55 protein-coding genes and 2 pseudogenes (1 of these 57 cut by a window edge) are annotated in these 55,864 nt (G+C 72.1%); 37 read left to right on the top strand and 20 right to left on the bottom strand.

Going from position 1 to position 55,864, the window contains the following annotated elements:
* The 6 genes from mshD to pstB form a co-directional block, all read left to right on the top strand.
* A protein-coding gene (gene mshD, locus AB0B35_RS15140) for a mycothiol synthase (RefSeq protein ID WP_361045319.1) crosses the window boundary here: on the top strand, positions 1–60 show its 3' portion. The gene continues 882 nt to the left of window position 1, outside the view; 60 of the gene's 942 nt are visible here — the last part of the coding sequence; its start codon lies beyond the left edge, outside the window; it ends in the stop codon at positions 58–60.
* A gap of 43 nt (positions 61–103) precedes the next feature.
* Positions 104–1,669, top strand: a complete 1,566-nt coding sequence (locus AB0B35_RS15135) for a hypothetical protein (RefSeq protein WP_361045317.1) — start codon at positions 104–106, stop codon at positions 1,667–1,669.
* Between the two features lie 178 nt (positions 1,670–1,847).
* Positions 1,848–2,909, top strand: coding sequence for a phosphate ABC transporter substrate-binding protein PstS (gene pstS / locus AB0B35_RS15130; RefSeq protein ID WP_361045314.1), 1,062 nt, complete (start codon positions 1,848–1,850; stop codon positions 2,907–2,909).
* Between the two features lie 89 nt (positions 2,910–2,998).
* Complete coding sequence (gene pstC / locus AB0B35_RS15125) at positions 2,999–3,985, top strand: phosphate ABC transporter permease subunit PstC (RefSeq protein WP_361045311.1); 987 nt, start codon at positions 2,999–3,001, stop codon at positions 3,983–3,985.
* A 103-nt stretch (positions 3,986–4,088) separates the two neighbouring features.
* Positions 4,089–5,000 (top strand): phosphate ABC transporter permease PstA, encoded by a 912-nt coding sequence (pstA, locus tag AB0B35_RS15120; protein ID WP_361045308.1) that lies wholly within the window; start codon positions 4,089–4,091, stop codon positions 4,998–5,000.
* A 62-nt stretch (positions 5,001–5,062) separates the two neighbouring features.
* The gene (gene pstB, locus AB0B35_RS15115) at positions 5,063–5,854 is read left to right on the top strand and encodes a phosphate ABC transporter ATP-binding protein PstB (RefSeq protein ID WP_360531410.1); all 792 of its coding nucleotides are present in this window, start codon (positions 5,063–5,065) and stop codon (positions 5,852–5,854) included.
* A 130-nt stretch (positions 5,855–5,984) separates the two neighbouring features.
* On the opposite strand, the gene AB0B35_RS15110 is transcribed toward pstB, so the two are convergent.
* The 3 genes from AB0B35_RS15110 to AB0B35_RS15100 are packed head-to-tail and all read right to left on the bottom strand — an operon-like array spanning position 5,985 to position 8,644.
* Complete coding sequence (locus AB0B35_RS15110) at positions 5,985–6,566, bottom strand: NUDIX hydrolase (RefSeq protein WP_361045305.1); 582 nt, start codon at positions 6,564–6,566, stop codon at positions 5,985–5,987.
* Positions 6,556–7,731: an acetyl-CoA C-acyltransferase gene (locus AB0B35_RS15105; protein WP_361045302.1), complete on the bottom strand. Its 1,176-nt coding sequence runs from the start codon at positions 7,729–7,731 to the stop codon at positions 6,556–6,558. Before AB0B35_RS15105 ends, AB0B35_RS15110 begins: the two co-directional genes overlap by 11 nt.
* Before the next feature lie 31 nt (positions 7,732–7,762).
* Entirely contained in the window at positions 7,763–8,644 is an 882-nt protein-coding gene (locus tag AB0B35_RS15100) for an aminotransferase class IV (protein WP_361045299.1), read from the bottom strand.
* A gap of 111 nt (positions 8,645–8,755) precedes the next feature.
* Between AB0B35_RS15100 and AB0B35_RS15095 the strand changes: the two genes are divergently transcribed.
* The 10 genes from AB0B35_RS15095 (at position 8,756) to AB0B35_RS15050 (ending at position 17,612) form a co-directional block, all read left to right on the top strand.
* Positions 8,756–9,178, top strand: coding sequence for a transcriptional repressor (locus AB0B35_RS15095; protein ID WP_120321549.1), 423 nt, complete (start codon positions 8,756–8,758; stop codon positions 9,176–9,178).
* The gene (locus tag AB0B35_RS15090; protein WP_361045297.1) at positions 9,178–10,245 is read left to right on the top strand and encodes a folate-binding protein; all 1,068 of its coding nucleotides are present in this window, start codon (positions 9,178–9,180) and stop codon (positions 10,243–10,245) included. Before AB0B35_RS15095 ends, AB0B35_RS15090 begins: the two co-directional genes overlap by 1 nt.
* 20 nt (positions 10,246–10,265) lie before the next feature.
* A complete protein-coding gene (locus AB0B35_RS15085) occupies positions 10,266–11,102 on the top strand; it encodes a 3-keto-5-aminohexanoate cleavage protein (RefSeq protein ID WP_360531155.1) in 837 nt (278 codons plus the stop codon).
* A 29-nt stretch (positions 11,103–11,131) separates the two neighbouring features.
* Positions 11,132–12,079 (top strand): asparaginase, encoded by a 948-nt coding sequence (locus tag AB0B35_RS15080; protein ID WP_361045294.1) that lies wholly within the window; start codon positions 11,132–11,134, stop codon positions 12,077–12,079.
* Positions 12,080–12,468: 389 nt separating this feature from the next.
* Positions 12,469–12,939, top strand: coding sequence for a helix-turn-helix domain-containing protein (locus AB0B35_RS15075; protein ID WP_361045494.1), 471 nt, complete (start codon positions 12,469–12,471; stop codon positions 12,937–12,939).
* Entirely contained in the window at positions 12,936–13,457 is a 522-nt protein-coding gene (locus AB0B35_RS15070) for a hypothetical protein (RefSeq protein ID WP_361045291.1), read from the top strand. The genes AB0B35_RS15075 and AB0B35_RS15070 overlap by 4 nt, the downstream gene beginning before the upstream one ends.
* A 110-nt stretch (positions 13,458–13,567) precedes the next feature.
* Positions 13,568–13,852 carry a DUF2516 family protein gene (locus AB0B35_RS15065; protein ID WP_361045288.1) on the top strand — a complete coding sequence of 95 codons (285 nt, stop codon included), beginning with the start codon at positions 13,568–13,570 and terminating at the stop codon, positions 13,850–13,852.
* Positions 13,853–13,859: 7 nt separating this feature from the next.
* On the top strand, positions 13,860–14,750 hold the full coding sequence (locus AB0B35_RS15060) for an alpha/beta hydrolase (protein WP_360531416.1): 891 nt from the start codon (positions 13,860–13,862) through the stop codon (positions 14,748–14,750).
* Positions 14,751–14,831: 81 nt separating this feature from the next.
* A complete protein-coding gene (locus AB0B35_RS15055; RefSeq protein ID WP_361045285.1) occupies positions 14,832–15,596 on the top strand; it encodes an EI24 domain-containing protein in 765 nt (254 codons plus the stop codon).
* A gap of 96 nt (positions 15,597–15,692) precedes the next feature.
* Positions 15,693–17,612 carry an endonuclease/exonuclease/phosphatase family protein gene (locus AB0B35_RS15050; protein WP_361045282.1) on the top strand — a complete coding sequence of 640 codons (1,920 nt, stop codon included), beginning with the start codon at positions 15,693–15,695 and terminating at the stop codon, positions 17,610–17,612.
* A 168-nt stretch (positions 17,613–17,780) separates the two neighbouring features.
* Here the strand turns inward: AB0B35_RS15050 and AB0B35_RS15045 are convergent, their stop codons facing one another.
* Positions 17,781–18,779: a LacI family DNA-binding transcriptional regulator gene (locus AB0B35_RS15045; protein WP_360531176.1), complete on the bottom strand. Its 999-nt coding sequence runs from the start codon at positions 18,777–18,779 to the stop codon at positions 17,781–17,783.
* A 12-nt stretch (positions 18,780–18,791) separates the two neighbouring features.
* On the bottom strand, positions 18,792–19,550 hold the full coding sequence (locus tag AB0B35_RS15040) for a maleylpyruvate isomerase family mycothiol-dependent enzyme (RefSeq protein ID WP_360531179.1): 759 nt from the start codon (positions 19,548–19,550) through the stop codon (positions 18,792–18,794).
* A 67-nt stretch (positions 19,551–19,617) separates the two neighbouring features.
* Between AB0B35_RS15040 and AB0B35_RS15035 the strand changes: the two genes are divergently transcribed.
* Positions 19,618–20,673, top strand: coding sequence for a UDP-N-acetylmuramate dehydrogenase (locus AB0B35_RS15035; RefSeq protein ID WP_361045279.1), 1,056 nt, complete (start codon positions 19,618–19,620; stop codon positions 20,671–20,673).
* 162 nt (positions 20,674–20,835) lie between these two features.
* Here AB0B35_RS15035 and AB0B35_RS15030 read toward each other — a convergent pair whose 3' ends face one another.
* The 3 genes from AB0B35_RS15030 to AB0B35_RS15020 all read right to left on the bottom strand — a co-directional run bounded on the left by AB0B35_RS15030 (position 20,836) and on the right by AB0B35_RS15020 (position 22,687).
* Positions 20,836–20,964, bottom strand: coding sequence for a hypothetical protein (locus AB0B35_RS15030; protein WP_361045276.1), 129 nt, complete (start codon positions 20,962–20,964; stop codon positions 20,836–20,838).
* A 107-nt stretch (positions 20,965–21,071) separates the two neighbouring features.
* Complete coding sequence (locus AB0B35_RS15025; protein WP_361045273.1) at positions 21,072–21,908, bottom strand: class I SAM-dependent methyltransferase; 837 nt, start codon at positions 21,906–21,908, stop codon at positions 21,072–21,074.
* Positions 21,909–21,940: 32 nt separating this feature from the next.
* Complete coding sequence (locus tag AB0B35_RS15020; RefSeq protein ID WP_361045270.1) at positions 21,941–22,687, bottom strand: SDR family oxidoreductase; 747 nt, start codon at positions 22,685–22,687, stop codon at positions 21,941–21,943.
* A 102-nt stretch (positions 22,688–22,789) separates the two neighbouring features.
* Between AB0B35_RS15020 and mshA the strand changes: the two genes are divergently transcribed.
* The 4 genes and pseudogenes from mshA (at position 22,790) to cobC (ending at position 26,897) form a co-directional block, all read left to right on the top strand.
* Positions 22,790–24,079 (top strand): D-inositol-3-phosphate glycosyltransferase, encoded by a 1,290-nt coding sequence (gene mshA / locus AB0B35_RS15015; RefSeq protein ID WP_361045267.1) that lies wholly within the window; start codon positions 22,790–22,792, stop codon positions 24,077–24,079.
* 15 nt (positions 24,080–24,094) lie between these two features.
* Positions 24,095–24,643, top strand: coding sequence for a YbjN domain-containing protein (locus AB0B35_RS15010; RefSeq protein ID WP_360531196.1), 549 nt, complete (start codon positions 24,095–24,097; stop codon positions 24,641–24,643).
* Positions 24,640–25,554 (top strand): annotated as a pseudogene (locus tag AB0B35_RS15005) (cobalamin biosynthesis protein); the annotation flags it as partial. The gene AB0B35_RS15010 and the pseudogene AB0B35_RS15005, both read left to right, overlap by 4 nt.
* Before the next feature lie 314 nt (positions 25,555–25,868).
* Positions 25,869–26,897, top strand: a complete 1,029-nt coding sequence (gene cobC / locus AB0B35_RS15000; protein ID WP_361045264.1) for an Rv2231c family pyridoxal phosphate-dependent protein CobC — start codon at positions 25,869–25,871, stop codon at positions 26,895–26,897.
* A gap of 134 nt (positions 26,898–27,031) precedes the next feature.
* Here cobC and AB0B35_RS14995 read toward each other — a convergent pair whose 3' ends face one another.
* Genes AB0B35_RS14995 through AB0B35_RS14985 form a run of 3 tightly spaced genes read right to left on the bottom strand, consistent with a single transcriptional unit; the run spans position 27,032 to position 28,599 of the window.
* Positions 27,032–27,553, bottom strand: coding sequence for an O-acetyl-ADP-ribose deacetylase (locus tag AB0B35_RS14995; protein WP_361045262.1), 522 nt, complete (start codon positions 27,551–27,553; stop codon positions 27,032–27,034).
* Positions 27,554–27,568: 15 nt separating this feature from the next.
* A complete protein-coding gene (locus AB0B35_RS14990; RefSeq protein ID WP_361045259.1) occupies positions 27,569–27,763 on the bottom strand; it encodes a DUF397 domain-containing protein in 195 nt (64 codons plus the stop codon).
* Positions 27,764–27,768: 5 nt separating this feature from the next.
* Positions 27,769–28,599, bottom strand: a complete 831-nt coding sequence (locus AB0B35_RS14985; protein ID WP_361045256.1) for a helix-turn-helix transcriptional regulator — start codon at positions 28,597–28,599, stop codon at positions 27,769–27,771.
* A gap of 207 nt (positions 28,600–28,806) precedes the next feature.
* On the opposite strand from AB0B35_RS14985, the gene AB0B35_RS14980 reads away from it, so the two are divergent.
* Complete coding sequence (locus AB0B35_RS14980; protein ID WP_361045252.1) at positions 28,807–29,031, top strand: hypothetical protein; 225 nt, start codon at positions 28,807–28,809, stop codon at positions 29,029–29,031.
* A complete protein-coding gene (locus AB0B35_RS14975) occupies positions 29,028–29,213 on the top strand; it encodes a hypothetical protein (protein ID WP_361045249.1) in 186 nt (61 codons plus the stop codon). The genes AB0B35_RS14980 and AB0B35_RS14975 overlap by 4 nt, the downstream gene beginning before the upstream one ends.
* A 112-nt stretch (positions 29,214–29,325) precedes the next feature.
* On the opposite strand, the gene AB0B35_RS14970 is transcribed toward AB0B35_RS14975, so the two are convergent.
* The 4 genes from AB0B35_RS14970 to AB0B35_RS14955 all read right to left on the bottom strand — a co-directional run bounded on the left by AB0B35_RS14970 (position 29,326) and on the right by AB0B35_RS14955 (position 35,806).
* Positions 29,326–30,972, bottom strand: a complete 1,647-nt coding sequence (locus AB0B35_RS14970) for a hypothetical protein (RefSeq protein WP_361045246.1) — start codon at positions 30,970–30,972, stop codon at positions 29,326–29,328.
* Between the two features lie 15 nt (positions 30,973–30,987).
* Positions 30,988–32,595, bottom strand: coding sequence for a serine/threonine-protein kinase (locus AB0B35_RS14965; protein WP_361045243.1), 1,608 nt, complete (start codon positions 32,593–32,595; stop codon positions 30,988–30,990).
* Complete coding sequence (locus tag AB0B35_RS14960) at positions 32,592–34,301, bottom strand: FHA domain-containing protein (protein ID WP_361045240.1); 1,710 nt, start codon at positions 34,299–34,301, stop codon at positions 32,592–32,594. Before AB0B35_RS14960 ends, AB0B35_RS14965 begins: the two co-directional genes overlap by 4 nt.
* A 224-nt stretch (positions 34,302–34,525) precedes the next feature.
* Complete coding sequence (locus AB0B35_RS14955) at positions 34,526–35,806, bottom strand: hypothetical protein (protein ID WP_361045237.1); 1,281 nt, start codon at positions 35,804–35,806, stop codon at positions 34,526–34,528.
* Positions 35,807–35,960: 154 nt separating this feature from the next.
* Here AB0B35_RS14955 and AB0B35_RS14950 point away from each other — a divergent pair, with 154 nt between their 5' ends.
* Entirely contained in the window at positions 35,961–37,736 is a 1,776-nt protein-coding gene (locus AB0B35_RS14950; protein ID WP_361045234.1) for a LuxR C-terminal-related transcriptional regulator, read from the top strand.
* Between the two features lie 398 nt (positions 37,737–38,134).
* Here the strand turns inward: AB0B35_RS14950 and AB0B35_RS14945 are convergent, their stop codons facing one another.
* The gene (locus AB0B35_RS14945; protein WP_360531228.1) at positions 38,135–38,881 is read right to left on the bottom strand and encodes a phosphoglyceromutase; all 747 of its coding nucleotides are present in this window, start codon (positions 38,879–38,881) and stop codon (positions 38,135–38,137) included.
* A 203-nt stretch (positions 38,882–39,084) separates the two neighbouring features.
* Between AB0B35_RS14945 and AB0B35_RS14940 the strand changes: the two genes are divergently transcribed.
* The 7 genes from AB0B35_RS14940 (at position 39,085) to AB0B35_RS14910 (ending at position 47,720) form a co-directional block, all read left to right on the top strand.
* Complete coding sequence (locus AB0B35_RS14940) at positions 39,085–40,347, top strand: MFS transporter (protein ID WP_361045231.1); 1,263 nt, start codon at positions 39,085–39,087, stop codon at positions 40,345–40,347.
* A gap of 64 nt (positions 40,348–40,411) precedes the next feature.
* Positions 40,412–41,626: an MFS transporter gene (locus AB0B35_RS14935; RefSeq protein ID WP_361045491.1), complete on the top strand. Its 1,215-nt coding sequence runs from the start codon at positions 40,412–40,414 to the stop codon at positions 41,624–41,626.
* 8 nt (positions 41,627–41,634) lie between these two features.
* Positions 41,635–42,882, top strand: coding sequence for an MFS transporter (locus tag AB0B35_RS14930; protein ID WP_361045228.1), 1,248 nt, complete (start codon positions 41,635–41,637; stop codon positions 42,880–42,882).
* A gap of 220 nt (positions 42,883–43,102) precedes the next feature.
* Complete coding sequence (locus AB0B35_RS14925) at positions 43,103–44,005, top strand: MurR/RpiR family transcriptional regulator (RefSeq protein WP_360531236.1); 903 nt, start codon at positions 43,103–43,105, stop codon at positions 44,003–44,005.
* Positions 44,006–44,223: 218 nt separating this feature from the next.
* Positions 44,224–45,648: an N-acetylglucosamine/diacetylchitobiose ABC transporter substrate-binding protein gene (gene ngcE, locus AB0B35_RS14920; protein ID WP_361045225.1), complete on the top strand. Its 1,425-nt coding sequence runs from the start codon at positions 44,224–44,226 to the stop codon at positions 45,646–45,648.
* A gap of 140 nt (positions 45,649–45,788) precedes the next feature.
* Positions 45,789–46,778, top strand: a complete 990-nt coding sequence (locus AB0B35_RS14915) for a sugar ABC transporter permease (protein ID WP_361045222.1) — start codon at positions 45,789–45,791, stop codon at positions 46,776–46,778.
* A gap of 12 nt (positions 46,779–46,790) precedes the next feature.
* Positions 46,791–47,720: a carbohydrate ABC transporter permease gene (locus AB0B35_RS14910; protein ID WP_361045219.1), complete on the top strand. Its 930-nt coding sequence runs from the start codon at positions 46,791–46,793 to the stop codon at positions 47,718–47,720.
* A gap of 73 nt (positions 47,721–47,793) precedes the next feature.
* On the opposite strand, the gene phoU is transcribed toward AB0B35_RS14910, so the two are convergent.
* Positions 47,794–48,432, bottom strand: a complete 639-nt coding sequence (gene phoU / locus AB0B35_RS14905) for a phosphate signaling complex protein PhoU (RefSeq protein WP_360531251.1) — start codon at positions 48,430–48,432, stop codon at positions 47,794–47,796.
* Positions 48,433–48,661: 229 nt separating this feature from the next.
* Between phoU and AB0B35_RS14900 the strand changes: the two are divergent.
* From AB0B35_RS14900 to AB0B35_RS14885, 4 genes and pseudogenes are all read left to right on the top strand, one after another.
* A pseudogene (locus tag AB0B35_RS14900) lies at positions 48,662–49,921 on the top strand (ATP-binding protein); the annotation flags it as partial.
* 163 nt (positions 49,922–50,084) lie between these two features.
* A complete protein-coding gene (locus tag AB0B35_RS14895; protein ID WP_361045216.1) occupies positions 50,085–50,768 on the top strand; it encodes a response regulator transcription factor in 684 nt (227 codons plus the stop codon).
* A 201-nt stretch (positions 50,769–50,969) separates the two neighbouring features.
* On the top strand, positions 50,970–51,494 hold the full coding sequence (locus AB0B35_RS14890) for a SigE family RNA polymerase sigma factor (protein WP_360531254.1): 525 nt from the start codon (positions 50,970–50,972) through the stop codon (positions 51,492–51,494).
* Positions 51,491–52,348, top strand: a complete 858-nt coding sequence (locus AB0B35_RS14885; RefSeq protein WP_361045213.1) for a hypothetical protein — start codon at positions 51,491–51,493, stop codon at positions 52,346–52,348. The genes AB0B35_RS14890 and AB0B35_RS14885 overlap by 4 nt, the downstream gene beginning before the upstream one ends.
* A gap of 23 nt (positions 52,349–52,371) precedes the next feature.
* On the opposite strand, the gene AB0B35_RS14880 is transcribed toward AB0B35_RS14885, so the two are convergent.
* From AB0B35_RS14880 to AB0B35_RS14870, 3 genes are all read right to left on the bottom strand, one after another.
* On the bottom strand, positions 52,372–52,755 hold the full coding sequence (locus AB0B35_RS14880; RefSeq protein ID WP_361045210.1) for a Fic family protein: 384 nt from the start codon (positions 52,753–52,755) through the stop codon (positions 52,372–52,374).
* Entirely contained in the window at positions 52,752–52,931 is a 180-nt protein-coding gene (locus AB0B35_RS14875; protein ID WP_361045207.1) for a hypothetical protein, read from the bottom strand. Before AB0B35_RS14875 ends, AB0B35_RS14880 begins: the two co-directional genes overlap by 4 nt.
* Before the next feature lie 82 nt (positions 52,932–53,013).
* A complete protein-coding gene (locus AB0B35_RS14870) occupies positions 53,014–53,844 on the bottom strand; it encodes a hypothetical protein (RefSeq protein ID WP_361045204.1) in 831 nt (276 codons plus the stop codon).
* A 43-nt stretch (positions 53,845–53,887) separates the two neighbouring features.
* On the opposite strand from AB0B35_RS14870, the gene AB0B35_RS14865 reads away from it, so the two are divergent.
* Both AB0B35_RS14865 and AB0B35_RS14860 read left to right on the top strand, forming a co-directional pair.
* Positions 53,888–54,814 (top strand): Ppx/GppA phosphatase family protein, encoded by a 927-nt coding sequence (locus AB0B35_RS14865; RefSeq protein ID WP_361045201.1) that lies wholly within the window; start codon positions 53,888–53,890, stop codon positions 54,812–54,814.
* A gap of 20 nt (positions 54,815–54,834) precedes the next feature.
* Complete coding sequence (locus AB0B35_RS14860) at positions 54,835–55,638, top strand: sugar phosphate isomerase/epimerase (RefSeq protein WP_361045198.1); 804 nt, start codon at positions 54,835–54,837, stop codon at positions 55,636–55,638.
* Positions 55,639–55,864 lie beyond the last annotated feature (226 nt).

Here is a 55,864-nt window from a genome sequence, read left to right as displayed (position 1 = left end):
CTCTACCAGCGGCTGGGCTTCGCCCGCTGGTCCACCGACGTGCTGTTCCAGCGGGCCTGAACACCCCCTTCCGCAATCCTGTGAGATCCATCACCATCTAAGGGTGGAGCAGGAGCCGCCCGACGTGCTGTCACAGGGCGATCCTGCCCCGGGCTCGGCCGCGCCCGCCGACTTCACGAACTGGGTGGCCCGTCGCCTGCCGCCGCTGGAGCACGCGGCGCGGCAGCTCACCGGCGACGACGCGCAGGCCGCCGCGCTGGCCCGGGAACTGCTCGGCCTGGTCGCGATGCGCTGGTCGCGCCTGCGTGGCAACGACGCGGAGCACCCCGCCCCGCCCGGCGCGGCCGCGGACCGGCTCCTGCAGCGGCTCTTCGCCCGGGAAGCCGCCGATGCCATGCCGCAGCACCGGGTGCGGCTGGACCTGGACCGCACCCCGCCCGCCCGCCGTCCCGGCCGCGCGCTGCCCACGACCGCCGAGGACGAGGCGGCCGCCCTGTGGCGGCGCGGCCGGTCCACCACGCGCCGCCGGTTGCTGATCGCGGGTGGGGTCGGCGCGGTGGCGCTGGGCGCGGCCGGGATCAGGGCACTGGTCACCGGGCGCGACGAGGGCCCGCTGCCGCTGCCCGCCCTGCCCACGGGCCCGGTCGCGCTCGACGGGGTGGACGAGCTGCCGCCGGTGGCGCGTCAGCTCACGCTGCCCGTGGCGCTGGTCGCGAAGCTGCCGAGAGAACTCGCGCCCGGTGATCCGGCCCGGCTGCCCACGTTGAGCGCACGGCCGACGCCGCGGGCCCTCGCGGTGCTCGACGCCGCGACCGGTGGGGGCGCGGCGGGCCCGCTGCTGGTGCTGGGGGAGGACGGCGGCTGGCGCCGGGTCGACAAGCTCCCGGCGGCGGCCGCCGCACTGCTGTCGCCGGGAGCGCTCGCCCCGGACGGCACCCGGATGGCGGTGGTCACCGCAGACGAGCTGTGGGTGGTCGAGTCGGCCACCGGCCGGGCGCGGAAGCACGACGCCGCGCCGCAGTCGCCCGTCGTCGTCTGGCTCGGGCCGCGGCACCTGCTGGTCGCGGCCGACCAGTTGCTCGACGTCCGCACCGGCGCGCTGCTGCCGGTGCCCGTGGGGGCGCGCGACGCGATCGCGCCCCGCCGCAAGGCCGGGACGGACGCGCCGTCGACGGTGCTGGAACTGCTCTCGGCCGGGGACCCGATCACGGCTCCGCCGCGGGTGCGCAACTGGGAATTCGACGGGCGCAACCACAGCGAGGGCACGGTCGCGGTGACCGGGCCGGGTGCGGGGCGGCTGGGTCAGTTCCTCGGCCCCGGGTTCGGGGTCGCGGGCGGGGGAGACCTGGTCGCGCGGATGTGCGAGCCGATGGGGCTGCCGGTACGCGCCGACTGGCGGCCCGCCGAAGCGGTGGCCGTGCTGGATCCCGCCGCGGCCCGGGTGCGGCGGCTGCTGGCAGCGGACGCCGACGTGACCGGCGGAGTGACGCTGCTGGGCTGGCTGGACCGGCGGCGGGTGCTGCTGAGCTGCGGCGGCGGATCGGGCGCGACGCCAGGGGTGAACCAGCGGGTCCTGGCGTGGGACGTACGCGACGGGAGCCTCGCGCTGGTGGCGACGGTGGCCTCGGACGGCTCGTTGTCGCTGGCAGACCTGGACGGGGCGGTGTGACCGCGTTCACTTCCCGGCCACATCTTGCTGAGGGAGCCGTCACCGGTCCTGTTTTGCCTGTTCACCCTACGTTCACCTGGGACGGGAGAACCGTCTACCTGGGCCGTGCAATGTCGGGGTCAGGCCGGCGACGGCCGTTATCCCTGACTAGGAAGGCACCCCTGAAGTGAACCGTAACGTGCTCTCTCGGCGCGTGCTTGCGGGCGTCGCGATCGCTGCGCTTGCTCTTGCCGGTTGCTCCTCGAAGGGCGACACCACCGCGGACCCCTCCGCCAGCGCCGCCAGCGGCGTGGCCGCCCTCTCCGGTGAGCTGAAGGCCTCGGGCGCCAGCTTCCCGAACACCTACTACCAGGAGGTCATCCTCTCCCTGAAGGATGCCGCTCCGAACTTCAAGGTGACCTACAACTCGGTGGGTTCCGGCACCGGCAAGAAGGAGTTCGGCTCCGGCCTGGTCGACTTCGCCGGCACCGACAGCACGGTCAAGGACACCGACGGCGTGCCCGCCGGCTCCTACCTCTACATCCCGACCGTCGCCGCGCCGATCACCGTGTCGTACAACCTCAAGGGCGTCGACAAGCTGCAGCTCAGCCCGGTCACCCTGGCCAAGATCTTCCAGCGTGAGATCAAGACCTGGAACGCGCCGGAGATCGCCGCCGACAACCCGGGCGTGACCCTGCCGGCCACCGCCATCTCCGTGGCGCACCGCTCGGACGGCTCGGGCACCACCAACAACTTCACCAAGTACCTGGTCGCCGCCGCGGGCGCCGCCTGGAAGCTGGGCAGCGGCGACACCGTCGCGTGGCCGGCCGACACCCAGGCCGGTGCCAAGAACACCGGTGTGGCCCAGCTGATCAAGGCCGCCGACGGCGGTATCGGCTACGTCGACCTGAGCGACGCCAAGGACTCGGGCCTGCCGTTCGCCGCGATCAAGAACAAGGACGGCCAGTTCGTGCTCCCGACGCTGGAGGGCGCCACCGCCGCGCTCGCCGGTGCCGAAATCAAGGACGACCTGACCTTCAACCCGCTGAACGCGGCCGGTGCGGCCGCCTACCCGATCACCGCGCCGACCTACCTGCTGGTCAAGCCGAAGTACGACGACCCGAAGAAGGCCGAGCTGGTCAAGGGCTTCGTCAAGTACCTGCTGACCGACGGCGCGGCCATCGCGGCCGAGGTGAACTACGCGGTCCTGCCGGCGGAGCTGCAGGCCAAGGCCCTCGCCCAGCTGGACAAGGTCAGCTGAAGCTGATCTGACCTGAGCACCATCCCGGTGCGGCGGGTCCTCCCCGGACCCGCCGCACCGGCCTCGCCAGGCCACCCCTCGGAGAAGAGATGACAGTCCTAGACAAATCCGCTCAGCTGACCCGGAAGGACCGCGGCAGACACGCCGACCGGGTCTTCTGGGCCTTGTGCGTCTCCGCGGGCTTCGCGGTGCTGGTGATCCTGGCGTTGATCCTGATCACCATGGTGAAGGAGGCCTACCCGGCCTTCTCGTCCGAGTTCTTCACCAGCTCGACCTGGATCCCCAACGACCCCGACGGCGACGGCCCGGCCAAGCCGGTCTACGGCACGCTCGCCTTCCTGTACGGCACGCTCGTGGTCTCCGCCATCGCCGTCATCGTCGCGGTCCCCGTCTCGATCGGCATCGCGCTCTTCCTGACCGAGCTGGCCCCGCGCCGCATCCGGTCGGCCATCGTCACCCTCATCGACCTGCTGGCGGCGGTGCCCTCGGTGGTGTTCGGCCTGTGGGGCATCCTCGTCGTCGCGCCGGCCATGACCCCGGTCTACAACTGGCTGCACGAGGTGCTGGGCGGGGTGCCGGTGCTCGGCGCTCTGTTCGGCGAGCCGCGCAGCAGCGGCCGCAGCTTCATGACCGCGGGGCTGATCCTCGCCATCATGATCGTCCCGATCATCACGTCGATCGCTCGCGAGGTCTTCGCGACCGTGCCCGACTCCGACAAGCAGGCGGCCTGGGCGCTGGGCGCCACCCGCTGGGAGATGATCAAGGGTGCGGTGCTGCCGCACAGCTTCGGCGGCGTGGTCGGCGCGGTCATCCTGGGCCTCGGCCGCGCGATGGGCGAGACCATCGCGGTCGCCCTGGTCATCGGCAGCTCGGTGCAGATCGCCGCGAACCTCTTCGAGGGCGGCTACGCGCTGCCGGCCATCATCGTCGACCAGTGGGGCGAGTCCACCGGCGACTTCACCGCCGCCCTGATCGGCATGGGCGTGGTGCTGTTCGTCATCACCGTCGTGGTGAACCTGATCGCCCGCTTCGTGGTGCGCCGGGCGGAGATCCGGATGCGGGGGGCCGCGGCATGAGTCTGCGGATCATCGCGACGGAGAGCGGCACCGGCCGCTGGAGCGCGGCCACCAGCGAGGCGATCACGCCGTCGGCCACCGGCGCGCGAAGCGAGGAGAAGCCATGACCACCACCGCCACGCGGCCCGCGGCCGCCGCCGGGGTCCCCGCGGACCTGCGGCGCTCCGCGCTGCCGCTGCGCCGTCGCCTTACCGACGGCTTCAGCAAGTCGCTCATGGGCCTGGCGCTGATGATCGCGCTGATCCCGCTGGGCCTGGTCATCTTCCACGTGGCCAGCCGGGGCCTGACGCTCATCAGCTGGGACTTCCTCATCGAGGACATCCCGAACTCGGCCCGCCGGGCCGGCGGCGGCATGGGCCCCGCGGTCGCCGGCACGCTGGTCATCACCGGCGCCGCGGCCGCCATGGCCATCCCGCTCGGCGTGCTCGGCGCGATCTACCTCAACGAGTACGGCAAGCAGAACGCGCTGGCCCGGCTCATCCGGACGATGTCCGACGTCATGACGGGCGTGCCCTCGGTCGTCATGGGTCTGTTCGTCTACGTCTCGTACGTGCTGGTGGTCAAGGAGCAGTCCGGCTTCGCCGCCGCGCTCGCCCTGGGCTGCCTGATGCTCCCGGTGATCATCCGCAGCTCCGAGGAGATGCTCCGGCTGGTGCCGGACGAGCTGCGCCAGGCCAGCGCCGCGCTCGGTGCCCGGCGCTGGAAGACGACGATCTCCGTGGTGCTGCCCGCCGCGATCTCCGGCATCGTCAGCGGCGTGATGCTGGCCATCGCGCGTGCCGCGGGCGAGACCGCGCCGGTCGTGCTGGTCGCCGGCACGATCTTCACCTCGAACTGGAGCCTGGACGGGGCCAACACCACCCTGGCCGCGCAGATCTTCAAGAACGCCGGAGAGCCGTTCCCGGCTGCCCAGGAGCGTGCCTGGGGCGCGGCGCTCACGCTGATGGTGATCGTGCTGCTGTTCACCGTCGCGTCCCGCCTGATCTCCAGCCGCTTCGCCATCAAGGAACGTTGAGGATGACCGCCATGAGCACCGACTTCACCCTGTCCACCCTTCTTCCGGGAGCCGTGCCCGCCATGCCCGTCGCGTCCGCACCGCCGGTGATGCAGTTGGAGAACGTCAGCGTCTTCTACGGCAACTACGAGGCCGTCCGCGGCACCACCATGGCGGTCCGCGAGCACCAGATCACCGCGCTCATCGGTCCGTCGGGCTGCGGCAAGAGCACCGTGCTGCGCTCGCTCAACCGGATGAACGACCTGGTGGCGGGTGCCCGGGTGGCTGGCAAGATCACGTTCCACGGCCAGGACCTGTACGCCCCGGACGTCGACCCGATCCAGGTGCGCCGCCGTATCGGCATGGTCTTCCAGAAGCCGAACCCGTTCCCGAAGTCCATCTACGAGAACGTGGCGTACGGCCTGAAGATCAACGGCATCAAGGACAACATGGACGACCGCGTCGAGCAGGCGCTGCGCGGCGCGGCCCTGTGGGACGAGGTCAAGAACAAGCTGAAGACCAGCGGCTTGGCCCTGTCCGGCGGTCAGCAGCAGCGGCTGTGCATCGCGCGGGCGATCGCGGTCAAGCCCGAGGTGATCCTCATGGACGAGCCGTGCTCCGCGCTCGACCCGATCGCCACCGGCAAGATCGAGGACCTGATGCACGACCTGGCGGGCACGTACACCATCGTGATCGTCACCCACAACATGCAGCAGGCCGCCCGCGTCAGCCACCACACCGCGTTCTTCACCGCGGAGCTGGACGAGGCCGGCGTCCGCCACGGCCGCCTGGTCGAGTTCAACGACACCGGCCGCATCTTCACCAACCCCACCGACAAGCGCACCGAGGACTACATCACCGGCCGCTTCGGCTGACCGGCCGCCCCACCTCGCGGCCCGGCCGCCAAGGTCATCGGACTTGCCAGGCACCTGTGCGTATCTTGAGCGTCGATACGCCCAGGTGCCTGGCAAGTCGAACGATCATGGCGGCCAGGCCGGCACGCTTTCAGAGCGTGGGCATGTAGGGGGTGGTCACGTCGCGGTGGGTGGTGAGCATGGCGGCGACCGTGGGGTACGCCGACAGTTCGCGCAGGGTGACCAGGGTGGGTGGGAGCATGGGCAGGTCGCCGGACTCGTGTTCGGCGATCGCCTCCTCGGGGGTCAGCCAGCGGGCCCGGTCGGCCTCGAACACCGGCAGCGCGGCGTCCTGGCCGTCGGGCATGGCCGCCAGGAAGAACCACGTGTCGAACCGGCGCGGCTCGAAGACCGGGGTCAGCCAGCGGTGCCACGGCGTCAGCGCGGCCGGGAGCAGGGTCACCCCGGTCTCCTCCTCGATCTCGCGTACCGCCGCGTCGGCCGGGGTCTCGCCGGCCTCCAGCGAGCCGCCGGGGAACGCCCACATGCCGCCGAACGCCATCGCCCGCATCCGCCGGATCAGGAAGATCGTGCGGTCCGGCCGGATCAGGACCACGGTCGACGCTGCACGGGGCGTCGCGGGTTCGGCGCCGGACTCGGCGAACTCGCGGGCCAGCGTCTCGAAGCGGGCCCGCTGCTCGGGCGGCAGCAGGTCGAACGGGTTACTCGACATGGACCAGCACCGCCTGTCCCTGACCGACGCCGATGCAGGCCGCCGCGATGCCGTAGCCGCCGCCCCGGCGGCGCAGGGTGTGACACAGGTCGACGACGACCCGGGGCGCGGACGCGCCGAGCGGGTGGCCGTACGCGATCGCGCCGCCGTCGACGTTGACCAGCTCGGGGTCGATCTCCGGCAGCTCATGCAGGCAGCTGAGCACCATGGCGGCGAAGGCCTCGTTCAGCTCCCAGGCGGCGATGTCGCCGAAGCCGAGCTTCGCCTTGGCCAGCAGGGTCCGGATCGCGGGAACCGGGCCGGTGGAGAAGCGCTCGGGGGAGACACCCGCGACGGTGCTGGCCACGATACGCCCGAGTGGCTGCACGCCGAGGCGCTCGACGGCGGCGGCGGAGCCGATCAGGGTCGCGGCGGCGCCGTCGTTGACGGGCGAGGAGTTGCCCGCCGTGACGGCGCCGTCCGGCGTGAACGCGGGCCGCAGCTTGGCCAGCGCGGCGGCGCTGGTGTCGGGGCGCACCGACTCGTCGCGGGTCACCCCGGCGACCTCGACCACGCGGTCGTCGAAGCGGCCCTGCGCCCAGGCCGCGGCGGCGCGCTGCTGGGAGCGCAGCGCCCAGGCGTCCTGCGCCTCGCGGCCGATGCCGAACTCGTGCGCCACCTGCTGGGCGGCCACGCCCAGCGGCACGGTCCAGTCGTCGGGCATCAGCGGGTTGACCATGCGCCAGCCGAGCTGGGTGTTCCACAGCTTCGCCTCGCCGGGGAATGCGGTGTCGGGCTTGGCCATCACGAACGGGGCGCGGCTCATGCTCTCCACGCCACCCGCGACGACCAGGTCGTTGTCGCCCGCGCGGACGGCCCGGGAGGCCTGCACGATCGCCTCGGCGCCCGCCGCGCAGAGCCGGTTGACGGTCACGCCCGGCACGGTCACGGGCAGGCCCGCCAGCAGCGCCGCCATGCGGGCCACGTTGCGGTTGTCCTCGCCGGCGCCGTTGGCGTCGCCGAGGATGACGTCCTCGATCAGCGCCGGGTCCAGCTCGGGGTGCCGTTTGAGCAGCGCGACCAGGGGCGCGGCCGCGAGGTCGTCGGTGCGTACGCCGGACAGCCCGCCCTTGTGGCGGCCGAACGGGGTGCGGACCGCGTCGATGAGAAACGCCTGCGAGGTCATGCTCCGCAGGCTACGTCACCTGAGGGATCGTTCAGTAACCCAGGTTCGTGAAGCCCAGGTACGCGCGCAGCTTCTCGGTGTGCGCCGACGACGGCTGCGCGATGCCGTCGATCGCCCGCAGCTCGGCGACGCCGCGCACGCTGGACAGCAGCCACACGCCGTCGGCGGTGCTCAGCTCGGCCGGGGTCACCATGCGCTCGGCGGCGGTCCAGCCGAGGTCGCCGGCGTTGTCGAGCAGGTGGCGCGCGGTCGTGCCGGGCAGGATCCCGGTGGTCTCCGCGGGCACGGTGTGCAGCGTGTCCCCGCTCAGCCAGACCAGCGTCGAGGTCGGCCCCTCCAGCGCGTAGCCGTCCGCGGACACCCACAGGGCGTCGTCGGCACCCTGTGCCAGGGCCCACCGCTGCGAGGCCATGTTGATCGCGTACGACAGCGACTTCACGCCGCCCAGCAGCCACGGGGCCGAGGTGCGCGCGCCGGCCGGGTAGCCCAGCGAGATCGTGGTGACGGTGATGCCGTCGCGGCGGGCGGCCAGGGTCGCCGCGCCGATCGGATTCACGGTGGCGAAGCAGGTCACCGGGCCGCCGGTCGCCGCGGTCGCCTCCGCGCCGCGGGTGCAGACCAGGCGCAGCGCGCCCTCCAGCTCGGCCGGCCACTGCGCGCAGGTCGTCGCGGCCAGCTCGCGCAGCGCGGACTCGGCGGGCAGGGCCAGCTCCATCCGGGCGGCCGAGCGGGCCATCCGGGCAAGGTGCTCGCCGATCAGCCACGGCTCCACGCCGCCGCGCCCGTCGGGCCGCACGTGCATGGTCTCGAAGACCCCGTCACCGCGCAGCACACCGAGATCGTCGGCTCTGAGCACGGGAGTGTCGGCCGGCACCACACCAAGGCCCTGGACCACAAGAACAGGCTGCACCACGGCCGGAATGCTACGCGCCCCCACGATCACCCCCGCCGCCGTCCCGCCGGTGCGTCCGGCGTCACCGTGCGCGGGCGGAGGCGCGGCAGCGTGCCGAACTATGATCGGACGATGCCCGAACAAGGCTCCGCCGAGCTGGCCGAACTCCTCCGGGACCGCGGCCTGCGGCTCACCCCCCAGCGGCAACTGGTGCTCGACGCCGTGCGCCAGCTCGTCCACGCCACCCCGGAACAGGTGCACGCCGCCGTCTGCGAGGTGGCCTCAGGGGTGAACATCACCACCGTGTACCGGACCCTGGAGCTGCTGGAGGAGCTCGGGCTGGTGACCCACGTGCACCTGTCGCACGGCGCGCCGACGTACCACGACGCGGCGGTCGTGCAGCACGTGCACCTGGTGTGCCGCAACTGCGACACGGTCACCGAGCTGGAGCAGAGCGAGCTGGCCCCGCTCGCCGAGCGGCTGCTGACGCAGCGCGGCTTCCGGATGGACATCGGGCACGTGGCCTTGTTCGGACTCTGCGGGAGCTGTGCGTGATGGGTACGACCGTGCTGGTGGGTCACTTCGACCCCGACTCCGCCGACGCCGCCGTCCCGGCGCACCACGGCGACCCGAACCGCGAGCAGCGGACCCTGCTCACCGCGGCGGGGCTGGTGGACCGCTCGCACCGCGGGGTGCTGGCGCTGACCGGCCCCGAGCGGCTGAGCTTCCTGCACAACCTCACCTCGCAGCACCTGACCGAGCTGGCCGACGGCCAGGGCACCCGCACGCTGGTGCTGTCCCCGCACGGGCACATCGAGCACGAGCTGTGGGTGTCCGAGCTCGGCGGCACGCTCTGGGTCGACGTCGAGCCGGGCACGGTCGACGACCTGGTGACCTTCCTGACCCGGATGCGCTTCTTCACCCAGGTCGAGATCAAACCCGCGGACCTGGTCGTACACAGCCTGGTCGGTCCCGGCGCTCTGGCCGCCGCCACGAAGCTGGGCGTGGCCGTGCCCGCCGAGCCGGACGTGCTGGACGTGCCGGGGCCCAAGTTCGCCACCGGCGCGGTCCTGCCACGACCGACGACGGTGTACGCCCTGGCCGCGCTGCCCGGCGGTGGCTTCGTCCGCAGGCACTCCCTCGGCGACGTGCCGGTGCTGGACCTGCTGCTGCCCGCCGAGACCGCCGCGGCCACCCTGGCGGCCCTGGAGTTGCCGCCCGCGGGCCTGTGGGCGTACGAAGCCGTGCGGGCGGCCGCGAAGCAGGCACGGGTCGGCGTGGACACCGATCACCGGACGCTGCCGTCGGAGGTGGACCTCACCGCCGCCGCCGTACACCTGGAGAAGGGCTGCTACCGGGGTCAGGAGACGGTGGCCCGGGTGCACCACCTCGGCAAGCCGCCGCGTGCGCTGCGCCTGCTGCACCTGGACGGCATCGCCACCGACGAGCTACCGGCGCGTGGCACCGAGATCACAGCGAATGGCCGTACCGTCGGATTCATCGGCACCGCGGCCCGGCATGCGGAACTCGGACCGATCGCGCTCGCGGTCCTCAAGCGCAATATTTCCGGCGAGACCCCCCTCACCGCGGGAGAATCTACGGCCTCTATCGACCCTGACTAGAAATATGACAGGATGCGCGCATGACGAACGGCACTCTGATCACCGTCGCGCCCACCGGCGCGGAATCCGCCAAGGCTGACGTCCCCGCCCTGCCGGTGACGCTGGACGAGCTGGTCGCGACCGCGAAGGAGTGCGAGGCCGTCGGCGCGAGCGTGATCCATGTGCACATCCGCGACGACCAGGCCAAGCCGAGCCTGGACCCGGTCCGGCTGCGCGAGACCGTCGCCGCGCTGCGGTCGAGCACCGACCTGATCGTGCAGCTGTCCAGCGGCGGCTCGGTCCACGACCCGGAGTCCGCCCGCCTGGCCGTGCTCGACGCCGGCCCGGACATGGCCAGCTGCACCATGGGCACCGTCAACTTCGGCGACGACGTGTTCATGAACCGCTGGGAGTTCATCGTCGACCTGCACACCCGGATGCAGGAGCGCGGCGTCGTGCCGGAGTACGAGATCTTCGACCTGGGCCACCTGTGGGCCCTGCAGCGCCTGCTCGACAAGTACGGCCTGCCCGCCGGCGGCCACGTGCACGTCGACTTCGTGATGGGCGTGCCCGGCGGCATGCCCGGCACCGCCGCCGCGCTGGTCGCCTGCCAGCAGGCCCTGCGCGAGCTGCCCGAGGGCACCACGTTCTCGGCCACCGGCATCGGCCGGTTCACCCTGCCGGTGCTGCTCACCTCGCTCGGTTCGGGCGGCCACCTGCGGGTCGGCATGGAGGACACGGTCACCTACGCCAAGGGCCAGCCGGTCGAGTCCAACGCTCAGTTGGTCGCCCGTGCGTCCGCATTCGCCCGGTTGGCGCAGCGCCCCCCGCTGACCCCGGGTGAGGCACGCAACCTCCTGGGGATCCCGCCGCGCTGAAATGTGAAACCCCGGTAGCGTTCCTTACCATGGGCAAGGTTTACGAGGGCGGCGTACCGCTCGTCGAGGTGGAGCGCAGCGGGTTCGTCGAGGGCTGGCACCGCGGGTCGGTGATCGTCCTGGACGCGGCCGGAAACCCGGTCGCGTCCGCCGGTGACGTCACCGGACCGATCTTCGCGCGTTCGTCCAACAAGCCCATGCAGGCCATCGGCATGCTCCGCGCCGGGCTGCGCCTGGCCGACCCGGCGGACCTGGCGCTGGTCACCGCCAGCCACTACGGCGAGGACTTCCACGTCTCCCGGGTACGCGCCCTGCTGCGTAGCGGCGGGCTCACCGAGGCCGCCCTGCGCTGCCCGCCCGACCTGCCCCTGGACGACGCCGCGAAGATCGCCAGCGGCGGCACCCCGCAGCGCGTCTACATGAACTGCTCCGGCAAGCACTCCGGCATGCTGCTCACCTGCCGCGCCGCCGGCTGGGCCGTGGAGGACTACTTCCAGCCCGACCACCCGCTGCAGCACCGCCTCAACGAGACCATCGAGGAGTTCGCGGGCGAGTCCGCAGCGGCGATGGGCGTCGACGGGTGCGGTGCGCCGGTGCTCGCGCTGTCGCTGACCGGGCTGGCCACCGCGTTCCGGCGGCTGGCCGAGGGGGTGCCCGGGTCGCTGGAGCGCTCGGTCGCCGACGCCATGCGGGCGTACCCGGAGCTGGTCAGCGGCACCAACCGCGAAGACGCCCAGCTCATGCGCGCCGTACCCGGCCTGGTCAGCAAGGTCGGCGCGGAAGGCGTCTGGGCCGCCGCCGTCCCCGGCAAGGGCGCGGTAGCCATCAAGATCGACGACGGCGCCGCCCGGGCCCGCGGCCCCATCATGATCACTGCCCTGCACCGCCTCGGCGTCCCGGTGAACGTCCCCACCCTCACCGAACCCGCCCTCCTCGGCGGCGGCCGCCGCGTAGGCGCCCTCCACCCCCTCTGGTGACCCCTCCTTTCGGGTTGATCATGAACTTATGGCACGGCTCGACGGCGTGTCATCGCCCTAACTTCATGATCGACCGGCTGGCTGGTCGGGTCCCGGGATGATCGCTGTTTCCGGTCATGATCTGCGGTTCAGCCCCAGGTTTTGACCTCGAACGGCGATCATCGCCGCGAGCGGGCGGTCTTTGCCGCCCGTGCGCTGCGGGGAAGTCGGTGATCATGAAGTTGGGGCGGGGACACGCCGGTGACCCGTGCCATAAGTTCATGATCAACGCGCGCGGGCGGGTGGGGTGTGGGCTGGGGTGGGTCGGGAATGGGGCGGTTTGTGGCGTGGCGTAGGTCGCTAGCGGGGAGTTAGCAATATGCTTGCTCTTGCTAGCGGTCGTGGGTAGTTTGGTGGTCGTGCAGAGTCCCGACATCGGCGCCTTCATCAAGGATCTGCGGGAGAACGCCCGCATCTCCCTGCGGCAGCTGGCCGAGCAGGCCAACATCAGCAATCCGTACCTCAGCCAGATCGAACGCGGGCTGCGCAAGCCGTCCGCCGAGGTCCTGGCGCAGCTGGCTGCGGCGCTGCGGGTCTCCACCCCGGCCATGTACCTCAAGGCCGGGCTGCTCGGGTCTGACGACCACCACGGCGTGCCGACCGCGATCGCGGCGGACCCGCTGCTGACGGTCGCGCAGAAACAATCACTCACGCAGATCTACGAGACGTTCGTACGCGAGAACGCGCGCGCCGAAGAAACCGCGACCCCGGAGTCCGCCCCCGCGGCCCCGGCGGAGCCGACCGTTGCCACGGCGAAGAAGCCGACGGTCAAGAAGGCGGTCAAGAAGGCCGTGCGCCAGCAGGCACAGGAGGAACAGTGACCATGACCCAGACGTCGAGCAAGTCCGGCAAGTCCGACGAGCGCACCTACCCGAGCGCGTTCTACGCCGCGGCGGGCGTGGGCGACATGGCGTACGAGCAGCTGCGCAAGCTGCCCGAGCTGGCCGACAAGCTGCGCGACAAGGCGGCGGAGTTCGCCGACCAGGCCGCCAAGACCGACATGCCGCAGTGGAAGGCCAAGGCCAACGAGTACGGCGCCTTCGCCACCAGCAAGGCCGCCGAGTTCACCTCGAAGGTCGACGCGGCGCAGATCCGCGACAGCATCGTCGCGGGCACGCAGACCGCGGCGGAGAAGGCGACGAAGTTCTACGACTCCCTGGTCGCCCGCGGCGAGCAGGCGTTCACGGAGCAGCCCGCGACGCCGGGCTTCGACGCCAAGTCCGAGACCAAGCCCGAGACCACGTCCGCGCCCACGGCGAAGGCCGAGGCCAAGACGGGTGAGGACGTGCCGCCGGCCGCCAAGCCCGCCGCCAAGAAGCCGCCGCGCGCCGCGAAGTGACCGCGCGATCTCGTCGCGGCGTGCCGATCGACCGGTCGGTACGCCGCGACGAGTCGTATCCGCGTCGTCGCGGCTGGGATGCCGCGCTCGATGGTTCTAAGCTGTGAGCCATGGTTGCCATCACTGTCCGGCTCTGGATCGACGCCATCCTGACGATCTTCGTACTGGGGATCCTGCTCTGGGCTTTCGTCGACTGCCTGATCCGGCGCAAGGAGGCGTTCCCCGCCATCGGCACCATGCCCAAGGCCGGCTGGCTGCTCGTGATCGCGCTGCTGGTCGTGCTGACCTACTTCACCGGTCTCGGCCTGTTCGGCTTCGTCGGCGCCGGCGTCGCCGCGTACTACCTGCTGGACCTGCGCCGCGGCCTGCGCGAGGCCACCGAGGGACCCTGGTGATTTGGTGATCAACGATCTGCGCTGGCCGCCCCCGCCGGACGGATTCCCCCGACGCCTCGGCAAGCCGCGCAACTCCGCCCCCAACACCGGCCGCCCCGCCCCGCCCGCGCTGCCCACCGAGATCGTCGACACCCCGCACGGCGTGCAGCTGGAGCGGCTCAGCACCGGTGTCGGCGAGCCGGTCACCGTGTTCGCGCACGGGCTCGGCCACGGCATCGCCGAGACCCGCCCGCTGGGCAGCGCCGTCGCCGGCAAGCGGGTCTTCTTCCAGTTCCGCGGCCACGGCGAGTCCAGCTCGCCGCGCGGCACCTGGGACTACGGCGACCTGGCCCGTGACCTGCGCGCCATCGCCGACATGACGGGCGCGACCAGGGCCCTCGGGGTCAGCCTGGGCGCGGGTGCGCTGTGCCGGCTGCTGGCCGAGACGCCCGACCGGTTCGAGAAGGTGGTCCTGTTCCTGCCCGCCGTGCTCGACCGCCCGCGGCCCGAGGCGGCCCGCCGCCGACTGGTCAACCTGCTGGAGGCGATCAACAGCGGTGACCTGCCGACCGTGGCCAACGCCGTGGTCGAGGAGATCCCGCCGTCGGCCCGCAACGGGGCGTCCGGCTGGGCGTACGTGCGCCAGCGCCTCAACACGCTCATGAACACCGGGCTGAGCAGCGGCCTGCTCACGCTGCCCGACCAGGTGCCCGTCCCGGACGTCAACCTGCTCCGGGACGTGAGCGCCCAGGTGCTGGTCATCGGCTGCATCGGTGACGACCTGCACCCCGCGTCGGTCGCCGAGGAGCTGGCGGCCGTCCTGCCGACGGCGACCCTGCACATCTACAACCGGCCGTCGGTGCTCTGGCACGAGCGCGCCGACCTGCGCGAACGGATCTCCGGCTTCCTGAACGGCTGACCGGCGGCGGCTCGTCCCGGCGGTCCGGCCGGGCGGCCGACCCCTACGACTTCCCACCGGCGTCCACTAGGCTCCCGGTTCGTGGCAGGTCGAGCGGTCTCAGAATTCTTCGTCGGCGTACGGCTGCTCCTGCGGGGCATCGGGCGCTACGTACGCAGCCCGAAGCTGATCCTGCTGGGGCTGATCCCCGCGGTGCTCAGCCTGCTGCTGTTCGTGGGCCTGTTCACGTTGCTGTTCGTCTACCTCGACGAGCTGTCGGCCGAGGTCACCTGGTTCGCCGACGACTGGGCCGAGGGCCTGCGTGACTCGGTGCGCCTGTTCGCCGGGATCGCCCTGATCGGGGTGAGCGGGCTGGTCGCCGTGGTGTCGTACACGGCGGTGACGCTGCTGATCGGCGACCCGTTCTACGAGGCGATCGGCGCGGCGGTCGAGGAGGACTTCGGCGGCGTGCCCGACGCGGTCGACCTGCCCTGGCACCAGGAGCTGCGGCGCAGCATCTTCGACGCGCTGCGGCTGCTGGCGGTGTCCGTGATGATCGCGATCCCGCTGTTCGCGGGTGGATTCATCCCCGTAGTCGGCCAGACGGTGATCCCGGTGCTGGGGGCGTTCGTCGGCGGCTGGTTCCTCGCGCTGGAGATGGTCGCGGTCGCCTTCAACCGGCGCGGGCTGCGGCTGCCCGACCGCCGGGTGGCGCTGCGCAAGCATCGGGCCAGCGCGCTCGGCTTCGGCGTCGCGGTGTTCTGCTGCTTCCTGATCCCGCTCGGCGCGGTGCTGATCATGCCCGCCGCGGTCGCCGGTGGCACGCTGCTCGCCCGCCGCTCCCTCGGCCTCTCGATCGAGCAGTAGCCCATGTCCAGCCGAGCCCTCCCCGACAGCCCCACGTCCGGTGCCGCACCGGCTGACGCTTCCGAGACCCCCAGGCCGCGCGGTGCCACGCCCGGCGTGCTCCCGGCGAACGCGCAGACCGGCCCGGCAGGCGGGTTCGCGACCTGGCGGCCGATCGCGATCATCGCGCTGCTGTTCGCCGTCACCGCCGAGTCGCTCCGCGCCTGCGGGCCGCTGCTCGACCAGGTGGCCGGTCCGGTCGGCATCGTCAACGCGGCACTGATCGCGGTGGCGATCTTCGCCGTGCCGGGACTGCTGCTGAAGACGACGGGCCGGGCCGGCACCGGCCGGATGCCGTTCCTCTCGATCACGGTCGGGTTGCTGGCGGTGGTCCGGGTCGGCGGCGGCGAGCCGTACCTGGAGCCGACGCTGGCCGTGGTCGCGCTCGGGGCCGTGCTCGCGATGGTCGCGCTCGCGGGGGCGGTGCGCCGGCTCGGCGACCCGGTGACGGTGACCGTCGGCCTGCTGGCCGGTGGGGCGCTCGACCTGGCGGTGCGGTCGTTCTCGGTGACCTGGGACGGGCTGTGGCACCGCGGCGACCTCACGGGGCTGCTGGTGCCGACCATGATCCTGGCCGCGCTGGTGCTGCTGTGCCTGCCGCGGACACCCGAGGTCGCGCCCGAGGCCAACGGGCGCACCTGGGCGCTGGGCGGATACCTCGCGCTGTGGACGACGACGCTCGGCAACGCGGCCTTCGCCGCGTCGCAGTCGGGGGTCGCGCTGCAGCTGTGCCTCGCGGCCCTGATCGGGGTGCTGCTGGTCGCGATCGAGCTGGTACGCCGGCTGACGCTGCACGGCGGCACGAACGCCATCGCGGAGCCCGACCACTGGATCGCGGGCTCGGCGGCGCTCGCCGGGATGGCCGGCGGCCTCGCCCTGGCCTGGTGGGGTGCCGGACCATGGGTGCTGCTGGGCATCGCGCTGACGCAACTGTCCGCCACGATCGCGGTCGCGCGAGCCACCGCGGCCTCCGGTGACCGGGGCGACTGGGCGTACGGCCTGGTCTGGGTCCTGCCCGTGCTGCTGTTCCAGGTGCACTACGACATGCCGCTGCCGTTCGACAACCGGTGGCTGCTGATCGCGCTCGCGGTCGCCGTCGGGCTCGCCGGGATGGGCCGGCGGCCGTTCCACCCGGGTGGCTGGCGCTTCGACCTGCGCGGGCTCGTGGCACGGCCCGCCCTGGTCACCGGCGTCGCCGCGCTGCTGCTGGCGGTCCCGGCGCTGATGCACGTCACCCGGCCGAGCGCTCCGGCTGACGATACGAGCGCCACCGGCCTGCGGGTGCTGAGCTGGAACGTCAAGTACGGCCGGGACGACGCCACCGGGCAGGCGGATCCGCGGCAGCTCGCCGAGGCGATCCGGGCGGCGGCCGCGGACGTGGTGGTGCTGCAGGAGGTCAGCCGGGGCTGGGCGATCGGCGGCGGAGTGGACGTGGCCGAGTACCTGTCACGGGAGCTGGGCATGCCGTTCATGTGGTCACCCGCCGCGGACGGGCAGTTCGGCAACCTGCTGCTGACCCGGCTGCCGGTCAGCGGGGTGCGCACCGGGCGGCTGCCGTACGGGCAGGGGCCGATGTGGCGGTCGTACCTGAAGGCGACGGTGACCCTGCAAGGCGGCCGCAGCCTCGACGTGGTCACCGCGCACCTGACCCACCGCAAGCCGAACACGCCGACCCGGCTGGCGCAGATCGACGGGCTGCTCGCGCAGGTCGACCCGGCGGCCCCGACGCTGATCGCGGGCGACTTCAACTTCTGGCCGAGCTGGCCCGAGCAGCGCTCGTTCACGAGCGCGGGCTGGGTTTCGGCGCAGGACGTCACGGGCCACGGCGCGGCCTGGACCTCCCCGACCGACCGGCCGACGAACCGGGTGGACTGGGTCTTCGGCTCCCCGCAGGTCGCCTTCACCGACTTCGCCGTCCTCGACCAGGTCGCCGCCAGCGACCACTTCCCGGTCCTGGCTACCCTCACCCTTCGCTGACCCGCTCTGCCTCCGTTGCAACTGCGGTGCCCACAGCATCCGCAGCGCCCGGCTGCGGCGCCCGGTGAACGCCTGCGGGCGGATGCTCGCGCTCCTGGTCAAGGCCTGTTTGGCGTTAAGAGGGGCACCTTCTACAACGCGGAGCGTTGTGAAGGTGCCCCTCCTTTCTCACGTGGTGCCGCGGATGACGAGTTCGGTGGGGAGGATGACGCTGTCGGCGATGGACTCGCCGGCGGCCAGGCGCAGGAGCTGGCGGGCCATCTCGCGGCCCTGGCCGACGATGGGCTGGCGGACCGTGGACAGCGGCGGCTCGGTGTAGCGGGCCAGGGCGATGTCGTCGAAGCCGATCACGGCCACGTCGTCGGGGACGCGGCGACCGGCTGCCTGCAGGGCCTGGAGTGCGCCGTGGGCCATCAGGTCGGAGGCGACGAAGACGGCGTCGAGGTCGGGGTCGTCCTCCAGGAGCTGGCGCATGGCGACCGCGCCCGAGTCGCGGGTGAAGTCGCCGACGGCCACGATCGAGCGCCGGTCCGACCCCCGCAGTTCCTCGCGGTAGCCGGTGAGCCGGTCGATGCCGGCGACCATGTCCTGCGGGCCTGCGATGGTGGCGATCCGGGTCCGGCCGGTCTCCAGCAGGTGCCGGACCGCCATCCGGCCGCCGTTGACGTTGTCGACCTCGACGTACGGCACGCGCACCGGCCCGAGCGGGCGGCCGCCGCACAGCACCGGGATGCCCATCCGGGCCAGCGTGCCGGGCAGCGGGTCGGCGCCGTGCATCGAGGCGATCAGCACGCCGTCGATGTGCCTGGCCAGCGCGTACCGCTCGATGCGGTCGTGGCTGGCCTGCGAGCCCGCGACCATCAGCACGAGCTGCTTGTCCGCGGAGTCCAGTTCCTGGCTGACGCCGCGGATGATGCCGGGGAAGAACTGGTCGTCGGAGAACACCCGGGACGGGCTCTCCGGCAGGATCAGCGCGTACGAGTCGGTGCGCTGGGTGACCAGGCTGCGCGCGGCCTGGTTGGGCACGTACCCCAGCTCGTCGATGGCGCGGCGCACCGCGGTGCGGATCGACTCGGCGACGGTGGGGGAGTCGTTGACGACGCGCGACACGGTGGCCCGGGACACCCCGGCCCGCTGCGCGACCTGTTCGAGGGTCGGCCGGGGCATCGACGCCGCCGCTCAGCCGGTACGCAGGCAGGCCAGCAGCGACTCGTCGCCGCTCACCTCAAGCGTGTCGAACCCGATCCTGCCCCACAGGGCGAGCATGAGATCGCTGGCCGGGCCGGCCGCGTGCACGCGGGTGTCCGGGCCGTCCGCGTCGAGCAAGGTGTCGGTGTCCAGCAGCGCGATGCCCTCCCCGCGCAGCCGGACGAACCATTCCTGGCCCTCCTCGGGCGCGGTGAGCTGCACGACGCCGTACCGGTCGGTGGGGCCCTTGCGGCGGCCCGCGGGCAGCCAGCTGTCCAGCACCTCGGTGATGCCGTCGACGGCCAGCCGGTCGTCCAGCGGCTCGGCCATGCCCTGCGACATCTGCATGTCCCAGCGGTGCACGGCGGTCTCATGCGCCATCCGGCGGTGCCAGAAGTCGGCGGTCTTCGCCTGCGGGGCCCAGTTCCAGGCCGGCATGTGCGGGTCGAGGGCGTCGAGCAGCTCCAGCAGGCTCTTGCACTCCTCGTCGAACCAGGTCAGCGTCTCGTCCGCGCCCGGGTAGTCATGCCGGCGGGCGGCCGGGTCGGGCGCGCTGGTGATCCCGCGGCTGGCGAAGCTGCGCACCCAGCGGTACACCCCGCCGAGGTGGTGCACGAGGTTCAGCACGGTCCAGTCCGGACAGGTGGGCACGATCGCGGTCAGTTCGGCCTCGCCCGCCACGGCCCGGAACGCGGCCGCGTCGGCGCGCAGCGAGTCCAGCCAGAGTTCCTTGCTGCCGTGAGCTCTCATGGCCTCGTCCTCATCGCGTCTTCCCCACCTGGTCATTCGGGATCAGTGGCGGCACTAGTGTGGTGACGTGTCTGACAATAGTCCCGCCCGCCACGCGCTCGCCGACCTGACCACCCTAGGGCTCGGAGGCCCGGCCGGGCGGCTGGTCACGGCCGAGTCCGCGGACGACATCGTGTCGGCCGTGCAGGAGGCCGCCCGCGCCGACGAGCCGCTGCTGGTCCTCGGCGGGGGCAGCAACGTCGTCATCGGCGACGTCGGCTTCCCCGGCACCGTGCTGCTGATCCGGTCCTCCGGGGTCGAGGTCGTCGACGAGCACGGCGACACCGTGTCGGTACGCGTAGCCGCGGGTCATCCGTGGGATGACTGCGTCGCCCAGACGGTCGCCGACGGGCTCTCCGGCATGGAGTGCCTGGCCGGCATCCCGGGCGCCGCCGGCTCCACACCGATCCAGAACGTCGGGGCGTACGGCCAGGACGTGTCGCAGACGATCGAGTCGGTGACGGTGTACGACCGCACCGAGGGCGAGATCGACGTGTTCACCCCGGCCGACTGCCGCTTCGAGTACCGCAACAGCCTGTTCAAGTACAGCGATCGCTGGGTCGTCCTCGACGTCACGTTCCGGCTGCGTCGCGACCCGCTGACCGGCCCGGTGGGGCACGCCGAGTTGGCCCGCCTGCTCGGGGTCGGCGAGAACGACCGGGTGCCGTCGGCGGCGGCCCGCGAGGCCGTGCTGGAGCTGCGCCGCGGCAAGGGCATGGTGCTCGATCCGGGCGACCCGGACACCGACTCGGTCGGCTCGTTCTTCACCAACCCGGTGCTGAGCGCCGCGGCGTACACGGAACTGCGCCGGCGGGTCGACGGCGCGGAACCGCCGGCCTGGCCGGGCGCGGACGGGGTGATGAAGGTGAGCGCGGCGTGGCTGATCGAGCGGGCCGGCTTCACCCGCGGCTACACGCGCGGGCCGGTGGCGATCTCGTCCAAGCACATCCTCGCGCTGACGCACCTGGGCGGCGGCACCACGGGTGAGCTGCTGGAGCTCGCCGCGGAGATCCGGGACGGCGTGCACGAGCGGTTCGGGGTCACCCTGCGCCCGGAGCCGGTCCTGGTCGGTTGCGAGCTCTGAGGCCAGTGGCCCGAGCCGAGCGCGAGCTCTGAACCTGCGACGCGAGCCGAGACCGGCCGCCCGGTGCGGGTCAGTGGTGCGGTCGGCGTCGGCCGCCCGCCAGCCAGCCGAGGCCGCCGCACACGATGAACAGGACGACCAGGCGGATCAGGTCGCCGCGGTTCACTCCGCAGACCGCCGGGCCAGGATGAACGCCACGACCAGCATGACGATGCCGAGCAGGAGCAAGCCGACGCCGAGGATGAACGGCGGGCTGGCCCGAACGGTGAGCTGCTGGCCGTGCGCCAGCAAGGCGGGAAACTCCCCGATAAGGTTCATAACGGACGTAACGACCGGACTGCCCCGAAGGGATCATCGCTCCCACGGCGGCGCACCGCCGGTCCGGCGTCCGGGGCAGGTCAGCCGGTCGGCCAGGCGACGGTGACCTCGCCGAGCCGCCAGCGGGCCGGGCGGTCCAGGACCGGCCAGCCCGCCGCCTTGAGCCGGGACACCGCGTCCAGCCAGCGCTGGCGCGGGCCGAAGACGGCCAGCGGGGCGGCGTGCCGCCAGGCCTCGTCGAGCGTGCGCAGCAGGTCGTACACCGGCTCGCCCGGCACGTTGTGGTGGATCAGCGCCTTGGGCAGGCGCTCGGCGAAGGTCGCCGGGGACTCCAGGGTGGACAGCTTCGCCGCCAGCGTCAGCGTGGCCGGGGTGGACGCGCCCGCGGGCAGCGCCGCCCAGCTGCCGAGGCGGCCCAGCTCGTCGCAGGTGCCCTCGATCAGCCAGCCGCCCGGGGCCAGGTTGCCGGTGATCGTGGTCCAGGCGGCGGGGACGGCGCTCTCGTCGTACTGCCTCAGCACGTTGAAGGCCCGGACCACGACGGGCCGCAGCCCGGCCAGCTCGAACCCGCCCCGCGCGAACGTCAGCCCCGGCGGGTCCGCGGCGACCTGCGCCGCCGCGACCCGCGCCGGATCGATCTCCAACCCGGTCACCCGTACGTCCGGCCGCACCCGCGCCAGCCGCGCCCGCAACTCCACCGCCGTGATCGGCGTAGCGCCGTATCCGAGATCCACCACCAGCGGATCGGTCGCATCACTCAGCACCCCCGCACACCACCAGGCGATCCACCGATCCACCCGCCGCAGCCGGTTCGGATTCGTGGTCCCCCTGGTGATCTCCCCCTGCGGCTTCACCGCCCCCACCCCTCTGCGTCGATCATGAAGTTGTGGCAGCGACACGCCGTCGAACCGTGCCATAAGTTCATGATCAACCCGGAACGGGGGTGCGGCTAGACGCCGACCCGGTGGACCTTGTGTTGGGCGGCTTGGGCCAGGGGGCGGACGACCATGCGGTCGATGTTGACGTGGTGGGGGAGTTCGGCGCACCAGGTCACGCACTCGGCGATGTCGTCGGCGGTGAGGGGCTCGGCGACACCGGCGTAGACGGAGGCGGCGCGGGCGGCGTCGCCGGCGAAGCGGTTGAGGGCGAACTCGTCGGTCTTGACCATGCCGGGGTCGATCTCGACGACGCGGACCGGGTCGCCGCACAGCTCCAGGCGCAGGGTCTCGACCAGGGCGGTCTGGGCGTGCTTGGCCGCCGCGTAGCCGCCGCCGCCCTCGTACACGATGAGTCCGGCGGTGGAGCTGATGGTGACCACGGTCCCCGCGCCGGAGGCGATCAGCGCCGGGAGCAGGGCCTTGGTCAGGCGCAGCGTGCCCAGCACGTTCACGTCGTACATCGCCTGCCAGTCGGCGACGCTCGCGGTGGCCACGTAGTCCGCGCCGATCGCGCCGCCCGCGTTGTTGACCAGCAGGTCCACCCGCTCAACCGTCGCCGCGTACTGAGCGACCGCGTAGTCGTCGGTCACGTCGCAGGTCACGGCGGTGCCGTTGATCTCCTTGGCGAGGGCTTCGACGCGCTCGGTGCGGCGGGCGAGGGCGTGCACGTGGTAGCCCGCGGCGGCCAGGCGTCGGGCGGTGGCGGCGCCGATGCCGCTGGACGCCCCGGAGACAACAGCGATCTTCTGGTACGACATGAGCAGTAATCCTAGGCGGCGTGACGTCCCATCATCCGGGCTGCGACGCTCATCACGCCCCGGATCGGGAAGACACCCGGCCCGCCCGATGTTGATCGACCTGTGAGCTCTCGTTCCCTCCCCCAGGGGCTGCCCAGGCGGATCGCCACGCTTTCCGTGCACACGTCACCGCTGCACCAACCGGGCACCGGCGACGCGGGCGGAATGAACGTGTACATCGTCGAGGTGTCCAAACGCCTGGCCAAGGCCGGGATCGAGATCGAGGTCCTCACCCGGACCACCGGCGGCGACCTGCCCCCGCGCGCCGAACTCGCGCCCGGGGTGACCGTCCGGCACATCAGCGCCGGCCCGTACGAGGGCCTGGCCAAGGAAGACCTGCCCGCGCAGCTGTGCGCGTTCACGCACGGCGTGCTCGGCATCGAGGCGGCCCGCCCGCCCGGCCATTACGACCTGGTGGCCTCCCACTACTGGCTGTCCGGCCAGGTCGGCTGGCTGGCCAAGGACCGCTGGGGCGTGCCGCTGGTGCACACCGCGCACACCCTCGCCAAGGTCAAGAACCGGCAGCTCGCCGAGGGCGACCGGGCCGAGCCGATGGGCCGCGTCGTGGGGGAGGAGCAGGTCGTCGAGCAGTCGGACCGGCTCGTCGCGAACACCCCGACCGAGGCCCGCGAGCTGATCGACCTCTACAACGCGCCGCTGGAGCGTGTCGCCGTGGTGGCGCCCGGCGTCGACCTGGAGCGCTTCCGCCCCGGCGACCGGCTCGCCGCCCGCGCGCGCCTGGGCCTGCCGCCATCCGCCAAGATCGTCGCCTTCGTCGGCCGCATCCAGCCGCTGAAGGCCCCCGACGTGCTCATCCGGGCACTGGCCGAGCTGCGCGACCCGGACGCGATCGCGCTGATCGTCGGCGGGCCCAGCGGCTCCGGCCTGGACCGCCCGACCTCGCTGATCGAACTGGCCGAGTCGCTGGGCGTACGCGACCGGGTGCGCTTCCTGCCGCCGCAGGCCGGGGACCGGCTCGCCGACGTGTACCGGGCCGCCGACCTGGTCGCCGTGCCCTCGCACAACGAGTCGTTCGGGCTGGTCGCGCTGGAGGCGCAGGCCTGCGGCACACCCGTCGTCGCGGCCGCCGTCGGCGGGCTCGTCACCGCGGTACGCGACGAGGTCAGCGGCGTGCTCGTCGACGGGCACGGTGCCGCCGACTGGGCCCGCGTGCTCGACCGGCTGCTCGCCGAGCCCGGCCGTCGTGACGAGCTGGCCCTGGGCGCGGTCAAGCACGCGTACGACTTCTCCTGGGACCACACGACCGCCCGGCTGCTCGACGTCTATCGTGAGGCGATGACCGAGCACCGGTCCCGCCGGCAGCTCGAACTCGCCGGCTGCGCCCGGTGGTGACCCGCTAGGAGCCTCATGACCACGGTCGCCGAGGCCTGCGAACTCATCGAGCAGGCCTGCGCCGAGCTGCCCCTGGACCGCACCGGCGAAAACTCGTACGTGGTGACCCTGCCGGGCACGCACAAGCTCAAGACGAACGTGAACCTCATCGTCGGCGAGCACGCGCTGCGCATCGAGGCGTTCGTGGTCCGTCAGCCCGACGAGAACCGCGAGGCGGTCTGGGCCTGGCTGCTGCGCCGCAACGCCAAGCTGTACGGGGTCGCGTTCACCGTCGACGCCGTCGGCGACGTGTACCTGACCGGCCGCCTGCCGCTGGCCGCGGTCAACCCCCAGGAGCTGGACCGGCTGCTCGGCGCGGTGCTGGCCGCCGCCGACGAGTCCTTCGACACGCTACTGGAGCTGGGCTTCAGCACCGCGATCAAGCGCGAGTGGCGCTGGCGGATCAGCCGCGGCGAACCCACCGACAACCTGCGCGCCTTCCGCCACCTCATGCACGACGAGACCGCCGCCGACGACACCGTTCTCGACACCGGGACCGACGTGCTCCCGGAACCCGGCCGGTGAACCCCCGGCGCGCCGACGCGCTCGGCCTGCTCGCCGGAGTGGCGCTCGACGCGGCGTTCGGCGACCCGCGACGGCTGCACCCGGTCGCCGGGTTCGGCAACTTCGCGAAGGTCGTGGAGCGGTACACGTACGCCGACTCGCGGCGGGCCGGGGCCGTGTTCACCACACTGGCCGTGGGTCTGCCGGTGGCGGCGGCGGTGCTGGCGCACCGGGCTACCCGGCAGCGGCCGGTGCTGCGGGGCGTGCTGACGGCGGCCGGGACCTGGGCCGTGCTCGGCGGGCGCAGCCTGCGCCGCGAGGGCGGGCTGATGGCCGGGGCGCTGGAACGCGGCGACCTGCCCGCGGCCCGCGCCCGCCTGTCCCACCTGTGCGGCCGTGACCCGTCCACGCTGGACGAGCCGGAACTGGCGCGGGCGACGGTCGAGTCGATCGCGGAGAACTCCTCCGACGCGGAGGTCGCGCCGCTGCTCTGGGGCGCGCTGGCCGGGCTGCCCGGCCTGGTCGGCTACCGGGCGGTGAACACGCTGGACGCCATGGTCGGGCACCGGTCGCCGCGCTACGCCCGCTTCGGCACGGCTTCGGCGCGCCTCGACGACGCCGCGAACCTGCTCCCGTCGCGCCTCACCGCCGCGCTGGCCGTGGCCGCCGCGCCCCTGGTGGCGGGCTCGCCCGCGCGTACCGCCCGGACCTGGCGCCGCGACGGCGACGCCCACCCGAGCCCCAACTCCGGGCAGTGCGAGTCCGCTTTCGCCGGCGCCCTCGGCGTACGCCTCGGCGGGACCAACGTCTACTTCGGCCGCTCCGAGACCCGCCCGTACCTCGGCGACGGTCCCGGACCACTGGCCCGCGACATCCGCCGCGCCGCCACCCTCTCCGCCGCCGTAGGCCTGGCCACCGCCACCCTCGCCGCCCTCACCCGCTTCGGCCGCCTCGGCCGCGTCGGCCGCCTCGGCCGCGTCGGGCGAAGGAAGGGCACCTTCTTAACGGAATCCGTAGAGGAAGGGCACCTTCATAACGGTCGCCGTGGCTTGAGCAGCGGGTTCGACTCGTGGTTGCGGTGGCGGCCGGCGGCGGCCGACGGGTCGGCGAGGCCATCCCGCCCCGCGACGGCCGGTTCCGGATCCGGGACGGGCGGATCTAGAAGATTTCTGGTCGCCAGGGCGACCACAACTCTTCTAGATCCGGAGGCGCCTCGCAGTGTGGCAGCGCGAAACGGGTCGAAACGGTGACGGGCGGCTTCGACCTCGGGCACCATGGCGACGTCGAGGTCGGCCCGGGGCTGATCGACCTGGCCGTGAACGTACGCCAGGCTCCGCTCCCGGACTGGCTCGCCGAACCGATCCGGGACTCGCTACACCACCTCGACGCGTACCCCGAGGGCACCGCCGCCCGTGCCGCGATCGCGGCCAGGCACCGCCGGGACCCGGACGAGGTGCTGCTCACCGCCGGTGCGGCGCAGGCGTTCACGCTGCTCGCGCAGGGGCTGCGCGACGCGCGGCGGCCCGTCGTGGTGCACCCGCAGTTCACCGAGCCGGAGGCGGCGCTGCTGGCCGCCGGGCACCGGGTCGACCGGGTGCTGCTGCCCGAGCCGTTCACCCTCGACCCGGCCGCCGTGCCGGCCGACGCCGACCTGGTGCTGCTCGGCAACCCCACCAACCCGACCTCGGTCGCCCACCCCGCCGACGCGGTCGCGAGCCTGGCCAGGCCGGGCCGCATCCTCGTCGTCGACGAGGCCTTCGCTGACACCATCCCCGGCGAGCCGCACTCCCTGGCCGCCCGGCGCGACCTGCCCGGCCTCGTGGTGGTGCGCAGCCTCACCAAGACCTGGGCGCTGGCCGGGCTGCGCGTCGGCTACCTGCTGGCCGCGCCGGAGCTGGTGCGCCGGTTGGCTGCCGTACAGCCGCTGTGGCCGGTGTCGACGCCCGCGCTCGCCGCAGCGGCCGCCTGCGCCACCGCCCACGCCGTCGCCGCCGAGGAACGCATCGCCCACGAGCTGGCCGCGCGCCGCGAACACCTGCTGGCCGCCCTGCGGCGGCTGCCCGCGGTGGTCGTCGCCGGCACGCCGGCCAGCTCGTTCGTGCTCCTCAAGGTCCACGACGGCTTGGGCGTACGCAGCCGCCTGCGCGACGCGGGCTACGCCGTGCGCCGCGGCGACACCTTCCCGGGCCTGGGCCCGGACTGGCTGCGCGTCGCCGTCCGCGACGAGCCCACCACCGACGCCTTCGTCGCCGCTCTGCGCGCAACCGTGGCCTGAACGGTCGGCCAGCGGCTGCAAGTCGGCGTTGATGCAGCGTTCTCCGGTAATCGGCCGTTGCGCACTTCTCAAGATCTGTTTTTGTGGACGATAGACGCCCCTATAGGGGCACCCAGCGTCCACAAAAACGGATCTTAGGAGGGGAAGGCCTCGGCTCGAACCGTGAGGGCGGTCCGGTGTGTGGCATCGTCGAACAGAACCAGCGTCGCCTCCTCGACCGTGGTCTCGGCCGAGGACAGCACGTCCAGGGCCTGGCGGATGGCGCCGTCGACCGGCCAGCGGTATACGCCCGACGAGATGAGCGGGAAGGCGACGGTACGCGCGCCCAGCTCGCCGGCCACCCGCAGCGCATTGCGGTAGCAGTCGCGCAGCAGCTCGGACCGGTCCTCGGTGGCGCTGTACACGGGTCCGACGGTGTGCACCACCCAGCGCGCGGGCAGCTTGCCCGCTGTGGTGGCGACGGCCTGGCCGGTGGCGAGCCCTCGGCCGTAGTGGGACGCGCGCAGCGCCCGGCACTCGGCGAGGATCTCCGGCCCGCCCTTGCGGTGGATCGCCCCGTCCACCCCGCCGCCGCCGAGCAGTGACGAGTTGGCCGCATTGACGATGACGTCCACTTCCTGCTGGGTGATATCCCCCTGGATGAGGTTCACCTGCATGACTTGCTCCAAAGATCAGCGGTCGAACTCGCCGGCCTTGACGCCGGCCAGGAAGGCGGTCCATTCGTCGGCGGTGTAGGCGAGCACCGCGCCGCGCCTGTTTTTGCTGTCCCGAACACCGACGGTATCCGTCATGATCGCGATCTCGACGCAGTTCGCGCCCTGACCGTCACTGCGGCTGCTCTTCTTCCAGGCGGCGTCTTCGAACATGTCCATCATCCTCGATCAGCAAAAAGCCGGGCGGACTCCTCGACGCTCAAGGCACCTCCCACCAACATCTCGAAAGACTGCCGGTGAGTGGCTATTTGAGCTTCGTCCTCAACGTACACGCCTTTGCCGAGGTGATCGAAGTGCACCAGACCCGGGTCAGCGGGCTCGGGGAAGTCCAGGATGACGACAGGCCGACCGTACGGGGCGTACACCGGCGAGCTGAACGGGACCAGGCGAAGCTCGATGTTCGGAGCCTTGCTCATGCGGGCCAGGTGCGCGAACTGCGCCCGCATGACCTCGGCTGTTCCGACCACGCAGTGCAGTGCTGCCTCGCCGATGACGGCACGCAGCTGTATCGGATCGTCGCCGGTCAAGCGGGCCTGGCGTTTGAGTCGTGCGTCGACGACCCGGTCAACGCGTTCCGCCGTCGCCGTGGGCTGAGCCTGGCGGACCAGGGCGCGTGTGTAGTCGGCCGTCTGCAGCAGCCCGGGAATGAGCAGAGTTTCGAAGTTTGAGATCGATGAAGCGGCGCTTTCCAGCCCGATGTACAGGTTGAACCATTCCGGTAGTTCGTATGCCTGCCACCAGCCGCGCCGTCCGGACTCGCCTGCGAGCTGTACCAGCAGGTCCCGCTCGCTGTGATCGATCCCGCCGTATCGATCGAGCAGAAGTCGGACGTCACCGGGGCGAAGTGGTGTCAACCCACGTTCAAGACGGCTGATCTTGGCGTCAGAGCCTCCGATGACCGCTGCGGCGTCGATCGTGGTCATACCGGCCTTGCCGCGTAACTCGCGCAATCTGTAACCGACGCGTCTCCGGATTGCAGTGGGGCTCATGGGCACGATGACAGTCTGCAGGGACTTCGCAGTGTCTGTAAAGGAATTGGCGGCGGCCGTTGCCCATGCAGATTGCATGCGGCAGACTGAGCCAACCGTCCATATAGAACGGACAGCGCATCAGAGGTGTGCTGAAAAGCCGGAGGCGGGGCTGACTGGTTGGTCCCCGGCACCCCGCCTCCCCACAACTCCACAAGGAGGTGGTTGATGGCAGTCTACGTGGCCGTCGCCGGGCTCGGCGCGGTCGTTCTTCTGGCCATGGTCGCCGGTTGGGTGCTGCGCGGACACGCGGCGAACTGGTGCGCACACTGCGGCGGCGCTGTCGGCGCGATCTGCGGTGCATGCACACACCGTGTGACGCGTGAGCAGGTCATGCGCACCCCGCCGCCGCTCGCCCGGCACCGGGTCGACGCTGAGGCGGTGTCCGTGTGAACAGTCCGCCGCAGGGCCACGCTCCGATTTCGGATGAGCTGGCGAGACGCTACTGGGAGGCCGTCGTCGTCCACGGCGACGATCCGGCGACCGACATGTGCGTGCACTGTCGGCGCAGCCGCTGCCCCGAGTGGGCGTACGCCGTGGAACAGCTCATCCTCGCCGACCTACTGGACCGCTGACCCGAACGTCCCCAAGGTCATCGGACTTGCCTGGCATCTGTGGATATACGTTCGCAAGATACGCACAGGTGCCAGGCAAGTCGAGCGATCTTGACGGAGCGGTCGGCCCGGGTTACTTGCAGGAGTACGTGAACTTCGACGAGCCCTGGACCACGCTCGGCTCCAGGATGCGCAGGGTGGCCTCGGCCTCCCGGCTGCCCTTGCCCTGGAAGCGCCAGAACAGGTGCACCTGCACACTGCGCTCGCCCTTCTTGACGGCCTGCTCCAGCATGCCCGAGGTCTCGCCGTCGTTGCGCAGCCACTCGTACTTGATGAGCCCGGCCTGGCCGTCGGTCTCGATCAGGCCGACCACGTCCACGTTGACGTTGCACTCGGCGGTGACCGGCGGGACGACGGGCGTGACGGTGACCTTGGTGACCTGGACCGCGTTGTTGCGTTCCTGCCACCAGTTCCAGGCGACGTACCCGGCGATGACCAGCAGCGCGACCGTGGTCAGCGCGCTGAAGAACGCGGCGACGCGCTTGCCGATCGTCTTCTTCGGCCGCGGCGGGGCGGCCTGCGCGGCGGCCATCTGCCAGGCGGGCGGCGCGGGCGGCACTCCCTGCCCGAAGCGCAGGTTCACGTCCGGCTGCGGCTGGTGTGCGGCGGGCGGCGCGGCGCGCCCGACCTGGTACGCGCCGGACTTGCGCTGCTCCTCGGCGGCGCGGTTGCCGAGCCGGGTCGCGCCGTCCGGTGGCACCACGGGCATGACGGCGGTGGGGGGCGCGGTTCGTGGCGTCTGCGGCGGTACCGGCGGCGGTCCGGATTGCGAGCCGCCGGCCAGTTGCACGGTCTCCTCGGCACCGGGAGGACCGGCGGGCTGACGACCAGGCGGCGCGGCCCAGGGCAGCGACCCGGGTGCGGGCGCGGTTGGTGCGCCGAAGACCGGCGGAGCTGAGACCGGAGGCGCCGATACCGGCGGCGCCGAGACGGGCGGGGCCGATACCGGTGGAGCCGATACCGGCGGCGCGGAGACCGGCGGAGCGGAGACCGGTGCGGCGGAGAGCGGGTGCATCTGCGCGGCGAGCGCCTTCAGTGCGGCGCGGTCGCCGAAGCCGGGGATGCGCTGCGCCGCGGTGCTGAGCGTGGTCAGCGCCGCGGTGAGGCCCGCGCTGCCGCCGACGGCCTCGGCCTGCTGGCCGGCCTGGCGCAGCAGCTGCTGGGTGTCGGCGTCGTGGCAGGCGTCGGCGAGCTGGCCCAGTAGCCGGGACCAGCCGGCCGCGTCGTGGCCGGGGCCGGGCGTCGTGCCCAGCACCGCGTGCCCGTATCCGGCTTCGGCGAGCAGTGCCGCGCCGCCGGCGCTGACGACCACGCCGTGCGCGTTCAGCTCGCCGTGGGCCAGCTGACCCTGGTGCAGCTTGAGCAGCGTCTGTGCGGTGTCGGTGGCGATCAGCGCGGCAACGGCGGGCGGCAGGGTCACCCCGGCCGCCAGCGCCTGCGCGACCGTCGGCGACGGCGCGGCGTTGGTGATCAGCCAGCTGTGCCGGCCCTCCGTCACCTGGTCGATGACGTTGAGCAGGCCGGGCACGCGCAGGCGGGCCTGGGCGCCGACCGCGTCGGCGAGCCGCCGTGCGGCGGCCGGGTCGGTCAGGCCCCGGTCCTCCAGGCGCAGCGCGCCGCGCTGCTTGCCCTCCGCTGTGGACACCGTGTGCCACGTGCCGAGCCGTCCGGCCCGCCCCGCGTCCAGCAGGGTGTACTTGCCACCGATGGTGTCGGTCACCGCAGCGCGTCCTTCTCAGCCGATGATGCAGTTGGCGTTCTGAATGATGGGTGCAGAGTAGACCTTCGTGGGAATAGCGGGACCGCCCCGCGTGGTCTCGATGGTCACCTGGATCTGGGTGTTGCAGTAGAGCAGGCCGGTCATGTCGACGGTGGTGGAGACCGTCTTGCTGGTCCCGTCGGTGATGCCCTCGACGACGTACGTCTTCGGCGAGATGTTGTCGATCGGCTGGTTGTTGTAGTTGATCACGGTGAACCGCAGCGTGTAGCGGTACCGACCGGCGTTCTCGGTGTTGACGATCACCGTGGTGCGGGAGTCCTTGCCCGCCTTGTCCTGGGTGGTGCCGTTGCAGATCCCCTTGACCAGCCAGCACGTGCTCGGGCGGAGGAAGGCCACGATCGGCGCGGCCGGGGTTGCCGGGGAGGTAGACGGCGACGGCGACGGCTTCCTGCTCGGGCTCGGCTCGGGCTCCTCCGACGGGGAGGGCGACGGTTCCGCCGACGGGCTCGGCGAGGGTGAAGGACTGGGCGAGGGTGTCGGCGACTCGCTGGGCAGCGGGGATTCGCCTGCGGTCGCGCTGGGAAGCACGGTCGGGTTGCTCGCCGGGCTCGGCGGCCACAGCGCCGCGGCTCCCGCGCCGCCCAGGACCAGCACCAGCGCGGTGATGCTGGCGGCCGTGGTGAACGCCTTGCGGGACATGCCGAGGATGGTCGTGCCGATGGCGGTGGCGTTGGCCTGCACCGCGGCCAGCGGGAACAGCAGTGCCAGCAGCAGCGCGCGGCGGGCCAGCTTGCTGCGGCCCTCCTCCTCCCACTCGGGCCCGTACCCGGCCCCGGCGATGGCCTCCAGCTCGCGCAGGAACGTCGCGGCGTCCTTGGGGCGCTGCTTGGCGTCCTTGGCCAGGCCGCGCCGCACCAGCCCGCGTACCGCCTCGGGCACCAGCTCCACCGGGACGGGCGCCTGCTCGTGCTGGCGGCGCAGGCCCTGGATGTCGCCGGGGGCACGGAACGGCGGCTGCCCGGCCAGGCACTCGAAGAATGTGGCGGTCGCCGCGTAGATGTCGGTGGACGGGCTGGCGGGGGCGCCGGCCCACTGCTCGGGGGCCATGTACGAGGGCGTGCCCGCGAGTGGGCCCTGGCGGCCGCTGCGCGCGGCGATGCCGAAGTCGGCCAGCTTGCTCTGGCCCTCGCCGTTGACGAGCACGTTCTCGGGCTTGTAGTCGCGGTGCACGACGCCGCGGTCGTGCGCGGCGGCCAGGCCGAGCAGCGAGCCCTTGAGCACCACCAGGGCGGCTTCGGGCTCGGTGGGGCCCTGCTCGCGCAGGATCGCGCGCAGCGCGACGCCGTCGACCAGCTCCATCACGATCGCCGCGCCGCCGGGCGCTTCGATGTACTCGTACAGCCGCGCGACCTGCGGCGACTCCACTTCGGACATGACCCGGGCCTCGGCCCGGAACGCGCGGATGAAGTTCTCGTCGTCGCGCAGGTGCTCGGCCAGGTACTTGATGGCGACCTTGACCTGGGTCGCCTCGTGCTCGGCGAGCACCACCAGCCCGGACGCGCCGCGCCCCAGCTCGCGGATCTCGACATATCCGGGCACAGTCCACATTACAGGCTGACTCATGCCGTCACCTCCGCGGTCGCGGCCTTGCGGGACTTGATGAAGCCGGTCAGCTTGCGGAACAGCCGGTACCAGATCGGGAACATGATCAGGCCGATGCCCAGGGCGATGACCAGCACGTCGATGCCGGGTGGCAGGTACTCCTCGACGAGCCCGCCGAGCCGGTCGCGCCAGGCCAGGAAGCCCAGCAGGACGAACAGGCCGGTGCCGACGACGGCGGTGAAGCCGTACGCCGCCATGCCTATCTGCTTGATGCCGGGCTTGCGGCCGGCCTTGATGTCGGACCAGATGCCCTTGGTGAAGTACGCCGACGCCTCCTCGCGCAGGCGCGGCAGGCGCAACCCGTCCGCGAGCGCCTGGTAACCGTCCAGCGGCATCAGCGGGTTGAGGTTGTACAGCGTGTTCAGGTAGAGGCCGAAGGCGAGCTGGTAGGCGATGCCGGAGACCTGCGGCGCGGGCACCCAGGCGGCGACCGCGGCGAGCATCCCGGCGATGGCCGCGGTGGACAGCGGCCCGGACAGCGTCACCACGATGCGCGACCAGCGGCTGCCGAACCACATGTCCGAGGTGTCCACGAAGGCGAACGGCATGCCCATCATCAACATGAACCCGCCCCGGGTGACGGTGCGGCCGTAGGACTTCACGGCCAGCGCGTGCGCCGACTCGTGCACGATCAGCGCGAACAGGTAGCCGGCGGCGATGATCACCGCGCCCCGGATGCCCGCGCCGTTGATGTCGAACAGGTTCTGGCTGCCGCTCGCCACGGTCATCGCGTAGATGCCGCCGATGATGCAGAACCAGAGCCCGGCCACGCCGGTACGGGTGAAGAAGCGCCAGCCGAACGACCGGTACATCTTCGTGAACACCCCGTCCAGGCCCTTGACCGAGACCTCCGTGCGCAGCAGCAGCTTCAGCACCGCCTGCCCGAATCGCTTGAGCAGCGGCGGCTTCTCGGCCTCGCGCTGGCCGTGCACGCCGCGCACCAGTTCCAGCGCGGCGAACGTGCGCAGCGTGCGCTCGATGCGGGGCAGCGCCAGCTCGCCATAACGCTGGGCGTACGCGAAGAGCAGGTCGCGGACGGTGTTCTCGCCGTCGAGCTGGTGCCACAGGAACACGTCGCGCTCGTCGAGCTGCAGGTACTGCCCGGTGCGGGTGTTGCGCAGCACCCACTGCTGGTCGCCGCGCATGTCCGGCACCTGCTTGAGGGCCCAGCCGCTGCGCCGCCGCGGCCGGGCCGTCAGCGGGCCGGTGGCCGTCGGCGCGGTCTCCGGCTGGCCGGCCGGGAGCAGGATGCTGTGCTCGACGCCGCGCACCATCGTCTTGGAGCCGATCGCCGCCGAGCGGGGCTGCGCGAATCGCAGCGGTATGTCGCCGATGTGCAGTTCGGACTCGTCGGGTAGCGGGGCCCAGTCACCGTGGAAGGTGCGCCGGCCGATCGTGGTGCCGTTGAACGAGTTGAGGTCCTCCAGGTGGAAGCCCTCCGCGTTGCGGACGACCCGGGCGTGGTGGCGCGAGACGCTGGCGTCGTCGAGCACGATGTCGTTGTCGGGGGCGCGGCCGATCGTGGTGTGCGGCTTGACCAGCGGGTGCACCCGCTCACCTGCGGCGTCGTGCCAGCGCAGCTCCGGCGCCGCGTAGGACTCCACCACAGCGCCCTTGCGGAGAGTGCCGCAGTGCAGGCAGTAGGGGTAGTCCCGCCGCAGGTGCACATGGCAGGCGTGGCACAACATCGTTCGGCCTTTCCAGGGGTCTTTCAGGGGTATGGAGCTGTGCGGCGAGCCGAATCATAGGCGTCCGAACGGCCGCACGCTCTCGGCTGACTGCTTTACGACGGTGATCCGTTCAGGCGGTTCGTCTATGCGTGGAGGGCTGCCGGGCAGCAGAGGTGCGACGGGGGCGCACACCCCTGCTGCCCGGTGTCTGGTGCGGACGGTCAGGCGGTCGCGGTGGCTTCCGTGCCGTCCTCGTCGGACTTGAAGACCTTGCCCGCCACCGCGCCGGCGACACCGCCCGCGACCGCGCCCGCGGCCAAGCCGGCACCGCCGATGAGCAGCTCCTCGGTGCCGATGCCGTCCGAGCTGTCGCTCGCGGCGGCCGCCGGGTCGGCCGGCACGGCCGGTGCGGCCGAGCCGGGCTGGGCCGGATCGGCGGCGCCCGGGGTCGCGGTCGGGTCGCCGGACTGCACGACCACCACGACCGGGCCGGACTCCTCGACCGGCGCGGGCACCGGGTCCGCGGCAGGCGCGGGGGCCGGAGCGGGGTCGGGTGCGGGAGCCGGTTCCGGCGCCGGGGCAGGCTCGGGGGCGGGCTCCGGCGCGGGCGCGGGCTCGGCGGGTTCCGCCGGTTCCGCGGGCTCGGCCGGTTCCGCGGGCTCGGCCGGTTCCGGGTCGGGGTCGGCCGGGAAAAGGTCGAGGTCCGGGGGCAGGTGGATGGGCGGGATCCACGGGCCCGGCGGCTCCGGCTCGGGGTCCGGGTCCAGCGGCGGGAAGTCGAAGTCCGGGGGCAGGTGGATCGGCGGGATCCACGGGCCCGGGTCGGGGTCCGGGGTCAGCGGCGGCAGGTCCAGGTCCGGGGGCAGATGGATGATCGGCGGCACCAGCGGCTCGGGGTCCGGGTCGGGAGTCAGCGGGGGCAGCTCGAAGTCCGGCGGCAGGTGGATGATCGGCGGCACGATCGGGTCCGGCTCGGGGTCGGGCTCCAGCGGCGGCAGCTCCAGGTCCGGGGGCAGCTTGACCGGCGGGATGAGCGGCTCCGGCTCGGGGTCCGGCTCCAGCGGCGTCAGTTCGAGGTCCGGGGGCAGGTGGATGGCGTCGGGCAGCGGCAGCGGGGGCGGCGGCAGCGGCTCGTCCTCGGGCTCCGGGGTGAGGTCCTCGGGAGTGATCGGGATCAGGTCGACCGGCGTGAGCGGCGGCGGCGGGGGCGTCGGGTCGTCCGGGGGCTCCGGCAGGTCCGGCAGCTCGGGTATGGCGGGCGTCAGGTCGGCGGGCGAGATCAGACTGCCGAGGCCGCCGGTGCCGATGCCGGACTTGGACAGGCGTACGCCGAGGGCGGTGGGCCCGGCGCCGGCCGAGGCATCGGCGAGCCCGCGCAACTGGTCGGTCTCGTCGGGGGTGAGGCCGTACTGCGCGGCGACGGCGTCCGGGTTGGCCCGTGCGTGCCGGGCGAACTCCGGGTCCACCGCCATCCTGGCGATGAGATCGCGGAACTGGGACATCGGAGGCTCCCTTTCGGTGGGAGGGGGGCGTTCGGGGCGGGGGCGTTGCGAGGTGACTTCACGCTAGGTCCGCTAGGGGACTGCGCACATCGCGGCGAGTACGTAACTTCTGCACCGGGGGTGCCTGCGTACCGACCCGGAGAGGGGAGGCGTCGTGGACCGACGAGAGGCCGCCGAGCTGCTGCGGGAGCTCACCGGCCGCTCCGTCGCGCCCCGCCTCGTCGAGCAGCTGCTGCGGCGTACCGACGCGGACCCGACAGTGCTGGCGGCGATCGCCGACCAGGTCGACACCGACGGGGACGGGCTGCACCGGCTGCCGCTGCGCTGGCCCGAGGAGCTGGCCGAGCCGGTACGTGCCGCGCTGAGTTCGCTGACGTCGCAGGCCCGCGCGACGGTGACCGCGGCCGCCGTGATCGGACGCGAGTTCGACCTGGCCATCCTGGAGGGCGCCTGCCCAGACATCGACGTCCTGAGCGGCCTGGACGACGCGTCCGAAGCCGGGCTGGTCCGTGAGCAGGGTCCGCAGGTGTACGGCTTCGTCCGCGCGCTGGACCGCGAGGTCTGCTATGACACGCTCGGCGCACGGGCCCGCGCGGCGCTGCACGAGCGCGTCGCGGCGGTGCTGACCAGGCTCGGCGCACTCGGCGGGACCCGCGCGGCGACCCTGCCGGAGCTGGCGCACCACACCGCCGAGGCGGCGGCGCTGGGCGGGGCCGCCCGGCTGGACGCCGCCGTGGCCGCTTCGGCCACCGCTGCCGCTGCCGCCGATGAGGAGGGCGCCTACGACCTGGCCGGGGGGTACTACGCGCAGGCCGCGCTGTTCGCGGGCCGGGCCGGGTGGACTCCGGCGCAGGCCGGGCGGCTGCTCGCGGCCTCGGGCACGGCCCGGCTGCGCGGCGCGGGCAGCCGGGCGGCCCGCGAGGCCGGGCGGGCGTCGCTGACCGGCGCGCTGCGGCTGGGGCTGCGAGCGGGCGACGTCGGCCTGATCGCGGCGGCGGCGTTGGGCCTGGGTCCTCGCCCGAGCGCGGGGGCGCTGGCCGGGGCCACCGCACGGGCTCCGCAGGCGGGGGCGCGTCCCCGGCCGGGCACGGTGCCCGGACCACCGGCGGTCGCCCTGAGATCGCGCCCGGGGACCGGGGCGGAGGACGGCCCGCCGATGAGTGCAGGCGGGGCGTCCTCCGCTCGGCCGGCTGACCCGCTGCGGGTGGCGGCGCTGCGCGACGCCTGTGCGGCGCTGCCCGCTGCGGGCCTGTCGCCCGACCAGCACTCCGCGGCGGCGCGGCTCATGGCCCGCCTGGCCGACGAGCTGGGACAGGCGGAACTGGCGGTGCGCGCGCTGGACCTGGCGCGAGCCGGCGGGGACCCGCGCGCGGTCGCTGAGGCACTGCTGGTCGTGGGGGACCGGCTGGACCAGGTGGTACGCGAGGCCGCCGCGCTGGGCGACGCCGAGCTGCAGGCCAGGGCGTACGACCTGGGGGCAGCCGACGCGCTCCGGCGGGGCGACAAGGCCCGCGCGGCGGCGCTGCTGGCCCAGACGGCGGCGCTCGGCGAAGGCCGCCCCACGGCGCTGGTGCGCTGGTACGCGCTGCGGGCCGCGGCCGAGCTGACCGCCCTGCGCGGTCGCCCGGACCCGGTGGCGGCGGACCGGGCGCTGGCCGCCGGGCAGCTCGTCGACCCGGCCGCGGCCGAGGCGGCGGACCGCGCGCTACGGGGCTGGTCCGGTGCGGACGCCGGGCCGGGCGGGTTGACCGCTCGCGAGCGGGAGGTGCTGGCCTGGGCCCTGCGCGGCGCGCCCGCCAAGGAGATCGCGAACGCCCTCGTGCTCGGTGAGCGGACCGTGGAAACCCACCTGGCCAGCATCTACCGCAAGCTCGGGGTACGGACCCGGATCGAGTTGATCAAGAAATGGGGAGACGGTAGCCCACCGTAGAGGTGGCGGTTACCAAGTGTGACGAATGAGATTCGCAAATGACTGGACGGCCACTTGACCAGCGGCGTAGCGTCTCTTTCAAGCGCATCGCTCGATGAAACCCGGGGGATGGCCCAGCCGATCATTTATCGGTTGTGGCGCCGAGCGGATGCGCCGGGGGATGGGTGGCACCACGCCGTTGGGGGACGGCCGCCACCTGAGACCGGTCGGCCGGCCGGCGACGCTAACGGGGGTGAGCGTCGCCGCCGGCCACCGGCACGTCGAGCTCCTGCAGTCGGCCCCGGCCCCGTCAAGATCGCCCGACTTGCCTGGCACCTGTGCGTATCTTGAGCGCGAATACGCCCATGTGCCAGGCAAGTTCGACGATCATGCGGCCGTGCGGGCCGCGCAGTGGCGGGTCAGCGGCCCTGGTTGGCGACGGCGGCGGCGGCTTCGGCGGCCGCGGCGGGGTCGAGGTAGGTGCCGCCCTTGGTGATCGGGCGAAGGTTCTCGTCGAGGTCGTAGCGCAGCGGGATGCCCGTCGGGATGTTCAGGGCGGCGATGGCCTCGTCGGAGATGCCGTCCAGGTGCTTGACCAGGGCGCGCAGCGAGTTGCCGTGGGCGACCACGAGCACCGTGCGGCCCGTGCGCAGGTCCGGGATGATCGCGTCGTACCAGTACGGCAGCATCCGGCCGACGACGTCCTTGAGGCACTCCGTGCGCGGCTTCAGCTCGTCCGGGAGCTGGGCGTAGCGCGGGTCGGCCACCTGCGAGAACTCGTCGTCGTCGGCGATCGGCGGCGGCGGGGTGTCGTACGACCGGCGCCAGAGCATGAACTGCTCCTCGCCGTACGTGTCGAGGGTCTGCTTCTTGTCCTTGCCCTGCAGTGCGCCGTAGTGGCGCTCGTTGAGCCGCCAGCTGCGCGACACCGGGATCCAGGACCGGTCCGCGGCGCCGAGCGCGATCTCGGAGGTCCGGATGGCGCGCTTGAGCACGCTGGTGTGCACCACGTCGGGCAGCAGTGCGTGTTCCTTGAGCAGCTCGCCGCCGCGGCGCGCCTCGGCCTCGCCCTGGGCGTTCAGGTCGACGTCGACCCAGCCGGTGAAGAGGTTCTTGGCGTTCCATTCGCTGTAGCCGTGCCGCAGCAGCACCAGTGTTCCAACCATGCCCGCCATCTTTCCCGATGGGCGTCAAGGGCCTGTGACCAGTCCCCTTGCGGCGAACGACTGCGCAGCGCAGCGGAGCGGGCGCCGAGCCGTCCGCGCAGCACAGTGACGACCACCACGTGATATTCGAGGTGACTTCCGTCGTGTCCGCGCCCTAGGTTGTAAGGCACCGAGTGGGGTTTCGAGCATTACAGGGGTGCGGCGTGCGGGGCTGGTTGGCGCAGACGGCGGGGGGACTGCCGAAGATCTTCTGGTATCTGTGGACCGGCACCCTGATCAACCGAACCGGCGCGTTCGTGATGCTGTACCTCGAAATCCACATGGTGGTCGAGTACGGCTTCTCCGCGACGTTCGCCGGGCTCGTGCTCGGCCTGTTCGGCGGCGGCATGGCGCTCGGCTCCCTGGTCGGCGGCGTGCTCGCCGACCGGTGGGGCCGGCGCTCGACGCTGCTGGTGTCGAACATCGCGCTGGCCGCCACCGCCGTGGTGCTCGGCTTCGTGTTCCAGCCGGTCGCGGTCGCGCTGCTGGCCGCCGTCTACGGCTTCTGGAACGGCCTGGGCCGCCCCGCGTTCTCGGCGACCATGGTCGACGTGCTCGGGCCGAGCAAGCGCATGCGCGGCATGAACCTCAACTACTGGGCGATCAACCTCGGCTTCTCGTTCGCCGCGGTGCTGGCCGGTGTGCTGTCGCGCACCCCGCACCTGACCGTGTTCCTGCTCAACGCGGCGGCGCAGCTGGTGATGGCGGCGATCGTCTTCTGGCGGGTGCCCGAGACGCAGGTCCGGACGGTGACGCCCGGCACCGCCGTGCCGCACAAGGCGCCGGTCGAGGGCAGCATCCTGATGGTCCTGCGCGATCGGGTGTTCATGACGTTCGTGCTGCTCAACCTCGGCCTGTGGATCATCATCGAGTCCTGCAAGCTGATCCCGATCGCGATGCACCAGCGCGGCCTCGACGCCGCCGACTACGGCACCGTGATCGCGGTCAACGGCATCATGATCGTGGTGTTCCAGCTGTTCGTGCCGAAGCTGCTGGCCGGGCGCAACCGCAGCCGGGTGCTGGCGCTGTCGGCGCTGCTGGTCGGCCTGGGCATGGGCGCGACCGCGATCGCGGGCACGGTGCCGGCGCTGATGCTGACCGTGGTCGTGTGGACCGCGGGCGAGATGCTCAACGCCCCGGTCAACGGCACCTTGATCGCCGACCTGTCGCAGCCCGCGATGCGCGGGCGTTATCAGGGCGTCGCCTCGATGGGCTTCACCGCGGCCAACTTCGTCGCGCCGGTGTTCGGCGGCATGCTGCTCGACCACGCGCCGCCGATGACGCTGTGGCTGGTGCTGGCCGGCCTGGGCGTCGCCGTCGCGGCGGGCCAGCTGCTCAGCGGCCCGGTGCGCGAGCGCCGCGCCCGCGCCCTGACCGAGCCCAAGCCGCTCGTGGAAGGAGCGGACCGTGCCGCCGTCGCCGCGTGACCTCCGCGGACCGGCCGCCGCACCGTCGGGCTCGGCCGGTTCCGGGCCGGGTGGCCGGGACGGGGTGCGGCGCTGGTTCGCCGAGACGACCGGCGGGCTGCCCGCCACGTACTGGTACCTCTGGACCGGCTCGCTGATCAACCGCGCGGGCGGATTCGTGATCGTCTACCTGACGATCTACCTGACCACGGTGCAGGGCTTCTCGCCGTCGCGGTCCGGGCTGGTGCTCGGGCTGTGGGCGGCGGGCGGCGCGATCGGCACCCTGGCCGGCGGCGTGGCCGCCGACCGGATCGGACGGCGGATCACCCTGCTCGTCGCGCATCTGGGCGGTGTGCTGCTGCTGGTGTCGCTCGCCTTCGCGCAGGGCTTCTGGGTCATCGCGCCGCTGACGTTCCTCTTCGGGCTGGTCGGCGAGGCGTCGCGGCCCGCGTTCCAGGCGCTGATGGTGGACGTCGTGCCCGAGCGGGACCGGCTGCGGGCGTTCACGCTCAACTACTGGGCCGTCAACGTGGGCTTCGCCGTCGCGGCTACGCTCGCGGGTCTGGCCGCAGCGGCCGACCCGAAGCTGATCTTCCTGGTGAACGCCGCGACCGCGCTCGCCCCGTTCCTGTTCATCCTGCTCAAGGTGCGCGAGCCGAAGCGGGAGCGGCCCGCCGCCGCACCCCATGCGCCGGTCGAACGGGCGGGCATCGGCACGGTGCTGCGCGACCGGGTGTTCCTCGGGTTCGTCGCGGTGAACCTACTGATCTCGTTCGTGTTCATGCAGCACCTGTCCACGCTGCCCATCGCGATGACCGGCGACGGTATCCCCGCGCAGCAGTACGGCCTGGTCATCGCGCTCAACGGGGTGCTCATCGTGGCCGGGCAGCTGTTCATCCCCAAACTGATCAGGTCGTACGACCGCTCGCGGGTGCTCGCCGTGGCGGCGCTGATCATCGGGGTGGGCTTCGGGCTGACCGCGTTCGCCGACTCGGCCGCCTTCTACGCGCTGACCGTGCTGATCTGGACGGTCGGCGAGATGCTGAACTCCCCGTCGAACTCGACGCTGACCGCCGCGCTGTCCCCGGCCGCGATGCGCGGTCGTTACCAGGGGGTGATGTCGCTGTCCTGGTCGGTGGCCGGATTCGCCGCGCCGGTGCTCGGCGGGTACGTGCAGCAGCACCTCGGGGACGAGGCGCTGTGGCTGGGCTGCGGCGTGATCGCTATCGTCGCGGCGGCCGGTCAGCTGTGGTCGGGCCCGGCCCGCGAGCGGCGGGCCGAGGCGCTCCAGGCGGTGTGAGGACGGGTATGCGGTTTGTCAGGGAGTCGGTGGCCGGGCTGCCGCGTACCTTCTGGATGCTCTTCTCGGCGATGCTCGTCAACCGGGTGGGCGCGTTCGGCATGCTGCTGCTCCCGATCTACCTGACCACCGCGCGCGGCGCGTCCGTCGCGGTGGCCGGCCTCGTGGTCGGCGCGTACGGGGCCGGTGGTGCGGGCGGCACGCTGCTGGGCGGGGTGCTGGCCGACCGGTGGGGGCGCAAGGCGACGTACCTCGCGGGCACGACCACGGCCGCGATGCTGATGGTCGGGCTCGGCCTGGCCCGGCCGATCTGGCTCATCGCGGTGCTGGCCGCCGCCGTCGGCCTGGCGCACTCGCTGCCCGGCCCGGCCACCGTCGCCGCCATCGTCGACGTGCTCCCCGAGGCCGACCGCTCGCGCGCGTTCAACCTGCAGTTCTGGGCGTTCAACATGGGCGGCGCGATCGCCGCGGCGCTGGCCGGGGTGATCGCCGAGTTCAGCTTCCTCGCCCTGTTCCTCATCGACGCGGGCATGACCGCGGTGACCGCGCTGCTGGTCTGGCGACTGGTGCCGGAGACCCTGCGGCGCGGGCGTGCCGTAACCACGGACCGCTCCGGCGAGCGGGGTGGGCTCGGTGTGGTGCTGCGGGACCGGGTGTTCCTGACCTTCGTCGGGCTGACCTTCCTGCTCGCCCTGCTCACCGTGCAGGGGCAGTCGATCCTGCAGTTGGCGATGGAGGGCGACGGGCTGCGCCCGTCCGCGTACGGACTGGTCGTCTCGCTGGGCGGGGCGATGATCGTGGTGGGGCAGCTGTTCGTGCCGCGGCTGATCGGGGCACGCCGGCACGCGGTCGTGCTGGCGGCGGCGTTCGCGCTGCTCGCGGTCGGGTACAGCACGGTCTTCCTGGCCGACCGGCTCTGGGTGTACGTTGCCGCGGCTTCGGTGTGGACGATCGGCCAGATGCTGGCCGCGCCGCCGAACGCCTCGATCATCGCCGAACTGGCCCCGACCGCCTTGCGCGGTCGCTACCAGGGCGTCTTCTTCCTGGTGTTCCCGGCGGCCGGGTTCGTCGCGCCGTCGGTGGGCGGCTGGAGCCTGCAGCACCTCGGCCCGTGGCACTGGCTGGTGTGCGGTGCGGTGGGTCTGCTGGGCGCCGCGGGTCACCTGTGGACGGCCCGCCGGCGCGAGGCGCGGGCCGCGTCGATCCGGGCGGCGGAGATCGCCCCACAAGAGACGGTCGAGCCCGCTTTCGCCTGATCGGCATGGGATCGCGACGCACCGTCGGCGTGAGCCGCAACGCCGTGATAATCGGGTGACATCGACTCCACCGAATGGCCGATCAGGCGCTCATCCCGTCGAAGGATGTCGCAAAGTAACGGTTTGAAAACGACCGACGTGACTGTTGACACAGCGCCAAATTAAGTAAGAATTCTTTCCACATACAGTTAACACTCCTTCCTAAAAGAGGTTGACGAACGTGGAACGAGGCGCGTACCCGACGGCCGGCACGGACAGCGTGCTCGCCCGTTTGCGCGCCAAGCTTCCCGAGTTCACGGGCGCTCTGCGGCGGGTCGCCGAACAGGTGCTCACCGATCCCTCCGGCGCCTCGCGCGCCACCATCGTCGAACTCGCCGAGCGCTCGCACACCTCGCCCGCCACCATCACCCGGTTCTGCCGGGCGGTCGGCTTCGAGGGATACGCCGATCTGCGCCTGGCCATCGCCGGGGAGACCGGCCGCGCCGCCCGCTCCGCGGGCTGGGTCGTCGACATCGGACGCGAGATCGAACCGGGCGACCCGCTGGAGCGCGTACTCGGCCAGATCATGGCCGCCGACACCCGGGCCATGCAGGACACCGCCGCGATGACCGACCTCGTCGAGGTCGAGCGCGCCGCCGACGCCATCGCCGCGGCCGACCGCGTCGACATCTACGGGGCCTCCGGCTCCGCCCTGGTCGGCGCGGAGATGCAGTTCTCGTTGCACCGCATCGGCATCGCCGCCTGGTCCTGGCCCGACGTGCACAACGGCCTGGCCAGCGCCGCGCTGCTGAGCGCCGGTGACGTCGCGCTGGGCATCTCGCACTCCGGCCAGACCCGGGAGACCATCGAGATGGTCGCCGAGGCCGGCAGCCGCGGCGCGATCACGGTCGCGCTCACCAGCTTTCCCCGCTCGCCGCTGGCCGACGTCGCCGACGTCGTGCTCACCACGGCGACGCAGGCCACCACGTTCCGGCCGGACTCGCTCTCGGCCCGGCACCCGCAGCTGGTCGTGCTCGACCTGCTGTACATCGCCGTCGCGCAGCGCACCCATGAGCGTGCGCACGCGGCGTTCCAGCGCACCGCCCAGGCGGTCGCCGGCCACCGCCTCCGGGAGGTGGTGTGAGCGATGTCCACCCTCACGGCCCCGGGCCGTCTCATGAACTCCGGCGCATCTGTGCCGGTAGACGCGGCGACGTCAAGCGACGCACCGCTGCGGTATCTGGTCACGCCCCGCGGCGTGACGTTTCCCGGTCCCCCCGGGGAAGCGCAACACCAGATCGAAGTGCAGCGACGCGCCGGATGGGCCCGACGCGCCGCGATATCTCGTACGAGGAGATTGTCATGACCGTAACCCCCGACAGCCCGTCGGAGCTGAACCGCCGCACCGTGTTGCGCCGGGCCGCTGCCGCCGGTCTGCTCGCCGCCCCCGCCATCAGCGCCCTGGCCGCGTGCGCCAGCGAGGACGGCGACGGAGGCACCACCGGCGAGAAGACCGAGGCCAACCCGTTCGGCGTCGGTGACAAGCAGCCGCTGGAGGTCGCGTTCTTCAACGGCGGCTTCGGCGAGGACTACGCCAAGTTCGACGTGGCCGCCTACGAGGCCAAGTGGCCGGGCAGCAAGGTCGACCTGAAGTTCTCCAAGCTGATCCTCACCGACTACCAGCCGCGCTTCTACGGCGGCAACCCGCCGGACCTGCTGAACAACTCGTCCCCCGAGACCATCCCGGTCGGCCCGGTCATCCAGGGCGGCCAGCTGCGCGACCTCACCGAGCTGCTCGACGCGCCCAGCTACGACGACCCGAAGGTCAAGGTCAAGGACACCCTGGTCGCCGGGACGGTCGAGTCGGGCATCTTCAACGGCAAGCCGTACACCCTGAACTACGCGTACTCGATCTACGGCATGTGGTACGACGAGACGTTGTTCGCCACCAAGGGCTACACCGTGCCGAAGAACTGGGACGAGTTCGCGGCACTGGCGGAGAAGGCGAAGGCCGACAAGATCGCGGCCTTCACGTTCCAGGGTGTCCACCCCTGGTACATCTTCAACGTGGTGAACGAGTTCATCTGGATGGCCGGTGGCCTCGACGCCTTCATGAAGATCGACAACCTTGAGCCGAACGCGTGGAAGCAGGACGCGGTCAAGCTGACCGCCGAGCGCCTCGCCGAGATGGCCGCCAAGGGCTGGGTGCAGGCCGGTGCGGCCGGTCTCGACCACACCACCACGCAGCAGGCCGTGCTCGACGGCAAGGCCCTGTTCATCTGGTGCGGCTCGTGGCTCGAGGGCGAGATGGCCAAGACCATCCCGGCCGGGGTCAAGCTCGCCGTGGCTCCGCCGTGGAACATCGGCGCGTCCGACAAGAGCAAGTACGGCACCGTGCACGCGGCGCCGGGCGAGGGCTTCATCGTCCCGAGCCGGAGCAAGAACCCGGCCGGCGGCCTGGAGTTCCTGCGCATGATGCTGGGCAAGGAGCAGGCGCGCAAGTTCGCCGAGCTCACCAAGTCCCTGCCGGTCGTCAAGGGCGCCGCCGATGGCCTGACCATCTCCAACGCGCTGACGTCGGCCTCGAAGGTGGCCGCGGCCGCGCCCGAGGTCATCAGCTGGAAGTACGAGGGCTGGTACGCCCCGCTGGTGACGGCGGTAGGCGCCGCCGCCACCGACCTGCTGGCGGGCAAGTCCACGCCGGACGCCTTCATGGCCGCCGTGCAGAAGGTCGCCGACGAGGTGGCCAAGGACGAGAAGATCGTCAAGCAGAAGCGCACCGCCTGATCGTCCGGTCATCGGGTCTCCCGATCACGGGTGGGGCCGGCCGAGCCGGCCCCACCCGCGCGGAACGCGGCTCACCTGGTCTGTGGCTGCCCCGGCAACCCGCCCGTTCCCCTCGCAGCTGTCAGCAAAGGAACTTGATCATGCGGAACGGCAGAGCGCCCTTCATTGCAGGATTCCTCTTCGCCCCGGTCCTGCTCTACGTGGTGTACGTCCTCATCCCCTACGCGCGTACGGCGTACTTCTCGCTGACCGACTTCAACGGTTTCAGCCCCGAGTACGGCTTCGTAGGCTTAGGCAACTACCTGGAACTCCTCAAGGACGAGGTTTACCTGCGGGCCATCGGCCACAACGCGGTCGTGCTCACGGTGTTCCCCATCGTCACGATCCTGCTGGCGCTGTTCTTCGCCTTCATGCTCAACGTCGGCGGTCGGGGCGACAAGGCGGGCATCCGCGGCGTGCGCGGCTCGTCGCTGTACAAGTTCATCTTCTTCTTCCCGCAGGTGCTGTCGATCGCCATCGTCGCGGTGATCTGGCGCCGCGTGTTCCAGAGCAACGACGGCGGCATGATCAACGCGGTGCTGATGTCGCTGGGGCTGGTCGACGAGGAGAAGCCGCTGCTGTTCCTCGCCGAATCCGACTCGGTGATCCCCCCGATCCACCTCGGCGCGTTCACGCTCGACGCGCCCGTGGTGCTGATCTGCCTCATCGCCGTCGCGATCTGGGGCGGCGTCGGCTTCTACCTGGTGCTCTTCTCGGCGGCCATGCAGTCGATCCCGAAGGACATCTACGAGGCCGCGACGCTCGACGGCGCGACCCGCGTGCAGACCTTCTTCCGCGTGACGCTGCCGCTGCTGCGCGAGCACGTCTCGGTCGCCTGGATCTACCTCGGCATCGCCGCACTCGACTTCTACGCGCTGGTCATCGGCCTCACCCCGGGAGCCGGCGGTGGCGGCCCGAACAACGCCAGCGAGGTCATGAGCTCGTGGATGCTCACCAGCGCCTTCCGCAGCAGCCGCTACGACGGCTTCGCGTTCGCCTGCGCGATGGGCATGTCCATCGCGCTGCTGACGATGCTGCTGGCCGGTGTGCAGTTCCGGCTCACCCGCAGCCGCGACAAGCTCGAGTTCTGAGAGGTATACGAGATGGCCACCACCGTTACCGCAGACGCCCCCGCCGCGGCCGCGCCGGCGAAGCCGCCCGCCGCGCCGGTCAAGCAGCGTGAGGGATACGCCGCCAACGCCTTCGCCCACATCTTCCTCGCGGTCTGGGGCCTGCTGGTCACCATCCCGCTGATCTGGGCGGTGATCCAGTCGTTCAAGACCGACGACGAGATCATCCACGACCCGCTCGGCCTGCCCGAGCAGTGGCTCTTCGGCGCCTTCGGCCGCGCCTGGACCAAGGGCAACATCGGCGAGTTCTTCCTGAACACGATGATCGTGCTGCTCGGCAGCGTGACGCTGACCATGCTGTTCGGCGCGATGGCGGCGTACGTGCTCGCGCGCTATCCGTTCCGGGGCAACCGGGCCGTGTACTGGATGTTCGTCGCCGGGCTGACGCTGCCCATCTACCTCGGCATCCTGCCGCTGTTCCTGCTGGTGCAGGACATGTCGAAGGCGCTGGGCCTGGAAGAGGTCATCGGGCTGAACACGCACCTGGGCCTGATCCTGGTGTACGTGGCGTACTCCATGCCCTTCACGGTGTTCTTCCTGCACGCCTTCTTCCGGACGCTGCCGACCACCATCGCGGAGGCCGCGTCGGTGGACGGGGCCGGGCATGTGCGGCTGTTCTTCCAGGTCATGATGCCGATGGCGAAGCCGGGTCTGATCAGCATCGGCATCTTCAACGTGATCGGGCAGTGGAACCAGTTCCTGCTGCCGACCGTGCTGATGAAGGACTCCGACAAGAAGATGCTCACCCAGGGTCTGCTGGAGTTGGCGACGAACGCCCGTTACGAGACGGACTTCGCGCGGCTGTTCGCGGGCATGACCATCGCGATGCTCCCCATCCTGGCCGTGTACCTGGGCTTCCACCGCCAGGTCCAGTCCGGCCTGACCGGCGCCACCCTCAAGTAACCCGGCCCTGCCTGTGGAACGGGGCGGTGCGCAGGTCGCGCACCGCCCCGTTCGCCGTTTCGGCGTACACCGGTCAGGATTCGCCGGTGACCAGGTAGATGACGTGGCGGCCGGCGTTGACGGCGTGGTCGGCGTAGCGCTCGTAGAAGCGGGCCAGCAGGGCGGCGTCCACGGCGGCCTCCACGCCGTGCGTCCACTCGGAGTTGAGCAGCTTCTCGAACAGCGCCTTCTCCAGCTCGTCCATCGCGTCGTCGTCGCGCTCCAGCTCGGCGGCGCGTTCGATGTCGCGGGAGGCGAGCACCAGTGTGATCTTGCCGGCGATGCGGTCGGCGATGTTGGCCATCTGGCCGAAGACCCCGGCGAGTTCGGCGGGCACGCAGACCGCCGGGTGCCGCCGGAGCGCCGACTTGGCCACGTGCTCGGCCAGATCGCCCATGCGTTCCAGGTCGGTGCCGATGTGCAGCGACGTGATCACCATGCGCAGGTCGGAGGCGACGGGGGCCTGCTGGGCGAGCAGCCGGAGCACCTTCTCCTCGACGGCGCGGAACAGGGCGTTGATCTCCTCGTCGCGGGCGATGACGCGCTCGGCGCCCTCCTTGTCGGCGCTGAGCAGGGCGGTGGTCGCCGCGCTCATCGCGGTGCGGACCGCCTCGGCCATGGAGACCAGCAGGCGGCCGACCTCGAGCAGGTCGGCACGGAACTCCTCGCGCATTGATCACTTCCAGTAACGATGGGGGGCTCTGGTCCGCACCACGGTAGGTGGCGTGCACGGCCGGAAGGTGAACGCCGGTGAACGGGAGCGGGCGCGACGGTGAACACTGTGCAACCAATGCCCTATATGGCCAGGTTACAGATGATTTGTACGAGAACGTTGGTTGAATGATCTGACCTACGATCGCAACGTGAAGGTACTGGCAGCGCCCCCCGACGGCGGCACGCTCATGCTGGCGATCGCCGTCGGCATCGTGCTCGGCCTCGCCGCGGGCCTCCTGCTGGCCCGCTACCAGGCGCACCGGCGTGCGGCGCGTGCCGTGAACGCGCTGGGGCCGTCCGGGCTGGGCGCGCCGCCGGTCGGCGACCCGCTGGCCGGGCTGGGCCGCAAGAGCCTCGACGCGCTGCGGGTGGGGGTGGTGCTGCTCGACGGCACCGACCAGGTCGTGCTGGCAAACCGGTCGGCGCGGGCCATGGGCATGCTGCGGGCCAGCGCCGTGCCGGGCACGATCGCCGCCCACCCGATCCTGCGTACGCTCGCCGGGCAGGTGCGCCACACGGGCGTGCCGCGTGAGGTGGAGCTCGACCTGCCGCGTGGCCGCGAGCTGGCCGAGTCGCAGCCGCTGGGCGTGCACCTGCGCGCGGTGGCGGTCGGCGGCGGGCTGGTCTGCGTGGAGGCGGCCGACGTCACCGACGCGCACCGGGTGGAGCGGGTGCGCCGTGACTTCGTGGCGAACGTGAGCCACGAGCTGAAGACCCCGATCGGCGCGTTGCAGCTGCTGGCCGAGGCGCTGCTGGACGCCACCGACCCGCCGGACGAGCAGCCGGCCGACCCGGAGGCCGCGGCGGCCCAGGCGGCCGAGGACGTGGTGGCGAGCCGGCGGTTCGCCGAGCGCATACAGCGCGAGAGCACCCGGCTCGGCCGGCTGGTGTCGGAGCTGCTGGAGCTGTCCCGGCTGCAGGGCGCCGAGCGGCTGCCCGACCCCGAGCCGGTCGCGGTGGACGCGGTGGTGGCCGAGGCGCTGGACCGCGCCCGCACCAACGCGGCCGCCAAGCACATCGAGCTGGTTGTCGTCGGCACCCGCGGGCTGACCGTGTACGGCAACGACAACCAGTTCGCCACGGCGCTGGGCAACCTGGTCGAGAACGCGGTGGCGTACTCGCACGAGCACTCCGCGGTCGTGGTCAGCGCGCTGGCCGAGGGCGACCGGGTCGACATCAGCGTGTCGGACCAGGGCATCGGCATCGGGCCGGGAGACCTGGACCGGGTGTTCGAGCGCTTCTACCGCGCCGACCAGGCCCGCTCCCGCGCGACCGGCGGCACGGGCCTCGGCCTGGCCATCGTCAAGCACATCGCCACCAACCACGGGGGCCGCGTCGACGTGCGCAGCCGCCTGGGTGGAGGCTCGACGTTCACCCTCCGGTTACCTGCCCGACCACCGGAGGCGATGCTTCCGCTACCCGCCTCCTTTGAGATCGATGCGGCGCCGGTGTCCGACGCCCCGACCCCCGCCGACGGCGCCGCCGTAGCGGACCTGAACAACGCGGCCGACGCCGTGAACCTCGCAGCGCAGGACGCGACCCCCGCGGCCGCTGCGAACCCCGCACGACCGGCACAGACCGGCTGACTGGCAACTGCGAAAGGTGGGCGTGATGTCCCGCGTACTGGTCGTCGAGGACGAGGAGTCGTTCTCGGACGCGCTGTCGTACATGCTGCGCAAGGAAGGCTTCGAGGTGTCCGTCGCGGCCACCGGCACCGCCGCGCTCACCGAGTTCGACCGCACCGGCGCGGACATCGTGCTGCTCGACCTGATGCTGCCGGAGATGTCCGGCACCGAGGTCTGCCGCCAGCTGCGCCAGCGCTCGCACGTGCCGATCATCATGGTCACTGCGCGGGACAGCGAGATCGACAAGGTGGTCGGCCTGGAGATCGGGGCCGACGACTACGTGACCAAGCCGTACTCCCCGCGCGAACTGGTCGCCCGCATCAGGGCGGTGCTGCGCCGGCAGACCACCGACGTGGTCGAGGTGTCGGGCGGCACGCTGGCCGCCGGGCCGGTGCGGATGGACGTCGAGCGGCACGTGGTGACCGTCGACGGCGCGCCGGTGCAGCTGCCGCTGAAGGAGTTCGAGCTGCTGGAGCTGCTGCTGCGCAACGCGGGCCGGGTGCTGACCCGCGGCCAGCTGATCGACCGGGTATGGGGGGCCGACTACGTCGGCGACACCAAGACCCTGGACGTGCACGTGAAGCGGCTGCGCTCGAAGATCGAGCCCGAGCCGTCCACGCCCCGCTACCTCGTCACCGTCCGCGGCCTGGGCTACAAGTTCGAGCCTTAGGCGATCAGACCACTGAACCACCGCCGTCATCCGGAGCGCAGCGCAGGATGACAAAGGCGCCCGCGGTTGCTGGCCGTTCGGCGTCATCCGTAGCGAACGCGAAGGATGACGCCGATTATGGCCGCAGAGCGGGCGCTTTTGTGTTGCTGTCAACCTTCGGGTCCGGGGCGTCGTCCTTGGTGGGCGACGAAAGGAGTGCCTGTGCGGTCACGAGACGCGTACGCCGGACTGGCGGACCTGGTCGCCTCGCGCGGCCCGGCCCTGCTCGCCACGGCGACCCTGCTCAGCGGCGGGCGTACCGCCGGAGAGGACCTGCTCCAGGCGGCCCTGGAACGGATGATGCGGGCCTGGCGCCGCATCGACGGCGACCCCGAGGGCTACCTGCGCCGCACCATGTACCACCTGGCCGTGGACAGCTGGCGGCTGCGACTGCGGCGGCGGGAGGTCGTCGCGACGGTCGAGCCGCCCGCGCACTCCGACGGCACCGACCGGCTCGCCCTGCGCCACGCGCTGGTGCAGGCGCTGGCGCAGCTGCCGCCCCGGCAGCGGGCCGTGCTGGTGCTGCGCTACTGGGAGCAGCTCAGCGAGGCCGAGGCCGCGGCGGTGCTCGGCTGCTCGGTCGGCACGGTCAAATCGAGCGCCTCGCGCGGCCTGGCCCGGCTGCGCGAGATCACGGCGGCCTGGGCTCTCGACGAATCCCCACTGCGGATCGGAGCACCTTCATGAACATCTCACTGGAAGACGAGCTGGCGGCCGGGATGCGGGAGCACACCGCCGACCTGCGGCCGAGCCCGGACCTGCTGGACCGGGCGGCCCGCCGCAACCGGCGGCGAACCGCGGGCAGGGCGGTCGGCACCGGCGTGTTCGGCCTGGCGGCCGTGGTGGCGGTCGCGATGACGGCGCTGGGCGGCATGCCCGTCGCCCCGGCCGTGGACCCGGGCCCGCGCCCCGCACCCGAGCTGCTGACCGTGGGCATGGTGTCGGAGCGGGCCGTGGCGGCGCTGGCCGGCGACGACGTGCAGCACATCGTCTCGACCACCACCTACCGCGGCACCACCGAGCACGGCGAGTGGTGGTTCGACCAGACGACCGGCGACTCGCGCATCACCCACCTGTCGGCACCCGGCGGCGCGGCGACGATGGACCTCTGGCAGCTGGTACGCGGCGACACGCTCACCATGACGCAGGTCTTCCACCAGGACCGGAGCTTCCTGCGCCTGGACCGGGCGCTGAACGGCGAGCGGCCGGCCGGCCCGGCCGGCGGCACCCCCGAGGAGCTGCGCGCGGCCCTGCGGCGCGGCGACGGCTACACCCTGGTCGGCCCCGTCGACCTGGACGGCCGGGCGGTGCTGCACCTGCGCCTGGAGTTCGAGGACGGCTCGGACGAGCTGTGGGTGGACGCCGAGACCTACCGGGCGGTCCGCCGGGAGACGGTCAAGCACACCCCCGACGGCGACGCCCGCAACCGGATGGACTTCGCGTGGCAGCCGCGTACCGCTGAGTCGCTGAAGCCGCTGGCGGTGACCATTCCGAGCGGGTACACGCAGCGGGAGCTTCCGCCGGTCGACGGCCCCGTGTAGGCGCGGTCAGGCGCTGCGGGTGCTCAGTAGAGCGCGCGCAGCGCCTGCGCGATCTCGTCGATGTCGCGGAGTTCGCCCGTGCACACCGAGATGACCAGGTCGTACGCCGCGTCCTGGTCGAGGGCGGCGAGGCGGCGGCGGCTGACCGCGCCGTTCACGGTGAGGAAGGCGGTGGCCGTGATCCAGCCGATGCGCTTGTTGCCGTCCACGAAGGGATGGTTGCGGGTCAGCGACTGGAGCAGGGCCGCCGCCTTAGTCCACAGGTCCGGGTAGGCGTCCGCGCCGAACACGCTGCTGCGCGGGCGGGCCACCGCCGACTCGACCAGCCCGGGATCGCGCACGGCGACGCCGAGCCGGTCCGCGATCGCCAGCACGTCGGCGTACGTCGGGACGTAGACCTCGCTCACTGGGCGAGCCGGGCGAGCAGGTCGGTGTGCGCGGCGATGATCTCGTCGACGGCCGCGCCGAAGCCCTCCGGGCCGGGCTCGATCTCGTCGACGTCGTCGAGCGCGGCGAGGCGCTCCTCGCGGTCGACCGCGGGCGGGACGGGGACCTGCCGTCCGCGCAACTGCTCCTCGCTCATGCCTTCTCCTCGCTTCGCTCGTCGGCGGCGCCGCGGATGCTCATGATTCGCTCACTGCGTTCGCTCATGGCTCCTCTGAAGCTTATGAATCGAGGTTAGCCGGGCGGGCAATCAGTTTGAGCGGCGTGCGCCGGCGCGCCTCGACGGTGGCGGGGTGCTCGGCGACCAGGCCGCGCTTGTCGCGCTCGGCGCACATCTCGGCCAGCCGGGCGTACGCCTGCTCACCGACCAGCGCGGTCAGTTCGGGGCCGTAGCTGACGTACATCGGTTCCGTGCCGATGTGCGCGTCCGGCGAGGAGGTGCACCACCAGTGCAGGTCGTGGCCGCCCGCACCCCAGCCGCGCCGGTCGAACTCGCCGATGACCGATACCAGGATCTTGGTGTCGTCGGGGCGCTTGACCCACTGCTGGTCCCGGCGGACAGGCAGCTGCCAGCACACGTCGGGCTTGTAGGTCAGCGGGTGCACCCCGTCGCGCAGCGCCTGGGCGTGCAGGGCGCAGCCGCCCCCGCCCGGGAAGTCGGCGTCGTTGAGGAAGACGCAGGGGCCCTCCTCGCCGTCGGGGCCGTGCTGGATGGCGGTGCGCCGGGCCGGCTTCTCGTCGTGCAGCTCGTCCAGCTCGGTCCACTTCTCGAAGCCGCGTACATGGTGCTGCCAGGTGTCCTTGTCCAGCCGCTTGACCGCGGCCTTGACCCGCTTGACGTCGTCGGCGTCGGTGAAGAACGCGCCGTGCGAGCAGCAGCCCTCCTCCTCCCGCCCGGCGATGATGCCCCGGCAGGCGCTGCCGAACACACACGTCCAGCGCGACAGCAGCCAGGTCAGGTCGGCACGGATCAGGTGGGCCGGATCCGCCGGGTCGGCGAACTCGATCCACTCCCGCGGGAAGTCCAGCGAAGTCTCGCCCTCATGGTCCACGATCCCAGCCTACGGCGATGGCGGGCACCGATAACGTAGGCGCATGCGGCTTGGTGTCCTCGATGTCGGATCCAATACAGTTCATCTCCTGGTGGTCGACGCGCACCGCGGTGCGCATCCGTGGCCCGCGCACTCGCAGAAGGAGCGGCTGCGCCTGGCCGAGCAGCTCGGCGAGGCCGGGGAGCTGACCATCGCCGGGGCCGACGCGCTGGTCAAGGCGTGCGAGCAGGCCAAGACCGCGGCCGAGCAGCAGGGCGCGGAGGAGCTGATGGCGTTCGCCACCTCCGCCGTCCGCGACGCCACCAACTCCGCCCAGGTGCTGCGCCGGGTGTACGAGGAGACCGGTGTCGAGCTGCGGGTGCTCTCCGGCGAGGACGAGGCCCGGATGACCTTCCTGGCGGTACGCCGGTGGTTCGGCTGGTCGGCGGGCCGGCTGCTGGTGCTGGACATCGGCGGCGGCTCGCTGGAGATCGCGGCGGGCATCGACGAGGAGCCCACGGTGGCGGTGTCGCTGCCACTGGGCGCGGGCCGGCTGACCCGGCGCTGGCTGCGGGCCGACCCGCCCGCCACGGCGGAACTGGCCGCGCTGCAGTCCTACGTGGATGAGCAGCTCATGCACCGTGAGCTCGACGGGCTGAAGGGCTGGGAGATCGCCGCGGCGACCTCGAAGACGTTCCGCTCGCTGGCCCGGCTGGCCGGTGCGGCCCCCAGCGGCGACGGGCTCTGGGCCCCCCGCGCGCTCACCCTGCAGGGCCTGCACCAGGTGCGCGGCTTCATCCAGCGCATCCCTTCGGCCGGTCTGGCCGAACTGGACGGAGTCAGCGCCAGCCGCGCCCACCAACTGCTCGCCGGGGCGGTTGTGGCGGAGGCCGCAATGCGCCGATTGGGCATCGATGAACTGCGCATCTGCCCCTGGGCATTGCGGGAGGGCGTCATCCTGACGCGCCTGGATCAGCTCTCCGCGGGGTGACCGGGGCTACCCTGGACAACGTGTCCGTTCCCGTGCTCCTGTCCAGCTCGTCCGTCTTTCCCGAGCCCACCGCCGCAGCGTTCGAGCTGGCGGCGTCGCTGGGATACGACGGGGTCGAGGTCATGGTGTGGACCGACGCGGTGAGCCAGGACGCCGGCGCGCTGCGCGGGCTGTCCCGGCACTACGGCGTGCCGGTGCTGTCGATCCACGCGCCCTGCCTGCTGGTCACCCAGCGGGTCTGGAGCAGTGACCCGAAGGAGCGGCTGCGCCGTGCGGTGATCCTCGCCGACACGCTGAGCGCGCCGACGGTCGTGGTGCACCCGCCGTTCACCTGGCAGCGCGACTACGCCCGGGGCTTCGCCGACACGGTGGGCAAGCTGGCGCACCGGCACACCGGGGTGCGCATCGCGGTGGAGAACATGTACCCGGTGCGGATGGGGCGACGCCAGGTCGTGCCGTACCACCCGGGCTGGGATCCGACCGAGGCCGGGTACGACTCGTACACCCTGGATCTGTCGCACTGCGCGGCGTCGCGGTCCGACGCCCTGGAGATGGCCGACACGATGGGCCCGGGGCTGGCCCACATCCACCTGGGCGACGGCACCGGCGAGGGCCGGGACGAGCACCTGGTGCCCGGCCGCGGCACCCAGCCGTGCGCGCGCCTGCTGGAGGGCCTGCAGCGGCGCGGGTTCACCGGCTCGGTGGCGATGGAGGTGGCGACCCGCAAGGCGGGCAGCCGCGCCGCCCGCGAGGCCGACCTGGCCGAGGCGCTGGCGTTCGCCCGCACCCACCTGGCCGCCGGCGTCGCCCCCACCCGCTCCTGACCCTCACCCCACCCACCGCCCCCACCGCCCCGCCGGGGCGTGCAGCCTGCGGCTGCCGCCTCCGGCGGTTGGGAAGGTGCCCTTCCTCTACGTATTCGGTTTGCAAGGTGCCCTTCCTTGCATGGCGGAGGGGGCCACCCCCCCGGCAGCGGCCCCCGGGGGGGGGGGCGGGCGGCCGCCCCACAACCCGACAGCCACACCACAGAAGCGGGGGGGGAGGGGGCAG

Source organism: Catellatospora sp. NPDC049133, assembly GCF_040648455.1.
GTDB lineage: Bacteria > Actinomycetota > Actinomycetes > Mycobacteriales > Micromonosporaceae > Catellatospora > Catellatospora aurea.
The sequence above is the reverse complement of the archived record's forward strand: the minus strand, read 5'-3'. Positions and strand labels throughout refer to the sequence as shown.

Bases quoted from the DNA above. Each gene is read 5' to 3' on its own strand.
- pstC (WP_361045311.1), top strand. From the start codon at position 2,999: ATGACAGTCCTAGACAAATCCGCTCAGCTGACCCGGAAGGACCGCGGC.
- pstA (WP_361045308.1), top strand. From the start codon at position 4,089: ATGACCACCACCGCCACGCGGCCCGCGGCCGCCGCCGGGGTCCCCGCG.
- pstB (WP_360531410.1), top strand. From the start codon at position 5,063: ATGCCCGTCGCGTCCGCACCGCCGGTGATGCAGTTGGAGAACGTCAGC.
- AB0B35_RS15110 (WP_361045305.1), bottom strand. From the start codon at position 6,566: ATGTCGAGTAACCCGTTCGACCTGCTGCCGCCCGAGCAGCGGGCCCGC.
- AB0B35_RS15105 (WP_361045302.1), bottom strand. From the start codon at position 7,731: ATGACCTCGCAGGCGTTTCTCATCGACGCGGTCCGCACCCCGTTCGGC.
- AB0B35_RS15095 (WP_120321549.1), top strand. From the start codon at position 8,756: ATGCCCGAACAAGGCTCCGCCGAGCTGGCCGAACTCCTCCGGGACCGC.
- AB0B35_RS15090 (WP_361045297.1), top strand. From the start codon at position 9,178: ATGGGTACGACCGTGCTGGTGGGTCACTTCGACCCCGACTCCGCCGAC.
- AB0B35_RS15085 (WP_360531155.1), top strand. From the start codon at position 10,266: ATGACGAACGGCACTCTGATCACCGTCGCGCCCACCGGCGCGGAATCC.
- AB0B35_RS15080 (WP_361045294.1), top strand. From the start codon at position 11,132: ATGGGCAAGGTTTACGAGGGCGGCGTACCGCTCGTCGAGGTGGAGCGC.
- AB0B35_RS15065 (WP_361045288.1), top strand. From the start codon at position 13,568: ATGGTTGCCATCACTGTCCGGCTCTGGATCGACGCCATCCTGACGATC.
- AB0B35_RS15045 (WP_360531176.1), bottom strand. From the start codon at position 18,779: ATGCCCCGGCCGACCCTCGAACAGGTCGCGCAGCGGGCCGGGGTGTCC.
- AB0B35_RS15040 (WP_360531179.1), bottom strand. From the start codon at position 19,550: ATGAGAGCTCACGGCAGCAAGGAACTCTGGCTGGACTCGCTGCGCGCC.
- AB0B35_RS15025 (WP_361045273.1), bottom strand. From the start codon at position 21,908: ATGGCACGGTTCGACGGCGTGTCGCTGCCACAACTTCATGATCGACGC.
- AB0B35_RS15020 (WP_361045270.1), bottom strand. From the start codon at position 22,687: ATGTCGTACCAGAAGATCGCTGTTGTCTCCGGGGCGTCCAGCGGCATC.
- AB0B35_RS15010 (WP_360531196.1), top strand. From the start codon at position 24,095: ATGACCACGGTCGCCGAGGCCTGCGAACTCATCGAGCAGGCCTGCGCC.
- AB0B35_RS14995 (WP_361045262.1), bottom strand. From the start codon at position 27,553: ATGCAGGTGAACCTCATCCAGGGGGATATCACCCAGCAGGAAGTGGAC.
- AB0B35_RS14990 (WP_361045259.1), bottom strand. From the start codon at position 27,763: ATGTTCGAAGACGCCGCCTGGAAGAAGAGCAGCCGCAGTGACGGTCAG.
- AB0B35_RS14985 (WP_361045256.1), bottom strand. From the start codon at position 28,599: ATGAGCCCCACTGCAATCCGGAGACGCGTCGGTTACAGATTGCGCGAG.
- AB0B35_RS14980 (WP_361045252.1), top strand. From the start codon at position 28,807: ATGGCAGTCTACGTGGCCGTCGCCGGGCTCGGCGCGGTCGTTCTTCTG.
- AB0B35_RS14965 (WP_361045243.1), bottom strand. From the start codon at position 32,595: ATGAGTCAGCCTGTAATGTGGACTGTGCCCGGATATGTCGAGATCCGC.
- AB0B35_RS14955 (WP_361045237.1), bottom strand. From the start codon at position 35,806: ATGTCCCAGTTCCGCGATCTCATCGCCAGGATGGCGGTGGACCCGGAG.
- AB0B35_RS14945 (WP_360531228.1), bottom strand. From the start codon at position 38,881: ATGGTTGGAACACTGGTGCTGCTGCGGCACGGCTACAGCGAATGGAAC.
- AB0B35_RS14930 (WP_361045228.1), top strand. From the start codon at position 41,635: ATGCGGTTTGTCAGGGAGTCGGTGGCCGGGCTGCCGCGTACCTTCTGG.
- ngcE (WP_361045225.1), top strand. From the start codon at position 44,224: ATGACCGTAACCCCCGACAGCCCGTCGGAGCTGAACCGCCGCACCGTG.
- AB0B35_RS14915 (WP_361045222.1), top strand. From the start codon at position 45,789: ATGCGGAACGGCAGAGCGCCCTTCATTGCAGGATTCCTCTTCGCCCCG.
- AB0B35_RS14910 (WP_361045219.1), top strand. From the start codon at position 46,791: ATGGCCACCACCGTTACCGCAGACGCCCCCGCCGCGGCCGCGCCGGCG.
- phoU (WP_360531251.1), bottom strand. From the start codon at position 48,432: ATGCGCGAGGAGTTCCGTGCCGACCTGCTCGAGGTCGGCCGCCTGCTG.
- AB0B35_RS14895 (WP_361045216.1), top strand. From the start codon at position 50,085: ATGTCCCGCGTACTGGTCGTCGAGGACGAGGAGTCGTTCTCGGACGCG.
- AB0B35_RS14885 (WP_361045213.1), top strand. From the start codon at position 51,491: ATGAACATCTCACTGGAAGACGAGCTGGCGGCCGGGATGCGGGAGCAC.
- AB0B35_RS14875 (WP_361045207.1), bottom strand. From the start codon at position 52,931: ATGAGCGAGGAGCAGTTGCGCGGACGGCAGGTCCCCGTCCCGCCCGCG.
- AB0B35_RS14865 (WP_361045201.1), top strand. From the start codon at position 53,888: ATGCGGCTTGGTGTCCTCGATGTCGGATCCAATACAGTTCATCTCCTG.